Source organism: Rhodococcus kronopolitis (assembly GCF_042654025.1).
GTDB classification, from domain to species: domain Bacteria; phylum Actinomycetota; class Actinomycetes; order Mycobacteriales; family Mycobacteriaceae; genus Rhodococcus_G; species Rhodococcus_G kronopolitis.
Map to the genome: position 1 here is coordinate 280262 of NZ_JBHSFO010000009.1, position 54651 is coordinate 334912.

Genomic DNA, 54651 nt, shown 5'->3' on the forward strand with positions numbered 1-54651 from the left:
CGCACTCGACGCCAGTGTCCCGAGCGCATCGCTCAGGTCCTGCAGGCTGGGCAGCGCCATCTCGGATCCCCCTCGTCATGCTCGAACCTCGCCGGAAGGTCCCGGGCGCGCGCCGCGCGGGCACCGACGTCGGGTGTCGAGGTACCCGGTGCGGCAGCTGCCCCCTCCGCAGCTGCCGCACCGGCCACCGCCGGCTTCCCCACCGGCCCGGTCCACACCGGTTCACCCGGTTGGACGCGGCGCGGTCCGCCGCGGTTCCACCGGCGCCTCCAGGGCACCGAGCGCGCCACCGAGCCCGCCCGAGGTCAGGTCCTGCCAGGTCGCGTCCTCGCCCGATGCCACCGCGCCGGCGACCGAGCCGGCCGCACCGGCGACGGACTCGACACCGAGCCGCCCGATCGTCGAGGTCGCACCGGACCCGAGTGTGTTCACCCCGACGGACACCACGTCGTCGACGAAGCCCTCGATCGCCCCGGAGACCAGTCCGTCGGTGTCGATCGACCGCCGGTGCCCCTGCAGGATCTGCAGGACCTGAACTGCCCCGTCCTGCATCGCGTTCCGGGCGGTGCTCCGGGCGGCGTCCGCCAACAACCGCAGGAGCAACTCGCGCACCGCGATCCGCACCGCGACACCGGTGGCGACCTGGGCCGCGGGCATCGCCGCGGTGGAGGCACCCAACGTCGGAATCGCGGCCGCCGCCAGCGACGCCAACTCCGCGGCCAGCAGCACCAGCGCCGCGATGACGGTCAGCTTGGTGTGCTCGATGTCGGTCGCGGCGCGATCACACGACTGCGCCAGCCGATCACACAGACCGACCAGTGCCGCGAACGCGCCGTCGCTGCCGTCGAGGCCCGCCCAGTACCGCCGCATCGCCGCGTCGACGTCGCCGACCACCGCGCCGAGTGCCTCCGCCATCGCGGCGTCACCGTCACGGGAGATCCCACCCACCGCCGCCGACGCGGAGTCCCACGCGGCGGCCAGCCGGCGGAGCGCGGCCTCGTCCGCCTCCGGCCAGTCCGTCCCGACCACCACCGAGGCGACACCGCGCAGGCCGTCCGGTATCTCGAGGCCCATCAGGAAGGACCCCCGAGGCGGCCCGCGAACCCGTGGTCCGCCGCGTCGAACGCGACGGCGGTGCCGGTTGCCGTCGCCGCGACCGCGCGCAGCGCCTCGGTCACCCGCCGCAGTCCGTCGACGGCGGCGTCCGAACCCGGCACGTAGGCCAGACCGAACGCGCTGCCGGTCTCGTCCGAACCCCACGCGGTGCCCTCGGCATCCAGGGCACCCGCCAGCTCGACCCGGACGCGCTCGAGTGCGTCGGCGACCGCCTCGAAGCGGGGCGCGGCGCCCCGCAGTCCGCCCGTGTCCACCCGGACGACGCCGGTCACCGCTCGGCTCCACGCAGGACCGACCCGCCGGGCGTCCAGTCCGCGGCCTCCGGTGCCGGGTCCACCGGCGGAGCCGAGGCGTTCACGGTCGGCATCAGGTCGCGCAGGCTCGGCGCGCCGGGAATCAGGTCGGGCAGGTCCGGGAGGCCGGCGTCGCCACTCGGCACCGCCAGCTCCCGGGCCCGGGCGCGTGCGGTGGCCGCGGCGGCCTGTGCGGCCGCGGCCAGTGCCGCGCCGAGCCGCCGCGGTGTGCTCGTGGCGAAGGACTCGGGCGCCAGGTCGATCCCGACGACCGCCCCGCCTGCGTCGACGGTCACCCGGGCCAGCCCGTCCGGCGTCGACTCCTCGATCCGCAGCGCCGTCACCTCGGCCTGGACCCGCGTCAGCCGGTCCGAGCGCCGGTGCAGCTCCTCGAGCATGCCGTCGACCTGCACCCGCAGCGCCTCGTTGCGGGCCCGCAACTCCCCCTGCTCCACCGAATTTCTCACGCGTCCCCCGCAGGCTCGGCCGGGCACCAGTGTCGGCCCGTCACCCGTATGGACGCGGCACGGGGCGGGTTCGGTTCCACCCGGCCGGACGACGGGCGGTGGTGGAACTCAGATTGCCGGAACGGCCCCCGTGGGCAGCGCCGACATCGACTGCCAGGTCGGCCAGTCGATCGCCCAGTCGTAGACGTCGCCGTCCGCGGCGGACAGCTCGATCCGGGTCCCGGTCACCTCCACCGGGTCGCCGTACATCGCGGTGCCGAAGTAGGCCTGCGCGTCGGACAGGGACAGGTTGATGCAGCCGTTGGTGACGTTCGCCGAGCCCTGCACGCCCGTGGTCTCCGGGTTGGCGTGGATGAACTCGCCGTTGTTGGAGATCCGCACCGCCCAGTGCTCGCGGACGTTCTCGTAGAACGGCGGATTCGACATCAGGAAGTCTTCGTACTTCTCCGTGACCATGTGGATGCCGCTGCGGGTCACATTGCGGTCCTCGTCGCCCTCGCCGTAGCTGACCGGGATGTCCATCACCGTGGCGCCGTCGCGGACCACCTGCATCCGGTGACTCGGGGCGTCCGCCTTGACGATCTGGCTGCGGCCGACGGTGAAGTCGACGCTCAGGTCCTCGGCCCCGTACGCGCCGTCGCCGTAGTCGACGCCGTACAGCTTGGCCACCAGGTTCACCGTGGTGCCGGGCGCCCAGTAGTTCTGCGGGCGCCAGTGGACGCGGGAGCCGCCGTCGTCGGGCAGCCAGGCCCACGAGCCGGGGGTCGGCGGGTCGGTGGTGACGGTCAACGCCTTCTCCACCGCGGCCCGGTCCGCGACGTGGTCGCTGAACTCGAGGATGACCGGCGCCGCGATGCCCACCTCCTGGCCGTCCCCGATGTTGGTGTTCGCCGAGATCACCGACCTCGGCGCGACGGTCGCGAAACCGCCCTGCACGGGCACCGTCCGGCCGTCGGTCCCGGTCGCGGTCCCGGACCAGGTGTAGGTGCCGCCGTAGCCGAGCGGCTCGGTGACGTGGAAGGCCGTCCGGTCCGGGGTGAGCGTGCCCGCCACCACTTTTCCGGTCTCGGTCACGAGGGCTACGTCCGCCAGCGTGCCGTGGGCGACGGTCACCGAGGCGGGGGCCGTCGGGTTCACCCCGGTCGCACCGGCAGCCGGAATCTGCGTCAGCTCGGCCACCGGTTGCCGGTCGGCAGGGTCCTGCGAGCCGCCGCCCGCGCAGCCCGCCAGCAGCGCGACAACAGCCGCCAGCAGCAGCACGATCAGTGGCCCGACCCGGGCCCGTTTTGTCCATCTACCCTGGTTACGCACGTAAACCAAGGTACCTGCGGCACGGAGTGACCTCCCGCCGATGTGACCGGGTCGGCTCAGACCGTGCAGCCGACCGCCACCGGTTCCGGCTCGAGCCGCACCCCGAAGGTGTCCTGGACGCCGTCCCGGACGTCCCTGGCCAGCGCCAGCAGGTCCCGCGTCGACGCCGCCCCGCGGTTGGTCAGGGCGAGGGTGTGCTTGGTCGACAGTCGCGCCGCGGCGTCCGACCCCGGGTAGCCCTTGCCGTAACCGGCCCGCTCGATCAGCCAGCCCGCCGACAGCTTTGTCCCACCGTCACCGGGGAACTGTGGCACCCGCACCTCGTCGCCGAGCCGGGCCGCGATCGCGGCCAGCACCTCGGCCAGCCGGCCGTCCGGGACCACCGGGTTGGTGAAGAAGGAGCCTGCGCTCCAGGTGTCGTGGTCGGTGGCGTCGAGGACCATCCCCTTGCCTGCCCGCAGCCCGAGGACCACCTCGCGGACCTTGGCCGCCGACCGGCGTTCGCCCTCCTCGGCACCCAGCGCGGTGGCCAGTTCGCGGTATCGCAGCGGCTCGCTCAGCCCGTCGGGCCGGGTGGCGAACTCCACGGCCAGAACCAGCGCGGCGTCCGAGTGCTTGAGCACGCTGGTCCGGTAGCCGAGGCCGAGTTCGTCGGGCGTCACCCAGCGCACCTCGCCTGCGGCCCGGTCCAGCAACTGGACGCGGCGCAGCAGCGACCCGACCTCGACGCCGTAGGCGCCGACGTTCTGCACCGGCGTCGCGCCCGCGGACCCGGGGATCCCGGACAGGCACTCGAGGCCGCCGAGCCCAGCCGCGACGGACTCGGCGACGACGTCATCCCACACCGCGCCTGCCTCGGCGTACACGTGGTCGGCACCGAGCCTGGTGGTCGCGTTGGCCACCCGGACCACGATCGCGTCCACGCCCTCGTCCGCGATCAGCAGGTTCGAGCCGCCACCGAGGACCAGCACCGGGATACCCGACGCGTCGAGCGCCCGCACCACCGCAACCAGGGTGTCGGTGGTGCGACAGGTGAGCATCGCGCGGGCGGGTCCGCCGAGGCGCAGCGTGGTGTACCGCGACAGCGGCACGTCCGTCTCCAGTTCGGCCCCGAATTCCGTCGCCATGTCTTGTAAGGCCAGCACGATAGGAAACGGTAGCGTGCCGGCCATGGCCCGCCACATTCCGCATTCGTCCTCGTACCCGCAGTCCGTGGCCGAGGTGCACCGCGCGCTCACGAGCGAGCAGTACTGGCGCGACCGCCTCGCCGAGGTCGGCGGTCCTGGCGCCTCGTTCGGGCACCTCACCGTGGCCGACGGCACCGTCGACGTCGAGGTCGCCCAGGCGATCCCCGCCGAGCACCTGCCGTCGATCGTCACCAAGATCCGGCCCGGCGACCTCGTCATCACCCGCACCGAGACCTGGGGCCCGCTCGACGGCGACCGCGCGCGCGGCACTTTCACCGCCCGCGTCGAGGGGGTCCCGGCGACACTGTCCGGCGCCCTGACGCTGTCCGCGGACGGCACCGGCTCCACCGTCGCGCTCGACGGACAGGTCGAGGTGAAGCTGCCGTTGATCGGCGGAAAGATCGAGGGCGTCATCGCCGACCAGGTGACCGAACTGCTCGAGAACGAGGACCGCTTCACCGCCGAGTGGCTCGGCTCGCACACCTGACGACGAACGCACCTCGCATACCACGACAATGTATGTGGCACACCGTGACACGCGCCGGGGCGACCGGGTAACCTCCCTTCAATGTCGCGCAAAATCGAATTGACCACCACCTACTCGCTGCCCGTCGAGGCCGTCCACCGGACCCTCACCGACGAGAACTTCTGGCTTCGCCGCGTCGAGAAGGGCGCCGAGTACGGGCTGACGCTCGACCACCTCACCGCGGGCGAGGGCACCATCGACGTGGGCCTGGCCCAGTCGTTCGACAAGGACAAGATGCCCAGCATGATCGGCAAGATCATCAAGGGCGACCTGTCCATCGTCCGCGGCGAGGTGTGGGGCCCGCTGGCCGACGGCCGCGCCGACGGCTCCTTCACCGCGGTGACCACCGGCATGCCGGTCACGGTGAACGGCACCGCCGTGCTCGCCGAGTCCGACGGCGGCTGCACTGTGACCGTCACGGGCGAGGTCGATGTCGACATCAAGCTGATCGGCGGCACCATCGAGGGCATGGTCGCCGAGCAGATCCTCGGAATCCTCGGTCGCGACCAGGAAGTCGTGGAGGAGTGGGTCGCGGCCAACGCCTGACCGACGAACCGTCAACCTCAGGTACACCCGCCCGACCGGGCGGGTGTACCTGACTTCGTCACCGAGCCGGTACCCTGCCCGTCATGGCTCGTCGCATCGACTACTCCGCCCGCTACACCCACTCCACCGAGCAGGTGTACGCCGCGCTGACCAACCGGGACTACTGGGAGGCGCGTATCGAGGAGCTCCGCAAGTACTCGGACAACCGCGTCGAGAGCCTCGAGATCGGCGACGACGGCATCGACCTCGTCCTGCACCACATCATCCCCCGCGACGGCCTGCCGGACCTCGCGCAGACGGTGATGAAGAAGGACATGGTGATCACCCGTCGGGAGCACTACAGCCCCTTCGGTGAACCGGTCACCGGCACCTACCAGGCCTCCATCCCGGCAGGCCCGGGCAGCCTGACCGGCACCATGTCACTGTTCAGCACCGACACCGGCTGCACCCTGCGCACCTCGTCCGAGGCCAAGGTGTTCATCCCGTTCGTGGGCGGCAAGCTCGAACAGGTGATGCTCGTCAACCTCGTCGACCTGTTCCGCACCGAGGCCGAGGTCACCGCCGACTGGCTCGCCAAGCAGTAGTCCGATGCCCCGCGCCGCGACCGGCCGGCCCAGACCGGACGGCGTAATCACCCGCGGCACCACCGGGATCAACCGGCTGCGACGCAGCGACCGCTGGCTGGTGCACCGCCCGGAGGTCGCCCGCGCGCTGCGGCAGGCGCCGGACCCGCTCGTCGTCGACCTCGGCTACGGCGCCCGGCCGGACACCACCTTCGAGCTCGCGTCGAGGCTGCGCACCCTCCGCGGCGACCTGCGGGTCGTCGGTCTCGAGATCGATCCCGACCGCGTCGTCGAGGGCCGTGACGGCGTCAGCTTCGCGCGCGGCGGCTTCGAGCTCGCCGGCCTGCGCCCGACCCTGGTCCGCGCGTTCAACGTGCTGCGCCAGTACCCGGAGGAGGCGGTCGCGGGCGCCTGGTCGAAACTGCAGTCCGGGCTCGCCCCGGGCGGGCTGCTGATCGACGGAACCTGTGACGAACTGGGTCGGCGCTGTGCCTGGGTCCTGCTCGACAAGGATCGGCCGCTGACGCTGACCCTGGCCTGGGATCCCTTCGACATCGACCGCCCCGGCGACGTTGCCGAGCGGTTGCCGAAGGCGCTGATCCACCGCAACGTCGCGGGCGAGGGCATCCACGACCTGTTGGCCGACGCGGACCGGGCCTGGGCGAACGCGGCGCCGCACGCCCCGTTCGGTCCTCGGGTGCGCTGGCGGGTGGCGCTGGAGTCGTTACGCGCGCAGGGGCTGCCGGTGGAGGTGCCGCGGCGCCGGATGCGCGACTGCGTGCTCACCGTGCCCTGGTCGCAGGTGGCGCCGGGCGGCTGAACGGGGGCGCGCGGTCCACGGATTCAGAAGGCGGTGCGCAGCGCCCGCCCGATCCGCTGGTTCACGTGCGCCGAGCAGCCCGCCAGCGCCGCCTCGAGCGCACCGCGGTCGAGCCGGCCGATGGCGAATCCGTCGCCCACCACCTCGTCGAGCACCCACTGCGAGACTCCGCCCTCGGCCAGGTCGAGCACCGTGCGCAGCGGCGTGGTGATCCGGAAGCTGCCGGTGTGCTCGCAGTCGCTGAACGCCAGCACGCTGCGGTGCACCGCCACCCGGTCCATCCGGTGGTACATCTCGGTGAGCGCTGTCACGTGCAGGAACTGCGGGTGCAGGCTGCCGAGTCCGTGCAGTTCGGCGGCGCTCTGGTGCGAGACCACCGCGTCGTCGAACCAGACACAGCACCGGGCCACCTCCTCGAGGTCGGTCGAACGCCACTGGGTGAGCCGGTACAGGCCGGGCTCCACCGGCACCCAGGACCCCGCGACGATCGCGGCGCCGATGTCCGCGACGGAGAAGCCGACGGCCCGCGCCTGCGATGCGGTGAAGTAGCCGTCCTGTTCCCGGGCCTGCACGTAGAGGTCGCGGTCCTGTTGCCGGTGCCGGTTCCCTGCGTTGTCGTCCATGTCGACACAGTACGTCCAACTGTGTTCTACGTCACATCAGGATTTGTGAAGCCGACACAATCGCGAGTTCTCAGAGACAACACAGAAAAGTCGGGAAGAATCCGTGCAATGGCCACCACCGCGAACGCCCAGCCCCGTCCGGCGACGTCACCGCCGAAGCGAAACCGCACCCTGCTGATCATCCTTGCGGTGATCGTCGCGCTGGTCGCAGCCCTGGTCGGCGCCGAGCTCTACGTCCGGCACAGCGTCAAGCAGTGCATGGCCGACCAGTTCCAGAGCGAACTCGGCTCCAAGGTGGCCGTCGACCTCAGCGCCAAGCCGATGCTGCTGCAGGTCCTCGACAAGAGCGTGCCGTACATCGAGGTCACCAGCGACGACTCCAGCTTCGGTCCCGCGCAGGACATGCACGTCAAGGCGCGGGTCAACGACGTCGACCTGACCAACGCAGGCACCACCGGCGCGACGGTCGGCAGTTCCACCGCGGAGGTCGACTGGTCCACCGCCGGGATCCTGGCCACCCTCCAGGCGCAGCCCTTCGGCCGCCTGATCACCGGCGTCACCTCCGACGCCACCGCAGGCACGCTGCAGTTCCAGATCCTGGGTCTGGCCGAACTGACCGTCCGGCCGCAGGCCAGCGGCGGCGCCATCACCGTCGAGGCGGTCGGCGCCGAACTGCTGGGTCTCGGCATCCCCACCGACCTGGTGAGCGGCGTGGTGGACGTCCTGACCAGCACCCTGCAGACCTTCCCGTTGGGCATGACCGCCGACTCGCTGACCATGACCGACACGGGACTGCAGATGACGCTGTCCGGCGACGCCTACACGATGCCGGTGGCCGATCCGAACGCCGCGCAGGTGGACGTGCCGAGCAGCTGCGCACTGCTGACGTAGGCGGCGAGCGGGCCGCTCAGTCGGCGAACCCGTCGAGGACGGCGCGGGTCCCGGACAATCCCAACCGGGTCGCGCCGGCCTCGATCATCGCCCGCGCGGTGTCCGCGTCGCGGATGCCGCCGCTGGCCTTGACCCCGAGCCTGCCGCCGACCGTCTCGGCCATCAGCCGGACCGCCGCGACCGACGCACCCCCGGCGGGGTGGAATCCGGTGGAGGTCTTCACGAACTGCGCGCCCGCCCGCTCGGCCGCCCGGCAGCACTCGACGATCGCCTCGTCGGTCAACGCGGCGGTCTCCAGGATCACCTTGAGCACCGTCTCGTCGTCGATGCCCTCGCGCACCGTGAGGATGTCCGCGAGGACCGCGTTGTAGTCACCCGCCACCGCCGCACCGACGTCGATGACCATGTCGATCTCGTGCGCGCCCTGCTGCACGGCGAGCCGCGCCTCGGCACCCTTGACCAGCGAGTGGTGCTTGCCCGACGGGAAGCCCGCGACCGCGGCGACCCGCAGGCCCTCGGCCCGCACCGGCAGCATCGACGGCGACACGCACACCGAGTACACCGCCAGCGCGCGGCCCTCCTCGATCAGCGCGGCGACGTCGGCACCGGTCGCCTCGGGCTTGAGCAGGGTGTGGTCAACCATCGCGGCGACGCGGGCGCGGGTGGGTGCGGCAGGCATGCCCAAGAGCTTGGCACAGCACCGTCGCCGCACCGGGCAGCGCCGAAATCCGGTTGCGTCGGCGCCGGTCTGCGGACACCATGGCCTCATGCTGATCCGACGCGAGCGCCCGTCCGACATCGACGCGATCGCCGCCGTGCACCGGGCGGCCTTCGCCGACCAGGCCCCCGACGGCGGCGAACCGGTGGAGGTCCCCCTGGTCGCCGCGCTGCGGGCCTCGGACGCCTGGGTGCCCGCACTGTCGCTGGTCGCCGACGTCGACGGCGAGGTGCGCGGGCACATCTGCCTGACCCGGGCCACCCTCGACGGCAGGCCGGTCCTGGCGCTCGGTCCGATCGGGGTGCCGCCCGCGTACCAGCACGGCGGCGTCGGTGCCGCGCTGATGCACGCGAGCCTCGGCGCCGCGGACGCGCTCGGCGAGCCGCTGGTCGCGCTGCTCGGACACCTGGAGTACTACCCGAAGTTCGGATTCGTCCTCGGCTCGACGCTGTCGATCGACCCCGGCGTCCCGGACTGGGTCTCGCACTTCCAGGTGCGCACCCTCGACGCGTACACGCCCGGGATGACCGGCGAGTTCCGGTACGCGCCCGCGTTCTACGAGCTCTGACCATCGGCCCGGACTACCGTGGCGGGCATGAGCAACGACCAGCTGGCGGCCGTGTTCAACGCCGGCATCCGTGAGTTCGACCGCCTCACCCCGCAGGTCTGGGGTCCGGCCGGGCAGTCGCTGATCACCCAGCTCCGGCTGCGCCCCGGCGACGCCGTGCTCGACGTGTGCAGCGGCGCCGGCGCCTCGGCGCTGCCCGCCGCCGCGGCCGTCGGCCCGACCGGCCTGGTGCATGCCGTCGACGTCGCCGACGACCTGCTCGAGATGGGCCGCCTGGTCGCGTCCGACCGGGCGCTGCACAACGTCGACTTCGTCCGGGCCGACGCCACCGAGTGGGAACCGCCGAGCACCGTGCCCGCCGCCGGCTACGACGCCCTGGCCTGTTCGTACGGCATCTTCTTCCTCCCGGACACCGACCAGTCGGTGAACCGGCTGGTCCGGTTGCTGCGCCCGGGCGGCCGGATCGGCGTCACCGTGTGGCGGCGCGGCGCCCTCACGGACTTCGCCCGCGCCTACGCCGACGTGCTGGCCCGCCACCTGACCGGACCCGCGCCGAGCCGGACCGACGCGTCGCCGCTGTCACGCTTCGACACTGCCGCCGCCCTGACCGACTGGCTGACCGGATTCGGCGCGCACTCGGTCGAGGTCACCGAGCTGTCCAACCTGCTGCCCGCGACACCGCAGCTGGCCTGGGACCTGATCCTCGGCGGCGCGATGCGGGCACCGCTGCTTGGCCTCGACGACGACACCGTCGAGTCGATCCGGCGCGACTTCCTGTCGCTGCTCACCGAGCGGGACGTCGAGACCCTCGACGCCACCACCCTGGTCGGCACGGCCGTGGTGACCGGTTGACCGGTGCTGCCCGTCCGATCGCGGCCCACCTGAGAGACTGGGACCATGAGTAACCCCGCGCCCGCCGACGACCGTCGCTACGTGCTCAGCCTCGGCACCCCCGACCGCACCGGCATCGTCGCCCGCATCTCGACCTTCCTCGCCGAGGTGGGTGGATCCATCGTCGAAGCCGCGTACCACGCAGACCCGGACTCCGGCTGGTTCTTCACCCGACAGGCCGTGCGGGCGTCGTCGGTCTCGCTCAGCCTGGGCGAGCTGCGCGAACGGTTCGCCGAGGTCGCCGCCGAGCTGGGACCGGAGACCGAGTGGACGCTCGCGGACTCGGGCGAGCGCAAGCGGGTGGTGCTGCTGGTGAGCAAGGAGGCGCACTGCCTGCACGACCTGCTCGGCCGGGCCGCAGGCGGCGAGCTGCCCGCCGAGATCTGCGCCGTCATCGGCAACCATCCCGACCTCGCGGACGTGACCCGCGCGCACGGGATCGACTTCCACTACGTGTCGTTCCCGAAGGACCCGGCCGAGCGCGGCCCGGCCTTCGAGCAGGTCCGCAAGCTCGTCGACGCCCACGACCCGCACGCCGTCGTCCTGGCCCGGTTCATGCAGGTGCTGCCCGAGGAGTTGTGCGCGCACTGGGCCGGCCGCGCGATCAACATCCACCACAGCTTCCTGCCGTCGTTCGTCGGCGCCCGCCCCTACCACCAGGCCTTCGCCCGCGGCGTGAAGCTGATCGGCGCGACCTGCCACTACGTGACCGCCGAGCTCGACGCCGGACCCATCATCGAGCAGGACGTGATCCGGGTGGACCACTCCTACGAGGTCCGGGACATGGTCCGGCAGGGACGCGACATCGAGAAGCTGGTGCTCTCCCGCGGCCTGCGCTGGCACCTCGAGGACCGGATCCTGGTGCACGGCCGCAAGACCGTCGTGTTCAGCTGACCCCAACACCGCCCCACCCCACGCACACCGCCCACACCGACTGAACGGTTCCGTTCATTCGATTGGATCGAATGAACGGAACCGTTCATGCGGGCGGCGAGGTGGCCGGGCGGAGGGCGTGCCGAACGAGCGTTCAGGCGGAGTTGCGGTCAGACCGGGTTGTGTTCAGGCGGAGATGCGCGTAGCCAGGCGGCGGATCTCCGCGTTCACCTCGTCCGGGGCCTCGACCGTGCTCATGTGACCGATGCCGGGCAGCCGGATCAGCCGCTCCAGGTGACCGAGGCTGTCGAGGGCTCCGGCGATCCGCACCGAGTGCCCGGGCGGGGTGAGCCGGTCCGCGGTGCCGACGAGCACCGTCGTGGGCACGGACAGGTTGGCCAGGCCGGCCCGGAGGTCGAGCCCGTGCATGGCCGCGCCCCAGCCGCCCCGCGTACGGCCGGAACACTCGGCGACGATGCGGGTGCAGAACTCGACCTCGTCCGCCGTCGACCCGGGCGCCATCGCCGCGTACTGGATCATCCGCCGGGTCGCGGCGGTGCCGGCCAGCGGCCGGGCCATCGGCACGGTGGACCCGAGGATGGCGCGGCCGACCGGGTCCGGGACCGTCTTGAGCTTGCGCAACAGCGGGACCAGCGTGGACTCGTCGACCAGGTGGTCGGTGGCGGTGCTGGCCAGCAGCACCGCGCCGACCTGCTCCCCGACCTGCTCCGGGTACCGGGCCGCCAGGGAGGTGACACTCATTCCGCCCATGCTGTGGCCGACCAGCACAGCCCGACGGCCTGCGGGCACCGTGGCCGCCAGCACGGCGGACAGGTCGTCGGCCAGCACGTCGACGGTCAGCGGATTCGCGCCGCGCGCGCTTCGGCCGTGGCCGCGCTGGTCGTAGGTGATCACCCGGAAGTCCCCCGCCAGCCCGTTCACCTGCGGATGCCAGAACACCGTCGAGCAGGTCCAGCCGTGGCTGAGCACGACGGGCTGCGCCGACGGGTCCCCGTAGGCGTGCACATTGATCGCGGTGCCGTCGGCCGAGGTCACCTCGAACACCTCCGGCGCCGCGACCGGATCGCCGAGATACGGGTTCGACGCCGCCCCGACGGCTCGCGACGCGGCGGACCGCTTCGAACGCCAGAGCGCGCCCGCGCCGATCAGCGCTGCTCCGGCCGACGCGCCGACAAGGATCCGTCGCGTCGTACCGCGTGACTGTGCCGCCACCTGTCATACCTCCGTGATGTGAGTGAATGTTCGGCCGGAACACCTGCAACCGGCGTCCGGACGGCGGTCCCGGCCGCGCCGGGCCCGCCGGATCAGATGATGTGTGCGCGCCGCATGAGCAGCGTCGACGGGCCGCCGACCAACCCGACGTCCGAGAGGAACTCGACGGTCTTGGCGCTGCCCTCGCGAATCTTGTCGTGGTAGTGCCGGTTGGCCTTGGCCGCCGCCCGGGCCTGCGCGGGGTCCAGCCCGGCGGCCGCGTAGACCCTGGGGTTGACCAGGCTGGTGACCACGAAGTACGCGGTCACGCCCAGCAGCAACCGGACCCGGGCCCGCGCGAAGCGGGACAGGTGCCGCGAACGCCGCACGGTCTCCTCGCGGGCGAACTTGATGTGGCGGGCCTCCTCGAGTACGTGGATCCGGCTCACCGTCCTGGTGATCGGCTGCACCCGCTCGTCCCGGACGAAGTCGCGCTGCATCATGTCGAGAATCTCCTCGGCGAACAGCGTTCCGCCGTAGGCGAGAGAACCGGACGCGGTGGCCTTGAACAGCCGGGCGGACTGCCGGATCCAGGTCTTCGGCTGGTACGACGGCACCCCGAACCGCTGTGCAGCCATGGCGAACATGGTGGAGTGCCGACACTCGTCGGCGATCTCGGTGAGCGCGAACTGCACGTGCGGCGTCGCCGGGTCGTGGCGGTAGATGTCGCGCAGCAGCATCTGCATCAGGATCATCTCGAACCAGATGCCGGTGCCCGCCACGCTGGCGCACTCGTGCATGGTCAGGGTGATCCGCTGTCGCTCGGTCATGGTCTCCCACAGGTCCGTGCCGTAGAGGCTGCACCACTCCGGGGTCATGCCGTGCAGGTCGTCCGGGACGGGCGCTGTCCAGTCCACCTCGACGAGCGGGTCGTAGGACTTGCGGGCCGCGGAGGCGAGCAGCCTGGCCGCGGTCTCCTGGCGATCTCCGATCCGGGGCAGCTGCGATCCGGACCCGTTCGAGGACACGTCGTGATCGTGGACGGTCGACATTGTCGCTCCTAGTGGAGAGTCGAGTGGGCCCGGTTCGCCCTGTTGACTCCACCATGCGTCGACCGGACACCCGTTGTCAATGGGTGTCTGTGACTCGAGTTCGCATCTATCGCGACGAACCCGGCGGGACGCGCTCTACCAGCGCGGACCACGCTGAACTTCGTCCACGCGCGGGCGGACGTCGACGAGGTAGACGCAGATGGCGACCACCGCGATGATCCAGAAGAACATGGTGGGCAGGACCAGCACCACCAGCAGCGAAGCGATCAGGATGCCCAGCCAGATCGGCTTGCTGAGCTTGTCGACGGCCGTGAAGGCGTCGGTCCGCTGCCGGACCGCATGGAAGATGGCAAAGGCTCCGGCACCGAGGGTGAGCAGTCGGAGCGCCTCCATGATCAAACCCATGAGGCCGTTAACGGTAGTAAGCACGGGATCCATTCTACGGTCGCGACTCCCGCGCAGCGTGCTGCGCGGGAGTCGACGGCGGGTCCGGCATGCCGAACCTCGGGACTACGGAAATCAGGCGTCCGTGGCCTTCTTGGCCGGAGCCTTCTTGGCCGGCGCCTTCGCGGCGGGCTTGGCCGGCGCAGGCTTGGCCGGGGCCGGCTTCGCAGCGGCCTTGGCCGGGGCCGGCTTCGCAACGGTCTTGGCCGGGGTCGCCTTCGCGACGGCGGCCTTGACCGGGGTGGCCGCGGCGGCCACCTTCGTGGCGGCGGTCTCGGAGGTCGACTCGGCCTTCTCGCCGACGCCGACGAAGCGGTTCGCGACGTTCTCGCCTGCGTCGGTCACCGCGTCGCTGACCTCGTCGGCGACGTCGCTGATCTTCTCCGCGGCGCGACCGGCGAGCTTGGCGGCCTGCTCGCCGACGACCCGGGTCTGACGCGCGACGGTGCCGAGCGCCTCCTCGGTCAGGGTGGCGGCGTCGCCAAGCACCGACTCGGCGCGCTCGATGCCCTCTTCGACGGCCGGCTGGTGACGCAGCCGGTCGACGGCCTCCTCGCCGCGCTCCGCGAGCGAGGTGTAGAGATCGGACGCGACCTTGAGGTACGCCTCGGCGACCTTGCGCAGCTCGTCGGCGGTGAACTTCTCGCGCAGCTCGGCGAGCTCCTCGGGCAGCTCGGACGGCAGCCCGGCGAGGCGCTCGCGCAGCGCCTCGACACCCTCGTTGAGGTCGTCGGCGAGGCTGGCGAAGCGCTCACGGGCACCGTCCACGGTGGCGCCGGCGTCGACACCCTCGTCGGCACGCTGGCGCACCTGGGCGACGACGTCCGCGACGGCCTGGACGACCAGGTCGCCCGCGCCGACCGCGGCGTACAGGGGGGTCTTCACGCTGTCGAAGTTGAGGTCAGTCATTGATGTTCTCCTGTTCAACGGATGAGGAATCGGGACGGGGGTTGTTCTCACGGCAGAACGACTCGTAGATCTCGAGGAGCACCTGCTTCTGACGTTCCGTGATGGCCACGTCGGTGAGCAGGGCGTCGCGCACCGGACTGGCCGCGCGCTGTTCGAGGAATCCGGCCTGCATGTACAGCACCTCCGACGACATCCGGAGGCCCTTCGCGATCTGGCCGAGCACCTCGGCCGAGGGCTTACGCAACCCACGTTCGATCTGGCTCAGGTAGGGATTGCTCACGCCGGCCAACTTCGACAGCTGACGCAACGAGACCTGTGCGGCCTCGCGCTGCGACTTGATGAAGCTGCCGATGTCCTGCGCCGCCGAGCTGACCACCCGCGCCGCCACGTCGGACGCACTGTCGCCGGCCGGCTTGGGCTCGTCGGGCATTGCACTCCCTCACTGGTGGGTGAAATCCACGCTACGGCAGGGTGCTAGCTATTGCAAGCACCCTTGTTAGCGGCCGGTGTCGATCCGGTGAACAGTCGATCAGCCGAACATCAGTTGCGAGAGCGCGTAGATGCCCAGTCCCGCCAGCGCACCGACGACGGTGCCGTTGATCCGGATGAACTGCAGGTCGCGACCCACCTGCAGTTCGATCTTGCGGCTCGCCTCCTCCGCGTCCCAGCGGGCCACCGTGTCGGTGATGACGCCGGTGATCTCGGCCGTGTAGTTCGCACTGACGTAGCGCGCGCCGCTGTCCAGCCAGCCCTCGACCTTGGCGCCGAGCTCCGGTTCGTCGCGCAGGCGAACGCCGAGCCGCATCACGGTGTCCCGGGTCCGGGCCCGCAGCGTGCTCTCCGGGTCGTCGACCGACTCGAGGATCATCCGCTTGGCCACCTTCCACGCCGCCTCGGCCGCGGTGGTCACCTCGGCACGGCCCATGATCTCCGCCTTGACCTTCTCCGCCTTGGCCATCGTGGCGGGGTCGTGCTGCAGGTCGTCGGCGAAGTCGACGAGGAACTTGTTCGCGGCCAGGCGCACCTCGTGGTTCGGGTTGGACCGGACCTTCCAGGTGAACTCGACCAGTTCCCGGTAGATCTTCTCGCCGAGCATGGCGTCGACGAACTTCGGCGACCAGGCCGGGCTGTCCCGGTCGATCACCCGCTCGATGGTCGGTTGACTGGCCAGCGCCCACTGATGGGCCCGTTCGGCGAGCAGGTCGAGCAGCGGCAGCTGCCGGTTCTCGTTGATCAGCTCGGTCAGCACCTTGCCGATCGGCGGCCCCCACGCGGGCTCCGCGAGCCGTCGCACGATGGTGTTGTCGATGATCTGCTGGACGTCCTCGTCGCGGAGCACGCTGACGAACCCACGCAGGATCGTCGCCGTCTCGGCGGCCACCCGCGCGGCATGGTCGGGCTCGGCCATCCAGGTGCCGACGCGCACCGGAATCTGCGCCGCGTGCAACTTCTCCGACACCACGTCGGGCGCCAGGAAGTTCTCCCCGACGAAGCTGCCGAGGCTGCTGCCGAGTTGGTCCTTCTTCTTCTTGATGATCGCGGTGTGCGGGATCGGCAGGCCCAACGGGTGCCGGAACAGCGCGGTGACCGCGAACCAGTCGGCGAGCGCGCCGACCATGCCTGCCTCCGACGCCGCGCGCACGTAGCCGACCCACTCGCCCGCTCCCCGCGTCTCCTGCCAACGACAGAACAGGTAGACGACGGTCGCGAACGCCAGGAACGAAGTGGCGAGCAGCTTCATCCTGCGAAGGTCACGCCGCTTGGCGGCGTCGTCCGTCTCCATCAATTTCGTCACACCGCCATTGTGCCGAAATCGGCGGCAGGGGAATTTGTCCACGACACCACGGGGACGGGCGCCCGCACACAATCCGCACCACTAAGCTGGTCCGGAGATCAAGATCTGAACGGATGTGGCAAACCCAGTGCCGAAGAAGACAGCTCCCACACCATCGGACCTCGGTCACCCCGAGGCCGACCCGGCCGACGCCGCGACACCCGCCGTGACCTCGGATGCCGCGGACGCGAAGGAAGACAAGCCCGACGGCCGCAAGCGCCGGTGGCGCAACCACAAGATCGCGCGGCGCGAGGAGCTCGTCGACGGCACGATCGCCGCGATCCGCGCTCGCGGCCGGGACATCGGCATGGACGACATCGCCTCGGAGATCGGCGTGTCGAAGACCGTCCTGTACCGGTACTTCACCGACAAGAACGACCTGACCAGCGCGACCATGATGCGCTACGTCGAGACCATCCTGGCGCCGCGGATGTACTCGGCCATCGGCGGCGACATGGACGAGTACGAGCTGACCCGGGTAGCCATCACCGCCTACGTCGAGACGGTGGCCTCGGACCCCGAGGTGTACCTGTACGTGATGGCGAACAGTTCCGGCCCGAACCGCGACGTGGTCGCCGAGTCCGAGCGGATGATCGCCGACCTGCTCTCCGCGGTGCTGGGCGAGCGACTGCGCCAGATGGAGATGGACTCGGGTGGCGCGCTGCCCTGGGCCTACGGCATCGTCGGCGCCGTGCAGCTGGCCACCCACTGGTGGATCTCCAACAAGTCCATGACGGCCGCCGACCTGATCGACTACCTGACGATGATGACCTGGGGTGGGATCACCGGAATCGCCGCGGTCGCGGGCTCGCCTGCCCGCTTCAAGACCGTCCCGCACCCGCTGATCCCGGAGCCCGTCGAGGGCAGCTGACGGTGCGCGAGTCCCCCACCGCCACCGGCGGCGAACCCGACCGGCCCGACGGCTACACCGGACCGGCGCTGGTCACCGTCGGCGACGGTCCCGTCCTCGCACTGGAGGTGCAGCTGGCCGGCCACTTCGAGCCGATCAGCGGGCGCTACCGGTGGCAGGGCCGGGTCCGCGGACTGACGGAGGCGCTCGGCGCCGCGGACCCGCCTGCACCCGGCACCGAACTCGAGATCGAGACACCCGAGGGCACCGGTACCGCGCGGGTGACGGCCGTCGACCTGTGGGGCAGCCACCTGGTCCGGTCCGTGTCCGGGCGGCCCTTCGGCGCACGGCCCCAGCACGAGCTCGACTAGCGTCAGACCAGGTTGCTGCCGGGCGCACCACGCGGGCTCCCCCGGCACGGAGGTCCGGAATTCGCGCCTGCCCCGCCGCCAACGGAAGCCGTTGGGCCCGTAGCCAGTTCGAAGTCGTCGGGGTCGACCACCCGGGTCCGCAGCCAGTACTGCCAGGTGAACCCGGGCCAGATGGTGCGGTTGACCCCCCTCGCGTCCAGGTACCAGCTGACGCAGCCGCCGGTGGACCAGACCCCTCGCGAGAGCCTGCGCTGGATGTCCACGTTGAACCGGTCCTGCACCGTGGCGCGGACCGAGATCGCGTCGGCCCCGCGGTCGTCGACCAGCGCCATCGCGGCGCACGCGTACCGGATCTGTTGTTCGATCATGAACACGACCGAGTTGTGCCCGAGCCCGGTGTTCGGCCCGAGCAGGAAGAAGGCATTGGGGTATCCCGCCGCGGTGATCCCGAGGTGCGTCGCGATGCCGTCCTGGTTCCACCGCGAGACCAGGTCGCGGCCGTCGGCCCCGACGAGGTTCACGTTCTCGAATCCGTCGGTCACGTGAAACCCGGTGGCGTAGATGATCACATCCACGTCCCGCTCGACACCGTCGGCGGTGACGATGCCGGTCGCGGTGACCCGCTCGATCGGATCGGTGACCACCTCCACGTTCGGCCGGGCCAGCGCCGGGTAGTAGTCGTCGGAACCGAGGATCCGCTTGCAGCCGATCCGGTAGCTCGGAGTCAGCCGCCGGCGCAGGTCGGGGTCGTCGACGGATTTGGCGATGTTGGCCCGCGCGGACCGTTCGATCGGCGCCATCAGGTTCGCGTGTCCGTTGAGCCCGAGCCCCAACGCCTCCATCGTCCAGTAGATCCCGTATCGGAAGGTCCTGCGCAGCAACGGAACCCTCCGGAAGGCTCGTCGCACGCCCGGGGGAATGGCGAAGTTCGTTCGGGGTACCACCCAGGCGGGGGTGCGCTGGTAGAGCTGCAGCCCGGCGACCCGGTCCACGATCTCGGGCACGACCTGGACCGCGCTGGCTCCGGTGCCGATCACGGCCACCCGCCTACCGGTGAGGCCGCAGCCGTGGTCCCACCGGGCCGAGTGGAACACCGTGCCGCCGAAGGTCTGCGCGCCGGGCAGCGCCGGGACGTTCGGGACGTGCAGCGCGCCGACCGCCGAGACCAGGAACTGCGCGACGTACTCGGTGCCGTCGGCGGTGCGGACGTGCCAGCGGCGCTCGGTCTCGTCCCAGCGGCCGCCCGAGCTCGACCGGCCGAAGTGGATGTTGCGGTACAGGTCGTACTTGTCGGCCAGTCCGCGGAGGTACGCGAGGATCTCGGGCTGCGCCGACCACATCCGGGACCAGTTCGGGTTCGGCTCGAACGAGAACGAGTACATGTGCGAGGGCACGTCGCAGGCGCAGCCCGGGTAGGTGTTCTCGCGCCAGGTGCCCCCGACCGCGTCGGCCTTCTCCAGCACCAGGAAGTCCCGACGACCGGCCCGCACGAGCTCGATCGCCATGCCCAGCCCGGAGAAGCCCGTGCCGATGATCAGCACCCGGGTCCGGTGGACCCGGGTGCCTTCGGCGCCCCCACCGGCCGCGCTCACCATGCCCGTCTCCCTGCCGACTCGGCGATGTATCCGGCTCGGCATCGAGTGTTCGCCGGACCCCCACCACTGTCAACGCCCGCCGCACCCGGCACCGTCGACACCTCCCCGGAAATCCGACTTCGCCCCGAAACACGGTGCGGCGCCCGGCATATCCGGCGCCGACGTGACACCCTCGTCCCCATGTCCAACAAATCCCACGAGGGCTGGTCCGTCCCCGCCGTCGACGCCGTACGAGTCACCCCGAGCACCCGGGTTGCCGACCTGGACCGCAACGGAACCCCCGGATTCGACGGCGACAAGGCACTCGGCGAGCGGCTGCTCGAAGAGCGCGGCGCCCATCTGTCGGCGTTGCAGGAGAAGCTGTACGCGAACGGCCGCGCCACCGACGAGAACCGGTCGGTGCTGCTGATCCTGCAGGGCATGGACACCGCGGGCAAGGGCGGGATGGTCCGAAACGTGATCGGCCACATGGACCCGCAGGGCGTCGACCACGCGGCGTTCGGGGTGCCCACCGAGGAGGAGAAGCGCCACCACTACCTGTGGCGGATCCGCAAGGCACTGCCCCGCAACGGGCAGGTCGGCGTCTTCGACCGGTCGCACTACGAGGACGTCCTGGTGGTGCGGGTGCACAACCTGGTGCCGCCCGAGCAGTGGGAACCGCGCTACGACGAGATCAACCACTTCGAAAAGGAACTGGTCGAGTCCGGGACCACGCTGATCAAGGTGGCGATGTTCGTCTCGCTCGACGAGCAGAAGAAGCGCCTCGCGGAACGACTCGACCGGCCCGACAAGTACTGGAAGTACAACCCGGGTGACGTCACCGAACGCGGCTACTGGCCGCAGTACCAGCAGGCCTACCAGGACATGCTCGACCGCACCTCGACCGAGCACGCCCCGTGGCACGTGGTGCCCTGCGACCGCAAGTGGTACAGCCGCCTCGCTGTCACCGAGCTGCTCATCGACGCGTTGGAGCGGCTCGACCTGCACTGGCCGCCGGCCGACTTCGACGTCGAGGTCGAGAAGGCCCGGCTGGCCGCGTCCTGACCCCGGCCCGGGCGCTGCCGCGGGCGGTCGCCGGAGTCAGGGGAAGTGCGGCGTCTGCAGGTTCAGCTTGTGGTCGTGGTGGATCGTCCCGCCGACCACTCCGACGGCCGAGGCGATCGCCACCAGGCACGTCACACCGGCGATGACGGCGAAGCCTCCGTACCCCGAACCGGCAGCGACCAGGAAGAGCCCCAGCGTCGCCACCGCGAGGAGTCCGAGCATGAAACCCGTCCAGGTCGCAAAGATGTTCAGTTTCATCGTCTACCCCTCGCGCTGAGTGTTCGACGGACTCGGTCAGCCGCGCTCGGGCCAGGCGTCGCCGCCGGGCAGCGGGAAGCGTGGCGTGTGGCGGTGGACGTGGTGATCGTGGCGCACGGTGCCGCCGACGATGCTCGCGGCGACCACGAGTGCGGCCAGACAGAGGCCGCCCGACACGAGGGCCCAGCCCGTGAAGCCCGACCCGGCCGCGAGCAGGGTCAGGGCGAAGGTCACCAGGGCAAACAGACCAAGCGCGTAGCTCGTCCATTCGGCAAACAGTTGGAGCTTCATGGCTCGTGCCTCCCCAATTCGAGGGCCGGTAGTTGTCCTCGACGCTACGCCCGGGCAGTGATCTGCAACAGTGCCTTCATACGCGGCCTACCTGCGACGTCAGAGCCGATCCACCCGTAGCGGGTGCTGGGTGAGCTTGCCGACCAGCGCGGCGCAGAAGTGGTGCAGGTCCGCGGTACCCCGGCTGGTCACCAGGTTCCGGTCCACCACCACGACCTCGTCCACGTGGACGCCGCCGGCGTTGACGATGTCCGTGCGCAGGCTCGGCGCGGCCGTCAGGGTGCGACCGTCCACCGCGGCCGCCTCGATCAGCAGCCAGGGCGCGTGCCCGATCGCGCCGACGGTCTTGCCGACGTGCACGAAGTGCCGCACGAACGCCGTCGCGTGCTCGTCGAGTCGCAGGCGGTCCACGTTCAGCATCCCGCCCGGCAGGATCAACCCGTCGTAGTCGTCCGCGACGGCCCGGGAGACGAGTGCGTCGACCGGGATCCTGTCCGCGGTGATCACGTCCGCGCGGTACGCCTGGATCTCGCCCGCCGCCACGGACAGCAACGCCGTGGTCCCGCCGGCAAACTCCACCGCACGACGCGGTTCCATCAGCTCGTCCTGCTCGACGCCGTCGACGGCGAGCACCGCCACCCGGCGACCTTCGAGTTGCCCGGCCATCCCAGACTCCTTCGCCCACCCGATTCAGTATGGCCCCGCTGCCGCACCGCCAAAAGGGGTCACGGCGGCGGGGCCGCCCCAAATCACGGCGGGGGGCCGCCCCGAATCGCGGCGGCGGTCCGGGTGGCGGTTCCGCTCAGAATGTCCCCGCGGCGGCGCCGCTCAGAATGTCCCCGCGTCGATCACGAAGCGGTAGCGGACGTCGCTGCGCACCACCCGGTCGAAGGCGTCGTTGATCTCGTCCGCGGCGATCACCTCGATCTCCGCGACGATGCCGTGCTCGGCGCAGAAGTCCAGCATCTCCTGGGTCTCGGCGATCCCGCCGACCATCGAGCCCGCGAGGCTGCGGCGGTTGGACGCCAGGGAGAACCCGCGCACCTCGATCGGCTGCTCCGGCAACCCGAGCTCGACGAGCGCACCGTTGATCGCGAGCAGCGACATGTAGGCGTCCATGTCGAGGTTCACCGAGACCGTGTTCAGGATCAGGTCGAACCGCGAACGGAGCTCCTTGAACGTCGCGGGGTCGCTGGTGGCGTAGTAGTGGCTGGCGCCGAACTTCAGCCCGTCCTCCTGCTTGCTCAGCGTCTGACTGAGCACCGTCACCTCGGCGCCGAGCGCGTGTGCGATCTTCACCCCGACGTGCCCGAGTCCGCCCATCCCGATGATCGCGACCCGTTTGCCGGGACCCGCGCCCCAGTGGCGCAGCGGCGAGTAGAGCGTGATTCCCGCGCACAGCAGCGGCGCCGCGACGTCGAGGGCCAGGCCGTCCGGCACGGACAGCACGAAGGCCTCGGTGACAACGATGTGGGAGGAGTAGCCGCCCATCGTGTACTCCCCGTCCGCGGTCCGGGAGTTGTAGGTCTGGACCACCCGCGCGACGCAGTACTGCTCGTCGCCCGACACACACGCCTCGCAGGTGCCGCAGGAGTCCACGAAGCAGCCGACACCGACGCGGTCGCCGACGTCGTGCCTGGTCACCTCGCCTCCGACGGCCGCAACGATCCCGGCGATCTCGTGACCCGGCACGACGGGATAGTGCGTGCCGCCCCACTCGTTGCGCGCGGTGTGGATGTCGGAATGGCAGATGCCGGCGTACTTGATCTCGATGAGCACGTCGAGCGGACCGAGGTCACGGCGCCGGACTGCGGTCTTCTGGAGCGGCGCATCGGCCGAGGTCGCCGCGTAGGCGGAAGCGGTAAGCATGCGTACATCCCTACCCCTCACCCGGGCGAGCCACCCAATCACGCAAACCATTAGCTGTGATCAGGATCACGACACATTGTCAGAGTGACTTACGCCACAGCATTTTCCCGCTACGCTGTCGCGAACTAGACAAACGTCCAACTCGATCGTCGCCCGACCCCACCGGCTGAACCCGAGGAGACAGATGCGCAGGTTACTTTCGCTAGGAATCGCAGCAGCAGTGATCGGCGGCTTCATCTCCGCGGCGCCCATCGTCGCCGGCGCCCAGGGTCCTGCTCCGACACCCGCCAGCAAGCTCCGTTCCGAGGGCAGCGCGCTGGTCGACGAGTTCGGTCGCACCGTCCTGCTGCACGGCGTCAACAACGTCGACAAGGAGGCGCCGTACCTCAATGCCGGCGACGGCCTCACGGTCACGCCACAGGACGCCGACCTGCTCGCCCGGCACGGGTTCAACACCGTCCGGCTCGGGGTCTCGTTCGACGCGATAATGCCGGAGCGGGGCCGGATCGACGACGCCTACCTCGGCCGAGTGGCCGGCACCGTCGACATGCTCGCCGCCCGGGGCATCCACGTCCTGCTCGACAACCACCAGGACGGCCTCTCCTCGCCGTGGACCGGCAACGGCTTCCCCGCCTGGGCGATCGAGGCCAGGCCCGCTGAAGGCGAGCCGAACCCCGGATTCCCGCTCTACTACCTGATGCCCAGTGCGAACAAGGGCTGGGACGAGGTCTGGAACAACACCCACGGCGCCCTCGACTACCTCGGCGACGCGCTCGCCGCGCTCGCCACCGAGGTGAAGGGCAAGCCGGGCGTGATGGGCATCGAGCTGCTGAACGAGCCGTGGCCCGGCACGCCGTTCCTCACCTGCTTCCCCGGCGGCTGCCCGGACTTCGACCGCAAGTACCAGGCGGCGATGCAGAAACTCACCGACGCCGTCCGCGCCGCGGACCCGACGGTCCCGGTGTACTGGGAGCCCAACGTCACCTGGAACCAGCTGATGCCCTCCAACCTGGCCAACCCGCCGAAGACGCCGGCCATCAACGACCCGAACATCGTCTTCGCCCCGCACGACTACTGCATTCCCAGCCAGCTCGCGATCTACCTCGGCCTGCCGGAGGGGCTCAAGGCCCTGTGCACCACGACGCAGAACAACACCTGGGCCAACATCGACGCGGTCACCGAGCGCGCCGACATCCCCACCGTGGTGACCGAGTTCGGTGACGGCGACCCGACGGTGCTGGCCAACACCCTCGCGCGCGCCGACGAACGCTTCATCGGCTGGCAGTACTGGCACTACAGCAGCATCTTCGGCCCGCAGGGCGGAACCGACCCGTTCCTCGGGGCGATCGGACCGCAGCTGGTACGCACCTACCCGCAGGCCACCGCGGGGGTTCCCGACAAGATGAAGTTCAACCCCGACAACGGTGACTTCGTCTACCGGTACATCCCGAAGGCCTCGACCAAGCCCACCGAGATCTACGTCTCCGACCTGCACTATCCGGACGGCTACGCGGCCACGGTGGACGGCGGCACGATCACCTCGGCGCCGGGCGCCCGCCTGGTCACCGTCCAGGCCAACGGGGTCGGCCCGGTCACCGTCAAGGTCAACCGGCCCGGGTCCCCCGGCGCCGAACTGCCCGGCGGTGACGGCCTGCTCTCCGCCGGATCCTCGGGCAGCTCGGGTAGCTCGGGCTCGTAAGCCCCATGCCACAAACCGAAGGGCCCGCACTTTTCGACGAACTGCGGGCCCTTCGTGCCGCGTCGATACACCGTGTCGTGCCGACACACCCGAGTAGTCCTCACTGGACACAAACCCCGAGGAAAAAGATGCACAGGTTACTTTCGTCAGGAATCGCCGCTGCGGTGCTGGTCGGTCTCATCGCCGCGACGCCACTCGTCGCAGGCGCCCAGGACCTTGCCCTCGCGCCCGCCGGCAGGCTCCACGCCGAGGGCACCGCGCTGGTCGACGAATTCGGCCGGACGGTGCTCCTGCACGGGGTCAACAACGTCGACAAGTTTGCGCCGTTCATGAACCCCGGCGACGGCCTCAACGTCAACGCGCAGGACGCGGACCTGCTCGCCCGGCACGGCTTCAACACCGTCCGGCTCGGGGTGTCCTTCGATGCGTTGATGCCCGAGCGAGGCCAGGTCGACCATGCGTACCTGGACCGGGTCGCCGACACCGTCGACGTGCTCTCGGCCCGGGGCATCCACGTCCTGCTCGACAACCACCAGGACGGACTCGGCCAACCCTGGGGAGGCAACGGCTTTCCGTCGTGGTCCCTCGAGTCCAGGCCCTCCCCCGCCGAACCCAACCCCGGATTCCCGTTGTTCTACCTCATGCCGAGCATGAACCGTGCCTGGGACGAGGTCTGGAACAACACCCACGGAGTCCTCGACCACCTCGGTCAGGCGCTCGGCGCGCTGGCCGCCAGGGTGGAGGGCAAGCCGGGCGTGCAGGGCATCGAGCTGATGAACGAGCCGTGGCCCGGCTCGCCCTTCCTCACCTGCTTCCCGAACGGCTGCCCGGACTTCGATCGGAAGTACCAGGCGGCGATGCAGAAGCTCACCGACGCCGTGCGCGCCGAGAATCCGACGGTCCCGGTGTACTGGGAGCCGAACGTCACCTGGAACGAGACGATGCCCTCGAACCTCGCCAACCCGCCGACGACGCCGGCCATCACCGACGACGACATCGTCCTCGCGCCGCACGACTACTGCATTCCCGCCGAGCTGGCCATCTACCTCGGTCTCCCGCCGGAACTTCGCGCCCTGTGCGGCCTGCAGCAGGACAAGACGTGGGGGAACATCGACTCGTTCACCGAGCGCGTGAACATCCCGACCGTGGTGACCGAGTTCGGCAACAACGACCCGACCGTCCTGGCCAACACCCTCGAGCACGCCGACCGGCGATTCATCGGCTGGCAGTTCTGGCACTACAACAGCATCTTCGGGCCCGACGGCGGCACCGACCCGTTCCTCGGGCCGATCGGCCCGCAGCTGGTACGGACCTACCCGCAGGCCACCGCGGGTGTTCCCAGGGCGATGACCTACAACCCCGACAACGGCGACTTCATCTACCGGTACACCCCGAAAGCCTCGACCAAGCCAACCGAGATCTACGTCTCCGACCTGTCATACCCCAACGGCTACGTGGCCGCAGCCGACGGCGGCACGATCACCTCGGCGCCGGGCGCCCGTCTCGTCACCGTCACTGCCGACGGCACCGGCCCGGTCACCGTCAAGGTCAACCGGCCCGGTTCTGCCGGCGCGGAACTGCCTGCCGGCGAGGGAGACTCGAGCTCTGCCGGCTCCTCGGGCAGTTCGGGTAGTTCGGGTAGTTCGGGCTCGTAACGGCACGCACACCGCACCCGTACGACGATGGAGGGGCCCGGACCGATCACTCGGTCCGGGCCCCTCCTGTCGGCGCATCCGCCTACGACGCGACGTTCGCCTGCTCACCGCGGCGACGCAGCCGCCGGGCCGCCGCCACCATGTTGCGCAGCGCGGGCTCGAGCTGCCAGTAGTGACGGGTCTTGAGGCCACCGTCCGGGTTCGCCCACAGCCGGTCCAGTTCCACCGACTTCGCTGCCTCGCTGAGCAACTCGTCGAGCTCGTCGATGTCCGGGATCCGCGCGGAGCGGCTCTCGTACACACCGGGCCCGACACCGTGGGTGAGCTTGCGCTCCTTGATCGCCTCGAGCACCCAGGAGATCGACCGGGTCGCCACGATCGCCGTGACGTCGCAGTCCATCCGCTCGATGGCGTCGACCACCGACGCCTGACTGGTGTAGGCCAGGTGGGTGTGGATCTGCGTCCCCGGCTTGGCGCCGCCGGTCGCCAGTCGGAAGGCGTCGACGGCCCAGTCCAGGTACTCGGTCCGCCCGCCCGCGCGCAGCGGCAGCAGCTCGCGGATCGCCGGCTCGTCGACCTGGATGATCGAGATGCCCGCGGCCTCGAGGTCCGCGATCTCGTCCCGGATCGCCAGCGCCAGCTGGTCGGCCGTCTCGTGCAGCGGCTGGTCCTGCCGGACGAAGGAGCGGGCCAGCATGGTGATCGGGCCGGTGAGCATGCCCTTGACCGGCCGGTCCGTCAGCGACTGCGCGTAGCTGATCCACTCCACGGTCATCGGGCCGCGGCGCAGGACGTCCCCGTAGAGCACCGGCGGACGCACGCAGCGGCTGCCGTAGGCCTGCACCCAGCCGTTGTGCGTGAACGCGAACCCGTCCATCAGCTCAGCGAAGTACTGGATCATGTCGTTGCGCTCGTGCTCACCGTGCACCAGGACGTCGAGGCCGATGTCCTCCTGCAGGCGGATGGTCCGCTCGATCTCGTCCTGGATGCGCTTGACGTACTCGTCCCGGTCGAGCCGGCCCTCGACGAGTTCGTACCGCGCGCTGCGGGCCGCGTCGGACTGCGGGAACGAACCGAGCGTGGTCGCGGGCACCTTCGGCAGGTTCAGCTTCTGCTGCTGGGCGACCCGACGCTCCTCGTAGGGCGCGCGGACCCGGTCGGCCTCCTTGATGTTGTTGACCCGCTGGCGCACCTCGTGCTTCTGCTTGAAGTGCACCGACGTCGGCTTCTTGCGCCAGCGCTCCGACGGCCCCTCGCTGAGCGCCTTGGCCAGCGAGACCACCTCGCCGACCTTCTGCTTGGCGAAGGCCAGCCGGTCCGCGACGTCGCCGTCGAGGTCCCACTCGGCGAGCACGTCGTACGGGACGTGCATGAGCGAGCACGAGGTGGAGACGACCAGGTCCGGGATCACGTCCCGCAGGGACGACAGGTAGGCCAGCTTGCTGACGTTGTCGCTGCGCCAGACGTTGCGCCCGTTGACCACGCCCGCGTAGATCCGCTTGCGCTTGAGCCCCGGGATCTCGGCCAGTCTGTCGGCGCTGACCTTGCCGTAGACCAGGTCCAGGCCCAGCGCCTCGACCTTGGTGGCGGCCAGGATCGGCAACGCCTCACCGAGGTTGCCGTACGGGCCGGTGACCAGCAGTCGCGGTCGCAGCGGCGCGTGCGAGAGCGTGGTGTACGCGCGGCGCAGGGCGTCCAGCTCGTCCGCGGTCCGGTCCTGGGTGAACGCCGGCTCGTCGAGCTGGATGCAGGTGGCGCCGGCCTTGGCAAGCTTCTCGAACAGCGCCGCGTACTGCGCCAGCAGCGGCTCGAGCAGGTCGAGGGTCGAGAAGCCCTCGTCCGCGTCGGCGGCGACCTTCGAGAGCAGCAGCAACGAGACCGGTCCGAGCACGACGGGACGCAGCTCGATGCCGCTCGCCTTGGCCCGGGCGAACTCGTCCATCAGTGCGTCGGCGTGCAGCGAGAACTCCGTGCCCTGGTCCAGCTCGGGCTGACGGTAGTAGTAGTTGGTGTCGATGTACCGGACCAGCTCGAGCGGCGGGAAGTCCGGGCGTCCGCGGGCCATGGTGAAGTAGAAGTCGAGCTCGTTCAGCTGGCCCTGCAACGGCGCGAACCGGGTCGGGACGGCGCCGAAGAGCAGCGCGTTGTCGAGCACGTGGTCGTAGAAGGAGAAGGTGTTGCCGGGCACCTGCGACAGGCCCGTGGCGGCGAGTTCACGCCAGGTCTCGTCCTGCAGTTCGCGGCCGACGGCGACGAGCTCGGCCTGAGTGCCCTGTCCGTGCCAGTAGGCCTCGAGTGCGCGCTTGAGTTCGCGGCGGGGTCCGATCCGCGGGTATCCCAGGATGCTGGAGCCGTAGGTGGCGGCGCTGCTGCTCATCGTGTCGACCTCTCCGTGATGTTCACTGCCGTCGATCTGTCACTGCCGGCCATGGTCACTGCCGAGATGCGCTGCGCGCCCGTGCACCATCTTCACTGTCACAGCGGTGAAGAGGCGCACGGGCGCGCGGGCATGTCCGGCGGATCCCTACCTGACTAGCTGGCCTGCTTGCCGGAACGGCCGTTGTCGCCGTACTCGTAGAAGCCGGCACCCGACTTCTTCCCGGTCAGTCCCGCCTCGACCATGCGCAGCAGCAGCGGGGGCGCCGAGTAGAGCGGCTCCTTGAACTCCTCGTACATCGAATCGGCGATCGACTTGACGGTGTCGAGACCCACCAGGTCGGTCAGCGCCAGTGGACCCATCGGGTGCGCCAGGCCCAGGACCGTCGCCTTGTCGATGTCTTCCTTGGTGGCGAAACCGGACTCCACCATGCGGATCGCGGAGAGCAGGTACGGCACCAGCAGCGCGTTGACGACGAAGCCGGAACGGTCGGCCGACCGGACGACCTGCTTGCCCAGGACCTCGCCTGCGAAGGCCTCGGCGCGGGCGGTGACCGCCGCGCTGGTCTTGAGGGTGGTCACCAACTCGACGAGCGGGAGCACCGGGACGGGGTTGAAGAAGTGCATGCCGATGACCCGCTCGGGGCGCTTGGTCGTGATGCCCAGCTTCATGATCGGAATCGACGACGTGTTGGAGGCGAGCACCGCGTCCGGGTCGGTCACGATCGAGTCGAGCTCGGCGAAGATGTCGCTCTTGATCTTCTCGTCCTCGACGACGGCCTCCACGACGAGCTGGCGGTCCGCGAAGTCCCCGAGATCGGAGGTGAAGCGCAGCCGCCAGGCGGCCTGCTCGCGCTCGCGTTCGGTGATCTTGCCGCTGCTGACGCCGCGGTCGAGCGAGCGCAGGATGCGGGAGCGACCGGCGGCCGCGAGCTCACGGGTCTGCTCGAACACCAGGACGTCGACGTGGGCTCGTGCGCACACCTCGGCGATACCGGAACCCATGATCCCGGCGCCGATCACGCCGACGCGCTGAATCTTCTCACTAGTCACGTCGGATCTCCTCAACCTTGACTGCGCTTCGGTGACAACAGATTTGGCGAGTACATGGGTAACTCACCGGGTACGTCCAAAAGCCTCGAACTTCGGAAACCGGCGGCCCGCAACGCAAATCGCGGGCCGCCGATCCAGTACGCCGAAATCAGGAGAGGCGGCTCAGCTCCTAGTGGAACTGGCCCTCTTCGGTGGAACCCTTCAGCGCCGCGGTGGACGTGTTGGGGTCGACCGTGGTGGCGATCTTGTCGAAGTAGCCGGCGCCGACCTCACGCTGGTGCTTGATGGCGGTGAAGCCACGCTCCTCGGCGGCCTTGAACTCGCGCTCCTGCAGGTCGACGAAGGCGGTCATGCCCTCGCGGGCGTAGCCGTGCGCCAGGTCGAACATGCCGTAGTTGAGCGAGTGGAAGCCGGCCAGGGTGATGAACTGGAACTTGAAGCCCATCGCGCCGAGCTCCTTCTGGAACTTCGCGATGGTCGCGTCGTCCAGGTGCTGCTTCCAGTTGAAGGACGGGGAGCAGTTGTAGGCCAGCAGCTGGTCCGGGAACTCGCTGCGGACGGCCTCGGAGAACTTCTTGGCGACCTCGAGGTCCGGCACGCCGGTCTCCATCCAGATGAGGTCGGAGTACGGCGCGTAGGCCTTGGCGCGAGCGATGCAGGGCTCGATGCCGTTCTTGATGCCGTAGAAGCCCTCGGCCGTGCGGGTGCCGTCGAGGAACGGGCGGTCACGCTCGTCCACGTCGGAGGTGAGCAGGGTGGCGGCCTCGGCGTCGGTGCGCGCGATGACGACGGTGGGGACGTCCGCGACGTCGGCCGCGAGACGCGCCGAGGTCAGGGTGCGGATGTGCTGCTGGGTGGGGATGAGCACCTTGCCACCGAGGTGGCCGCACTTCTTCTCCGACGCGAGCTGGTCCTCCCAGTGCGAGCCGGCGACGCCGGACGCGATCATGGCCTTCTGCAGCTCGTAGACGTTGAGCGCGCCGCCGAAGCCGGCCTCGCCGTCCGCGACGATCGGGGCGAGCCAGTTCTCGACCGAGGTGTCACCCTCGACCTTGGCGATCTCGTCGGCGCGCAGCAGCGCGTTGTTGATGCGACGGACGACCTGCGGGACCGAGTTGGCCGGGTACAGGCTCTGGTCCGGGTAGGTGTGACCCGAGAGGTTCGCGTCACCGGCGACCTGCCAGCCGGAGAGGTAGATGGCCTTGAGGCCTGCGCGGACCTGCTGCACGGCCTGGTTGCCGGTGAGGGCACCGAGGGAGTTGATGTAGTCCTCGTTGTTCACGAGGTCCCACAGGATCTCCGAGCCACGGCGAGCGAGGGTGGCCTCCTCGACAACGCTGCCCTGCAGCTTGACGACCTGCTCGGCGGTGTAGTTGCGGGTGACGCCCTTCCAGCGAGGATTGGTGTCCCAATCGTTCTGGATCTCAGCTGCGGTCTTCGGGGTGCCGGTGGTCGACATCGAGGCTCCACTCTCTTGTATCTGCTGGTCCGGTACGGATGTACTGCTTCACATCCTTGCCAGTCCCTTCGGGTGTACTTAGAAAGAGTGGCACAACCGAAAACACCCGTCTACCTGTTACTAATGCCAATCTTGGCTACTTTCTCATCCGCATTTGCTAACTTTGCAAACTTTCATTGCGCCCAATCGCCTGCTTGGGTGGCGGAAAGTTACCGGCCGGTAGAACAAACCGGCAGGCAGCGGGCGTGCGGGGCAGGCGGGCCCGTGTCCCGGTTTGCTACCGGCGAGTAGGTCCGTGGATCACCGGGGACCGACCCGGCTGTGAGGGCAATCACCGTCGACCGGGCGGGAGTCCGGTGCGCAAGACGGACATGGGCGTGCCACCGCCCTACCCGGACGCCCGCGACTCCGCGGACCCGCCGGCGAGGGTGCCGTGCTGGACCGGGGCGAACTGCTTCTTCGGGAGCAGGAACAGCCACGTCGCGAAGACGAAGGGCCCGGTGCCCGCAGGCAGCGAGATCGGCGCGAACGCCGAGACCAGCGCGCCGTGGATCATCACGGTCACCAGCACCCCGAAGACCGTGTACACCAGCACCCGCCACGACGGGTCGTAGAAGACCGAGCCGAGGGCGATGGCCGTGAGCACCGCGCTCAGCCCGTACAGCCCGTTTCCGACGTCGACCGAGTTGGCGCCCAACGCGAGCACCGTGGCGGTAGCGACCGCCGACCCGGTCAGTGCGAACAGCGCCGCCCACCGCGAGGCCACCAGCAGGGCGAGCACGAAGATCACCCCGGTGACGGTGTTGTCGATCAGGAAGATCTGGGACACGTTTCGGAAGAGCGTGTGCCACAGGTAGCCGGCGGTGAGGTCGGCGTGCGCCGCCGCGGCGCCGATGTTCTGCGGGAACTGGCCGGCCGCCAAGGGCGATGTCTCCAGCCGGAGGAACTGGAACGCGGCCAGCAGCAGCAGCCAGTTCACCAGGTTGAACGGGAAGGTCAGCGCGGGCACCTGCCAGGTCTGGAAGACGTTGGCGACGGCCATGAACACCACTGTCGACGTCGCCGCGCCCAGCACCAGGTACACCCACAACGCCGCCCCGCCTGCGAGGAAGGTGGGCAGCGCGGCACCGACCAGGATCCCGTTGAAGCCGTACAGCCCGGAACGCAGGGACTCCGGGTCCGGGTTCAGCAGCAGCGCGGTCACCGTGGCGACCACCAGCCCGACGACGGCGCCGACCGCCACCGAGGCGGTGTCCGCGGCGACCGCGCCCCAGCAGATCCCGACCAGGAACAGCAGCCCGGTGAGCGGGTTCCCCTGGAACATCACCTGCCCGGCGCCCTTGAGGACGGTGTCGACGAACCGCGCCGCCGCGCTGCGTTCGGCCGCCCGGTCCCAGGGCGCGGTCAGTGCGCTCATCGCCGTTCAACCCCACAGCGGTACGTCGGGAATGGGTTCTCCCCGCACCGTCCGGCGTACCAGCGCCCAGAACTCGCGCACCTTCGCGTGCACCGGCGCGCTCTCGGGCCCGAGCACCTTGTAGATCAGTCCGGCGTCGTTCGGCAGCCGGCTCGCGCCGGCCACCGTCTGCTCGCCCTCGCGCCTGCCTGCCGTCACCTGGTCGAGGATCGCGTCCGCGTGCCGCTTCGGGGTGAGCAGCACGACGTTGCCGAAGACGTCGTGGCCACCCATGGCGCCGGCCAGGCGCACCGGCCAGCGCGCCGGTTCGATCAGCAGCTTCTCGGTGAACAGATCCGTCCCGTCCGGCCGTGTCGCGTTGACCAGCGCCGAGTACACGTCGTACTCGAACAGCTCCCCGCCGCGGTGGTACTTGCGGCCCGGCATCACCACCTCGGAGAACAGCAGGGTCGCGGTCGGGTCGACGGTGACGTCGGTGCGCACGAAGTACCGGGCGTGCCGGTGCGGGATCGTGGTGCCCGGCATCAGCTCCAGGTACGAGTTCTCCGCCAGCACCAGTGTCTGCACCTGGGAGGCGAAGTTCGCGTCCATCTCGTGCACCTTGGTCGCCGACTGCGTCGTCACGTGCGCCATCGACCCGGGCGCCATCGTGATGTCGACGTAGAGCCGGTCGCCCTGCAGCACACAGCCCGAGGTGGAGATCATGAAGACACACGGCATCCCGCGCGTCGCCTCGTCCCAGTAGAGCGCCTGCTGAACCAGCAGCGGGGTCTTCCGGTAGAGGTGCGCCAGGATCGACCGCTCACCCCGGTCCTCGAACCGCATCTCGAGGATCCCGGTCTTGCCCACCCCACCGGACGGCGCCTGCCTCGGCTCGTCCTGGTAGGGCGCCAGCTCCGGGACCGCGAGCGGATTCACGTCGCGGCCGCCTCGGCCTCCTCGGGACTGTCGAACAGGACGCCGTGCACGATCTCGTTCACCACGTCCTCGATGCCCTCACCGGTCATGCAGTTGGTGAAGATGAACGGCTTCCCGCCCCGCATCAGTGCCGAATCGTGCGCCATCACATCGAGATCCGCGTGGACGTACGGCGCGAGGTCGGTCTTGTTGATGACCAGGATGTCCGACTGGGAGATGCCGGGGCCGTTCTTGCGCGGGATCTTGTCGCCGGCGGCGACGTCGATGACGTAGATGAAGTAGTCCACCAGAGCCGGGCTGAAGGTGAGGGTGAGGTTGTCGCCGCCGCTCTCGATGAACACCACGTCCGTGCCCGGAAACATCCGCTCCATGTCCTCGACCGCGGCGAGGTTCATGCTCGGGTCCTCGCGGACCGCAGTGTGCGGGCAGGCACCGGTCTCCACGCCCACGATCCGCTCCTCGATGAGGACGCCCTTGAGGGCCCGGCGCACGTGCTTGGCGTCCTCGGTGGTGACCACGTCGTTGGTGACCACCAGGACGCTGGTGCCCCGGCTGACGAACTCCGGCGTGATCGCCTCGATGAGCGCCGTCTTGCCCGAGCCCACGGGACCACCGATCCCGATGCGAGTTGTCTTCTTCATCGTTCTCCCTCTTCGGTCATGAGCATCCGGCACTAGGTCATGAACATTCGGACGTGTGAACGCACGTGCACCGCGGCCAGGATGTCGGCCATCGGCGCAAAGGTGGCCATGTCGGCGAGCCCGCGATCCGCCACCGCCGCGTACTCGCGGGCGGCATTCTCGTTGACCTCGAAGAGGATCTCCTGGGTGGCGACGTGGTCCACCCGGAGCAGCCGCAGCGCGGCGCCGAGGACTGTCATCGCGGCGCCGTACTGGTGCGCGGCGAAGGCGTCCTGTTCCGGAGAACCCATCTCCGCGAAGGCAATTCCCATGCCCACCGGGTAGGTTCCCGGCGTCTCCCCCGCCTGAACCGCCGCCAGCCACTTGCCCAGCACCACGCCGTGACCCAGCCGGACGCCGAGCTCGGCGAGCTTCTTGCCCATCCTCGTCGACATCGTGCGGGCTTCCTCGTTGAGCTTGCGGCAGAGCACCGCGTGGTCCGCGGACAACACCCGGACGAAGTCCCCGCCGACCGCACCGCGGTGTGCCTCCAGGACGGCGACGCCGTCGCAGGTGGCGGCCTGGCGGGTGACGGTGAGCACGAACTCGCGGAGCGTGGCGGCATCGGTCACCACCGACTCCGAGACGGCGGACTCGAGGCCGTTGGAGAAGGAGAACGAACCGACCGGGAACATCGAGTCGGCGAACTGGATCACCCGCATCGCGCGGGTGATGTCGGCTGCGGCAGCCTCAGCCCCGAGGGGTGGCATCTGCTCAGCCCTGCGGGACGGCATGGGTGTGCCCCTCGCCCTCCCGCGCGGCCGCGCCGAACAACCGCCGCGCCTCGTGCGGGGCCAGGTACGGGATCACTTCCGCGCCGGGCCGGAAGCCGTACTCGATCCCCTCGAAGGCGTGGGTCTTCATCACCGATCCCATCACCGCCTTGTCGACGGTGAGCGGGACGTAGACCCGGGTGCCCTTCACCACGGCCGGCCAGTGCTGATTGCCCACGGCGTGGCCGAGTTCGAGGCAGGTCGCGATCACGGTCTCGGGCGCGGACCCGAGCAGGCCCGCGAGTTCGATCTCCATCACGTCCTTGAGGTTGATCCGGGCCGCCACCAGCGTGCCCGCGTCCTCGTCCCAGGCCAGGACGTCGCCGTCGCGCAACTGCACCCCCCGGTCGAGAGAGAGCGCGACCTCCACCCCGTCCTCGGTGGTGCGGCGAATCCGGCTCTTCTGCGCCTCCCACTGGTCGAGGACGAGGTAGTCGACCTTCGCGTTCGCCTGACGGGAGGCCCACCCGGGGTCCTCCAGGTTGCCGAGAACGGTGTTGACCCGCATGAGCTGTCCCTGCGCTGGCGTGAGCCTCTCCGACACGGGTGTCCCCTAACTGAAGAAGTGGGTTTGATTCATGCTGACGGTTTCGGCCGGTTCGACGTACGCGTGCACGCCGTCCGCGGTGACCGCGAAGGTCTCCGGGTCCACCTCGATCTTCGGAGTGACGCTGTTGCGCACCAGGTCCCGCTTGGTGATGGTCCGCGTGCCTTCGACGGCGACCACTTCACGGTCGAGCCCGAGACGATCCTTGATCCCGGCGTCGGCGGCGGCGCGGGAGACGAAGGACACCGAGGTCTGCTGCAGCGCCTTGCCGAACGCCCCGAACATCGGCCGGTAGATCACCGGCTGCGGCGTCGGGAGCGAGGCGTTGGGGTCGCCCATGGCGTGCCAGTGGATCGCGCCGCCCTTGATCACCATCTTGGGCTTGGCGCCGAAGAAGGCCGGCTCCCAGAGCACCAGGTCAGCCATCTTGCCCGGCGCAACGGACCCGAGAGACTTGGAGATACCCCAGGTCAGGGCCGGGTTGATGGTCACCTTGGCCACGTAGCGCAGCACTCGGAAGTTGTCGTTGCCCGGCGCGTCCTCCGGCAGCTTTCCACGCGCCTTCTTCATGCAGTCCGCGGTCTGGATGCACCGGAGCCAGTTCTCACCGACCCGTCCCATCGCCTGGGAGTCGCTCGAGATCATCGAGATCACACCCATGTCCTGGAGCACGTTCTCGGCGCCGATCGTCTCCGTGCGCACCCGACTCTCGGCGAACGAGACGTCCGAGGGCACCTTCGGATTCAGGTTGTGGCACACCATGATCATGTCGAAGAGCTCGGCCTGGGTGTTGATGCCGTACGGCAGCGTCGGGTTGGTCGAGGACGGCAGCACGTTGTCCTCACCGGTGACCTTCAGGATGTCGGGAGCGTGCCCGCCGCCCGCACCCTCGCTGTGATAGGTGTGGATGGTGCGGCCCTCGAAGGCGGCGATGGTGTCCTCGACGTAGCCCGCCTCGTTCAGGGTGTCGGTGTGAATGGCCACCTGGACGTCGAACTCGTCGGCCACCTCGAGCGCCATGCGGATCGCGGCGGGCGTCGAACCCCAGTCCTCGTGCACCTTCATTCCCGCGGCCCCGGCACGGATCTGCTCCGCCAACGAGTTGTGGACGGACGAGTTCCCCTTTCCGCACATCAGGGTGTTGACCGGCAGACCCTCGTTGGCCCTGAGCATCATCTCCATGTTCCAGACACCGGAGGTGATGGTGGTGCCGTTGGTGCCGTCGGAGGGACCGATGCCGCCGCCGACCAACGTCGTGACGCCGTTGCTGAGGGCGTGGTACGCCTGTTGGGGGGCGATCAGGTGCACGTGCGGGTCGATGCCCGCGGCGGTGAGGATCAGCTGCTCACCGGAGATGGCGTCGGTGGCCGGGCCAGCAGTCAGGCCCGGGGTGACGCCCTCCATGGTCCCGGAGTGGCCTGCCTTCCCGACGCCGACGATCTTGCCGTCCTTGATGCCGACGTCGGCCTTGACCACACCGAGCAGCGCATCGACGACCACCACGTTGGTGATCACCAGGTCGAGGGCCCCGTCGATGCTGCACGAGGTGGGGTCCTGTCCCATGCCGTCGCGCAGGGTCTTGCCGCCGCCGTAGATCGACTCGTCGCCGATCACCCGAAGATCCTTCTCGACCTCGATGAGGAGATCGGTGTTGCCGAGGCGGATCTTGTCACCCGTAGTGGCACCGAAGAGCCCGGAGTATTCCTGCCGCGAGATCTTGGTCATGTGCGTATGCCTCTTCCTCACTCGAACGGTGCATCGATCATTCGAACGTGAAGCCGTCTTCCTTCGCCTTCGCCACCGCGACCGCAAACCGCGGCCGGTACGCCGCATGCGTCGGGCCCCAGCCGCCCACCAGACCGTTGAAGCCGTGGATGCGCTGCTTGCCTCCGAACGGCACCAGCGTGACCTCGCGCTCGTCACCCGGCTCGAATCGCACCGCGGTTCCGGCCGGAATGTCGAGCCGCCAGCCGAAAGCTGCTTCCCTGTCGAAGGCCAGGGCCCGATTGGCCTCCATGAAATGGAAGTGCGATCCCACCTGGATCGGACGATCCCCGGTGTTGCGAACCGTGATCGTCTGTCTCGGGCGGCCTCCGTTGATCTCGATCTCCTCGTCGAGCAGGACGTAGCCGCCGACCGGAACGTTTGCTGTGTCGCTCGTGGACTTGTCGGCGGACTTGCCGGACTTCGCCATGACGTCGCTTCCCTTCGTCGGTCGCGCTACTGGATCGGTGAGTGCACGGTCACCAGACGGCTCCCGTCGGTGAACACCGCCTCGACCTGCACCCTCGGGATCATGTCGGCCACACCCTCCATGACGTCGTCCACGGTCAGCGTGTGTGAGGCATCGGCCATCACCTGTTCCAGGGTCTTGCCCTCGCGAGCACCCTCCAGCGCGGCAGCGGAAATCACCGCCACGGACTCGGGATGATTGAGTTTGAGCCCCTTGGCCTTTCGCTTCAGGGCCACCTCGGCAAGCATGAGAATCGTCAGTTTGTCGAGTTCGCGTGGCGTCAGGTGCATTCCGATCTCCTTTCACTCGTGTCCTTTTCGTGACTGCGAACGCTCACGCGGCCGGCGGCGGCGCCGCACCCAGCGGCTGCACGGTCTGCAGCAGGTACCCGACCCGGTGGCCGGACGAGAACTGGTTGAACGCGGCGATCGCGGCATCGACCCGGTCCGCCGGAACCAGCACCTCGACCCGCAGCCGTTCCGAGAACGCGACATCGCGACGCTGCCCGCGGAACTGCAGCGACCCGGTGTCGTCGTCGGACGCGTGCGCCTCGGACACCACGATCGAGACCGCCCCGGCGGCCAGCAGCGCCTCCCGCAGCCGGCCCGGGTCGACGGTCTCCAGGATGACCGTGACGAGCCGGTGCCCCACCGCGGCGGAGTCCGTCGCGAGGTCGCCCCGCGACGGGGCCGCGGCCACCACCCGAGCCGATTCGCCGCCCACCACGAAGGCCGGACTGAGGTGGTACGCGTCCATGCCCTGCTGCTTCCGGTCGAGGTCTACCTGGTCCTCGGGCGCCAGCCGCAGGCCGACGGTCTTCTCGATCCCCATCGCGATCAACCAGGTCAACGAGAACGAGAAGGCGATCACCGAGACCAGGGCCAGGCACTGCTCGCCGAGCAGGGTCAGTCCCCCACCGAACAGCAGCCCGTCGTGGCCGATCGAGTTGACGGCCTGCTCACCGAAGAACCCGACCAGGAGCGAGCCCAGCGCACCGCCGACGAAGTGGACGGCGATCACGTCGAGGGCGTCGTCGAAGTGGAACAACGTCTTGAGCCCCAGCGCCCAGTGACACACCAGACCGGCAAGCGCACCGATGGCCAGCGCCGAGAAGGTACTCACGTAGCCGGCACAGGGGGTGACGGTCGCCAGTCCCGCGACGGCCCCGGTGATGCCCCCGATCGCGGTGGAGTGCTGCTCGGTCAGCCGCTCGATCAACAGCCACACGCACATGCCCGCGGCCGCGGCGACGTGCGTGTTGATCAGTGCCTGCGCGGCAACACCGTTGGCCTGCAGACCGTCTCCGGCGTTGAACCCGAACCAGCCGAACCACAGGATGCCGCCGCCGACCAGTGCCAGCGGCAGCGAGTGCGGAACGGTCTCCGTCCTCGGCCAGCCCGGCCGTTTGCCGACCACCAGCAGGATCGCCAGCGCGGCCGCCCCCGCGGACGTGTGCACCACCATCCCGCCGGCCCAGTCCTGGGCGCCGCGCTGCGCGAGCCATCCCGACGGGTTGAACAGCCAGTGTGCGATCGGCGGGTAGACGACGATCGACCACAGCACCAGCAGCACCGCCCAGCCCAGCGGCTTGAGCCGATTCGCGGTGGCGCCGGTGATCAGCGCGGGGGTGATGACGGCGAACATCATCTGGTACGCCACGAAGGCGAGCGTCGGGATCGCGACTCCCGACACCACCACGTGCAGGGCTGGATCCGGCGCGCTGTCGAGGTTCCGCAGCCCGAACAGCGTCAGGTCGCCCATGAAGCCGCCACCGAGGTCGTTGCTGAAGGCGATGCTGTAGCCGATCACGACCCAGGTGACGGTCACCAGCCCGAGCGGGAGCAGGTTCTGCTGCAGCATCACCAGGGCGTTGCTGCCGCGGACGAGGCCCGCGTAGAAGAAGGCCAGGCCGGGGACCATGAACAGGACCAGTGCCGCGCAGAGCAGGACCCACGCGGTGTCTCCGCTGTTGATCGTTGCTGCTGCCAACATTTGACGACCATCCTCCGAAGAGTTCGATCATGTTCACTGCGCGCCGGACGAACGGACTCGCCGGATCCGCCTGGCACCAGCCCCACTGGCAACGCCGACTCCTGGATCGAGCCCCGCATTCAACGCGCCTGACGCTACGCCAGTAATTCGGAAGGCTCAGGCGAACGAGCACCCGAGACCCCGTGGTGACCGGCGCCGAAGGCCCGACCGCAGTGGACCCCGTCGCAGCGCGACTCGGGCGACCGGCCGGTGCCGTTAAGTCTGCGAACCCAAGGTTGCCAAGTTTTTGAACCGCTCGTAGCCTGGTGAAATGGCCAAGACCTTCGTGGGTGCGCGACTGCGCCAACTGCGCGGCGAACGTGGAATGAGCCAGGCCGCGCTCGCCCAGACCCTGGAGATCTCGGCGAGTTACCTGAACCAGATCGAGCACGACGTGCGCCCGTTGACGGTGCCGGTACTGCTGCGCATCACCGAGGTGTTCGGCGTCGACACCAGCTTCTTCGCCTCGCAGGACGACACCCGCCTGATCGCCGAGCTGCGGGAGGTCGCGCTCGACCAGGAGATGGGCATCGACGCCGACGCCCACGAGATCGCCGCGATGGTCTCCGCCCACCCGTCGCTGGCCAAGGCGATGGTCAACATGCACCGGCGCTACCGCAACACCACCATGCAGCTCGCCGCCGCCACCGAGGACCGGTTCAGCGACGGCAGCGGCAGCGGGTCGATCACCATGCCGCACGAAGAGGTGCGCGACTACTTCTACCAGCGGCAGAACTACCTGCACGAGCTGGACACCGCCGCCGAGGAACTGACCGCGCGAATGCGTTTCCACCGCGGCGACGTGGCCGGCGAGATCGCCCGCCGCCTCGAGACGATGCACGACGTGCAGATCGTCCAGCGCATCGACCTCGGCGAGGGCGTCCTGCACCGGTACGACCCGGTCCGACGGGTGCTGGAGATCTCCCCGCACCTGTCCGGCGGGCAGAAGGTGTTCAAGTTCGCCGCCGAACTCGCCTTCCTCGAGTGCGGCGACCTGCTGGACAAGCTCGTGGACGAGGGATCCTTCACCTCCGACGCCGCCCGCTCGCTGGCGCGACTGGGCCTGGCCAACTACTTCGCCGCGGCCACCGTCCTGCCGTACGGCCAGTTCCACGACGTGGCCGAGGAGTTCCGCTACGACGTCGAGCGGCTGTCCGCCTTCTTCGGCCAGAGCTACGAGACCATCTGCCACCGGCTCTCGACGCTGCAGCGGCCCAGACAACGCGGCATCCCGTTCTCCTTCGTCCGCGTCGACCGCGCCGGGAACATGTCGAAACGGCAGTCCGCCACCGGATTCCACTTCTCGTCCAGCGGCGGAACCTGTCCGCTGTGGAACGTGTACGAGTCGTTCGCGTACCCGGGCAAGATCATGACCCAGATCGCGCAGATGCCGGACGGGCGCAGCTACCTGTGGGTCGCCCGCACCGTCGAGCGTCGCGCGACCCGGTACGGCCAGCCGGGCAAGACCTTCGCCATCGGCCTTGGCTGCGAGCTGCGACACGCCGGCCGCAGCGTCTACGGCGACGCGCTGGACCTCGACAACAGCGAGATCGCCACCCCGATCGGCGCCGGCTGCCGGGTGTGCGAGCGAATGAACTGCCCGCAGCGGGCCTTCCCACCGCTCGGCAAGGCCATCGACATCAACGAGCACCGCAGCTCGGTCTCGCCGTACCTCATCCACTGAGCCGCGCCACCCCGACCGCGGTCGGGTGTGCAGTTGCCTGCGCATCGCCCGGGTGGGACGACGACAACTGCACACTCGACGTACTACACCGGCGCCGCGAGCCGGGCCGCGGCCAGCGCCTTCACCTCGCCCTTGGCGACCTTGCCGCCTGGCGCCATCGGCAGCTGTTCCAGGGTGACCACGTGCTCCGGGATGTACTCGCGGGTGACGCCGTTCGTGGCCAGCCAGCCGGACAGCTCCGCGGCAGGCAGGTCCGAGCCGTCCTCGGTGACCACGACCGCACAGACCTTCTCCCCGAACAGCTCGTCCTCGACGCCGACGACGGAGACCAGCACGACGGCCGGGTGTGCGCGCACGAACTCCTCCACCTCGACGGCCGAGATGTTCTTGCCACCCCGAATGATGATGTCCGCCTTGCGTCCGACCACCCGCACCCGGTTGTCCCGGTCGATCTCGACGATGTCGCCGAGCAGCATCCAGCCGTCGTCGGTGTAGAGCTCGCTGTTGGCGTCGTCGTCGTCCCAGTAGCCGTGGCACATCAGCGGTCCGTTGACGCCGGGCTGGCCGCGACGCAGGTCTCCGTGAACCTCGGCGCCTGCATCGTCGAACACCCGCACCCGCATGTTGTCGATGACGTGTCCGCAGGTGCGCAGCCGGGTCTCGGGGTCGTCGTCGACCGTGGTGACGCTCACCGCGCCGGTCTCGTTGGACCCGTAGAACTGCAGCACCGCGGCCCCGGTCCGCTCCTCGAACGCGAGCGCCTCGGAGTACGGCACCGCCTCGCCGCCGGTGAACATCGCCCGCAGCGCACCGAGGTCCGCGGTGCGCCCGTGCTCGGAGCGCAGCAGCATCTTGAACTGGGTGCTGACGCAGTTGAGCACTGTCACCCGCTCGCTGACCAGCAGGTCGATCATGGTGTCGACGTGGAAGCGCTCCATCACCACGTTGGGTGCGCCGAGCAACGCGGGCAGGAAGTGCGAGGTCCACAGCCCGAAGCCGAAGGGCGCAGGCACCGCCCCGAAGAACACGTCGCCCCGGCCGATCCGCCCGGCCGCGGCCGCCACCCGGGAGAAGGCGATCCAGCGTTCCTCGGTCTGGGTGACCAACTTCGGCAGTCCGGTGGTGCCGGAGGTGGAGTTGAGCATCGAGACGTCGGAGATGCAGAACTGCGGGCTGGTGGCGGCGAACCGCCGCGCGGACACCGGCACCGAACGCCGGGCGCCGGGTCCGTCGACCACCTGAACGTCCACGTCGCCGCGCTCGTCGAGGAACACGACGTTGTCCGGAATGCCTGCCCGGGAGCACAACTCGTCGATCAGTGCGGTGTTGTCCTGGCCCCGCAGGGTCTCGGTGGTGATCAGCGTCCGGCAACCCGACCGATCCATCAGGTGGGCGAGTTCCTTGATGCCCGAACGTGATCCGATGCCCACGGCGATGCGACCGGCCCGGTAGGCGCCGCACAGCGCCGCGTGGAAGACCATGGTGTCCGGCAGGTACAGCGCCACCGGCGCGTGCACGTCCGGGAGCGCCGCCAGCGCCGACGCGACGCGGTCCGCCGCGGCGTCGTACTCGGCCCACGTCACGCGCGAGTCGGGGCTCACGAATGCCACCGCGTCGGGAGTGGTCAGCGCCCAGTGCCGCACCATCTCACTGATGCTCACGCCCAGGAACTTCTCCGGGGCGGACGTGAACTCACCGACCTCGATGCCGGTGGTGGTCGTCGTCTGCTGGTCCATCAGGTCAGTTCCCCCTTGTGGCGTCGACGACGCCCATCGACTGCTTGTATGCGGTGTCCAGCGCGGCGGCGTCGTCGCAGGCGACGATGATCTCGCCCCGCTGCATCACGTAGCCGCGCGCGACGATCGGCGCCAGCGCGGCGAGCGACGGCTCCGCGATCAGCACGGTCACGCCCTCCGTCGCGAGGTCCGCGACCAGGGTCCGCAGTTGCCCCACGATCTTCGGTGCGAGGCCGGTCGTCATCTCGTCGAGCAGCAGCACCTTCGGCGTCGCCAGCAGCGCCCGGCCGAGCACGAGCATCTGCTGCTCGCCGCCGCTGAGCACGCCCGCGTAGGAATGCGCGCGCTCACGCAGCACCGGGAACCGGTCGAAGGCGGAGTCGACGGAGTCCTTGCCGAGCCCGACCAGGTCCGCGCCCACCCGCAGGTTCTCGAGCACCGACATCTTCATGAACAGCTGCCGGCCCTGCGGCACGTAGGCGAAGCCCTCCCGCGCCCGACGGGCGGCGGACAGGTTGTCCACCCGCAGGCCGTCGACGGTGACCGAGCCGGTGGCGCGGGTGGAGCCGTAGATCGCCCCGAACAGGCTGGACTTGCCCGCGCCGTTGGGGCCGACCACCGCGGTGACGGTGCCGGACGGCGCCGTGAAGGTCGCCCCGTCCACGGCGACCGCCGAGCCGTAGCGCACGCAGATGTCGCGCACCTCGAGCGTTGTCATGAGATCTCCTCTCCGGCACCGAAGTACACCTCACGCATGGCGTCGCTCGCCAGGCATTCCGCGGGACTGCCGTGGAATGCCACCCCACCGAAGTTGAGCAGGACCACGGTGGTGGCGAGCTCCGCGATCAGGTCGACGTTGTGGTCGACGAGCACCACCCCGCGCCCCTGCTGCTGGATCTGCCGCACCGCACCGGCGATTGCCGCGATGCCGTTGTGGTCGGCACCGGCGAACGGCTCGTCGAGCAGCAGCACCTGCGGGTCGGTCGCCATCGCCCGCGCCACCTCCACCAGCCGCTGCCCACCCAGGCTCAGGTCACCGCAGTTGCTGGTGGTGTCGGTGATCGCGTACTCGGCCGCGACGGCCCGCGCCCGCCGGTCCGCGACGGACGGGTCCTCGAAGGGCCCCTTGAGCGCCCACCACAGCGAGTGCAGCGGCGAGCGCATCCGGTGCCCGTAGATGCCGGGCACGATGTTCTCCACCGCGCTCAGTTCCAGCGCCAGCTGCGGATGCTGGAAGGTGCGCGAGAGTCCCTGGCGGGCGCGCCTGTCGCTGCCGCCTGTCAGGGTGCGCCCGGCCAGCCGCACGGTGCCCGCGTCGGCCTGCTGGGTGCCGAAGATGCAGTCGACCAGGGTGGTCTTGCCGGCACCGTTGGGCCCGACCAGACCAATCACCTCGCCCGGCGCGACGCTGAAGGTGACGTCGTCGACGGCGCGAAGTCCGCCGTAGGACTTGGTCAGTCCCCGGACCTCGAGCAGCGCGGTCTCGTTGCTCTGACTCACAGCTGATCCCTTCCGTCCTTGTTCGATCGCGGCATCAGCCGCGTCAGTGCCGACCCGGCCCAGCCGATGACCCCGCCCGGGGCCGCGATCAGGATCACCAGCACCGCGATGGCCAGCAGCAGTTCGCCGCTGCCCTGGTAGCCGGGCATGTTCAGCGTCACCACCACCACGATCACCGCGCCCAGCGGAGCGCCCCAGGCCGAGTTCCGACCGCCGATGATCGGCATGAAGATGGCCAGGAAGACGATGCTCAGGGTGAAGGTCTCGGGCGTGACGGCCTGCACGGACACCGTGAACAACGAGCCGCCGGTGGACGCGATGGCGGCGCCGATCGCGAGGGCGACGACCGTCAGGTGTGCCGGGTTGACGCCCGAGGAGCGGGCGAGGTTCTTGTTGTCCCGCGAGGCCCGCAACGTCAGGCCCCACACCGACTTACGCAGCCGGTCGACCACCACCGCGATCAGACACACGAACAGGATCGCCAGGACCACCAGCGTGTACCGCGGCGGCTGCCAGCCGAACAGCGTCAGTGCCTCGACACCGGAGATCCCCGCGGAACCGCCGGTGAAGGCGGGACCGTCGATCAGCCAGTGCTCGAAGGCCATGCCGAACAGCAGGGTCACGGCGGCGAGGTAGAAGCCGGACAGCTTCTGGGTGGCCAGGCTCAGCACCACCGCGACCACCGCCGCGACCAGCGCACCGAGGATCCAGCCCCACCACATCGACAGCCCGGTGCGCACCGAGATCAGTGCCACCCCGTAGGCGCCGATGGCGGCGTACGCGCTGTAGGCCATCGACAGCGAGCCCGCCATCACGAACGGGATGTACATGCCGAGGGCGATCAGGGAGTAGGTGGCTGCCAGGAACACCAGGTCCTGCCGGTAGAGGCTCGGACCCATCCAGGCCAGCACGACGGCCACCACGGTGAGGGTGATCGCGGTCTCGACCGCGATGCCGGACAGCATCCGCCGGCGCGCCTGCGGCGCGGCGGTGTCCGCGGCACCGGGAGGGCTCGCCGCACCGGGACTGCCGTCTGCGCCGGAGAAGCGTGTTGTGACGGTCATCAGACGCGCACCTTCCTCGAGAACACGCCCTCCGGCCGGAAGGCGAAAAAGACCAGCGCGAGAACGAGAATCGCCGTCTGCGCCGCGCTCGCACCGAAGTAGAACGGCGCGAACACCTGGACGAAGCCGAGCAGCATGCCGCCGATCAGCGGCGCCCAGCTACGACCGGTTCCGCCGATCACCAGCGCCAGGAACGCAGTCAGCGTCCAGGAGAGCCCGCTGGTGAACTGCACGCCCGCCTTGGGTGCGAACAGCAGCCCCGCGACGGCGACGATGGCGCCCGCCGCGGTGAAGGCCACCAGCCGGATCCGGGCCACGGGCAGCCCGAGCACCCGCGCGGCGTCGGGGTTGTCGCCGACCGCGCGCAGCAGCCGGCCCGTCTGCGAGACCTGCAGCCAGATGCCCACCACCACGAACACCAGCAGCGTGCCGCCGATCAGGGTGACGGAGGCGGTGTCGACGGTGGCGCCTGCGACGGTGAACGGCTCGGCCTCGAAGAGCTTCTGTCCCGGCAGCGGGGTTCGCCCGAAGATCGTGCCGGAGAGCTGCTGCACCGCGAACAGCACCGCAGTCACCGCGACCAGCGCCGGGAGTTCGCCTCGGCCGGAGCGTTTCTGGACCTGCTGGACCACCAGCAGGTCGGTCGCCACCGACAGCAGCACGCCCACGGCCACACCGAGCACGAGCGCAAGCCACAGCGGCACGCCGTAGCTGATCACCACGGTGCTGCAGGCCATGGCCGCGGCCATCGCGTACGGCCCCATCGCGAAGTTGAAGAAGTCCGCTCCCACGACGACCAGGTACATGCCCAGGGCGATCAGGGAGAAGAAGGCGCCGATCTCGACGGCGGCGAGCCAGAGTTGTGCGTCAGTCATCGGTGGGACTCCTTCGTCAGCTGCACGGCGGTTGGTAGGAATCCCAGGGGCCGCTGGGTCGGTTGTCCGGGCCGAAGCCGACCAGGACCAGGCCGCACAGGCTGTCCGGCGCCAGGTGGTCCCCGGGGCTGAACGAGAGGGTCAGCCGGTCCTGGCCGAAGGACGCGGGCAGGTCCGAGACCTGCTGCAGCGCGTCGCGCACCTTGACGCGGTCGGTGTGGTCGCCGGCGATCTCGATGGCACGGGCCAGCATCATCACCGCGTCGTAGGCCTGGGCGTCGTAGGCGGTGAGCTCGTAGTCGGGGCCCTTGACCGCGCGCAGCTTCTCGGTGAGCTCGACGGTGCGCGGGTTGCCCGAACTGAGGCTGCCCATGTAGACCATGCCGTCCAGCGCGCCGGGGTCGGCGAGCGCCCAGGACTTGGGCTGGTTGCCGATCGAGGCGAGCGAGAGCCGCTGGGTGTCCGGGGCGATCTTGGCGAGGGTGTTGTGCGCGAGGATCTCGAAGTGCCCGCCGATGCTGGCCACCAGGATCACGTCGGGGTCGCTTCCGACCACCCGGGAGGCCTGCGCGGTGAGGTCCGCGGCGTCGACCGGGGCCTTCTCGACGGCGGTCACGGTCGCGCACTTCTCCAGCGCCGGGCGCAGCGTCTTGACGATGCCGTCGATCGAGGCACTGGCGTCACCGAGGATGCCGAGCTTGCTGTAGCCGAGCTTCTCGAATGCCCCGCAGTACACCTCGGCGTACTGCTTGAGCGAGTTCGGGATCATGAAGGAGAAGTCGTTGCCCGGCGCGGACGCGAAGGCGTCGCTGAGCACCACCGGCGCGATGGCCGGGATCTGCGACTGCGTGAGCACCGACTTGGCCTGCAGCACCGAACCACTGCCGGTGGCGAGCAGCACCGCGCTCGCGCCCTGGTCGACGAGCTTGCGGATGATCGACGGCGTCTTGGTCGGGCTGCTCTCGTCGTTCTCCACGACGAGTTCGACGCGCTTGCCGTCGATCCCGCCCCGCTCGTTGAGCATGTCCACCGCGAACCGGACGGTCTGCCCGGCGATGGTGCTGTACGACGCGCCCGGCCCGGTCGAGTCCTCGTCGAGCCCGATCACGATCGTCTCCGGCGACATCGCGGTCACCGACGCGCAGCCGGTCAACCCCAGAGCCGCTGCCACCAGCAGCGGCGCAGCCTTTCCGATCCTCAAAGTCGACTCCTGTCGTCGCCACGAACCTTCACCCGTTAGGCGAATCAAACAAGCGCTTGATTGAACGCTTGGTGACGGCGAGTATGCCGTGGGTCACACGGGAAGTCAAAAGCCTGCCCTACCGGCGAGAACGCCCGACGCGAGCGGGGCTCGACCGTCCGCCGGACGATCGAGCGGAATGGCAGGCCCGGCGGTCGGGCCGGGCCTCAGCCCTGGTTGCCGCGCTGGAGCGCGCTGACGGCATCCTTGAGCTCGCGCAGGTCGCGCCGGAGCTCGGCGAGCTCGTCCGAGTCGGCATGCTCGGCACTCGCCGCGTCCACCACCTCGTCCGGCACCACCGCGGGCGCGGCGACCCGGCTCGGCGCGACCGGCGTACGGCCACCCGGGCTGGCGAACCCGTCCAGGAACACCGCGATGAGCTCGTGCCGCATCTGCTCGGCCGACTCCCGCAGGGTCGGACGCGACAGCCGCACCGTCGACCACACCGACTCGCGGATCATCCGGTGGAAGTGCTCGGGGTCGATGTCGTCGCGCAGCTCCCCCTCGGCCACGCCGAGACCGATCGCGGAGCGCCAGAACCCGTGGGCCCGGACGACCGCGGTGGCGATCCGGCTCTCGGCGGGCTGCGTGGAAAGCCAGCCCTCGTTCTGGTAAATCTCGGTGGCGAACGGATGGTCCGACGCGGCCGCGAACGACTGGGCGACCATCTGGGAGAGCCGTTCCCGCGCGGACAGCGCCGGGTCGGCCGTCGTCTCGTAGCGCTCGTTGAGGTCGTCGAGGAAGGTCACCACGATCTCGAGCGCGATCGCGTCCTTGGAACCGAAGTAGTGGTAGAGGCTCCCGGACAGGATGCCGACCGCATCGGCAATGTCCCGGACCGTGGTGCCGGCGACCCCGCGCTCGCAGAACAGCTGCGCGGCGTGAAGGAGGATCTCGTCGCGGCGGGCGGTGCTCATCGGTTCCCCTCGTGGCGCCGCCGCGGTCGGGCGTCTCGCCAAGCGACACCGTTCCGTCCGACGCCGCCGATCGAACGCTTGCTTGATCGTTTGGGAGCGTACACGAATCGGCACCACCGAATCTCGCGTATCCGCGGATCGGTCACGACCCCTCGAGCCGGCCGCAGACTACGCGCTGCCGCCCGTGGGGGACGGTGAAGTCTTGTTCACACGGACGCAATCGGGGTCACCAACTCGTCACCGACAGACATTCGGCCGCAACAACTTCCGCCTACTGTCCTTCGAATACAGCTCGGTACACAACAGCCGTATACAACGCACCGTCATCAGCCGGGCACCCCCTCCCGCCGGTCCCACCAGCTCCTCCACGACCGCTGCCCTCGACCGAAAGGCCTGTACATGCGCACCTTCTCGAAGCGGACCCTGGTCGCCCCTGCCGCGCTCGCGGCCGTCGGCCTGGTCCTGACCGGCTGCGGCAGCAAGGCCTCCGACACGGCCACCGCCGCCACCGCCGAGTCCTGCGTCGACACGTCGGGCGACACCGTCAAGGTCGGCTCCCTCAACTCGCTCTCCGGCACCATGGCCATCAGCGAGGTCACCGTCCGGGACTCGATCGCGCTCGCGGTCGAACAGATCAACAACGACGGCGGGGTACTGGGCAAGAAGATCGAGGTCGTCTCCGAGGACGGCGCCTCCGAGCCGACCGTGTTCGCGGAGAAGGCCGACAAGCTGATCAGCAGCGACTGCGTCGCGGCCGTCTTCGGCGGCTGGACCTCCTCCAGTCGCAAGGCGATGCTGCCGGTCTTCGAGGACCGAAACTCCCTGCTGTACTACCCCGTCCAGTACGAGGGCCTCGAGGACTCGAAGAACATCTTCTACACCGGCGCCACCACCAACCAGCAGATCGTGCCTGCGCTCGACTACCTCAAGCAGAAGGGCGTCAAGTCCCTCTACCTGGTGGGCAGCGACTACGTGTTCCCGCAGACCGCGAACCGGATCATCAAGGCGTACGCGGCGGCCAACGGCATGGAGATCAAGGGCGAGGACTACACCCCCCTCGGGTCCACCGACTTCTCCACCATCGTCAACAAGGTCCGCGCCGCCGACGCCGACGCGGTGTTCAACACCCTCAACGGCGACTCCAATGTCGCGTTCTTCCGCGAGTACGCCAACGTCGGCCTCAAGGCCGCCGACATGCCGGTGGTCTCGGTCTCGATCGCCGAGGAGGAGGTCGGCGGCATCGGCGCGCAGAACATCGCCGGCCAGCTGACCGCGTGGAACTACTACGAGACGGTGGACTCCCCCACCAACAAGGCCTTCGTCGACGCCTACCAGGCGAAGTACGGCGCCACCAAGCCCACCTCCGATCCCATGGAGGCGGCGTACACCTCGGTCTACCTCTGGAAGAACACCGTCGAGAAGGCGAACTCCTTCGCCACCAAGGACATTCAGGACAACGCCGACGGGGTCACCTTCGACGCGCCGGAGGGCCTGGTCACCATCGACGGCTCGAACCACCACGTCACCAAGACCGCCCGGATCGGCGAGGTCCGGCCCGACGGCCTGATCTACACCGTGTGGGACTCCGGCTCCCCGGTCCAGCCCGACCCGTACCTGACCTCCTACCCCTGGGCTGCCGGCCTCGGCGGCTGACCCGACGACCACACCCCCACCACCTTCAGGAGGACGTCAATGGACGTCGTTGTCGGACAGCTGTTCACCGGTCTGAGCATCGGCTCGATCCTGCTGCTGGCCGCGCTCGGGCTCTCGCTGACCTTCGGTCAGATGGGCGTGATCAACATGGCCCACGGCGAGTTCATCATGGCCGGCTCGTACACCGCCTACGTGGTGCAGCAGGTGGTCTCCAGCTCCACCGGATCGCTGCTGATCTCCCTGGTGGTGGGTTTCCTGGTCGGCGGCGCGCTCGGCGTCGCGCTGGAGATGACGCTGGTGCGCCGCATGTACCACCGGCCGCTCGACACGCTGCTGGTCACCTTCGGTGTGGGCCTGGTGCTCCAGCAGTTGGCCCGCGACATCTTCGGCGCCCCCGCCGTCAACGTCGTCGCGCCGGGCTGGCTGTCCGGCGGCGTCGAGATCCTCGGGGCGGTGGTACCCAAGACCCGCATCTTCATCCTGGTACTCGCGATCGTCGCGGTGGCGGCCCTGTCGGTGGCGCTCACCCGCTCGCCGATGGGCCGCCGCATCCGGGCGGTCGTGCAGAACCGCGACCTGGCCGAGACCAGCGGGATCTCCAGCCGCCGAACCGATGTCACCACCTTCTTCATCGGTTCGGGCCTGGCGGGTGTGGCCGGCGTCGCCCTCACCCTGATCGGGTCGACGAGCCCGACGCTCGGGCAGTCCTACCTGATCGACGCCTTCCTGGTCGTGGTGGTCGGCGGGCTGGGGCAGCTGCGGGGCGCCGTGATCGCGGCCTTCGCCCTGGGCCTGCTGAACTCCTTCGTCGAGTACTCGACGACCGCGTCCATCGCCAAGGTCATCGTGTTCGTGGTGATCGTCGTGTTCCTCCAAGTCCGTCCGCAAGGACTGTTCGCAGTCAAGACGAGGAGCCTCGTATGAGCATCCTGACCCGCGGCCCTGGCCGCACCTGGGCGGGCTTCGCGCTGGCCGCCGCCGTGCTGTTCGGACTCGCGCCCGCCGTCCTCAGCGACTTCCGACTGAGCCTGCTGGCCAAGTTCCTGTGCTTCGCCATCGTCGCGGTCGGCATCGGGCTGGCCTGGGGACGCGGCGGCATGCTGACACTCGGTCAGGGCGTGTTCTTCGGCATCGGCGCCTACGTGATGGCCATGCACCTGAAGATCGCCGACGCCGAACTCAAGGGCTCCGAGGTCCCGGACTTCATGCAGATCGCGGGGATCCGGACGCTGCCGGGCTACTGGGCGCCGTTCGCCTCTCCGGTGGTGACGATCCTGGCGATCGCGCTGCTGCCGGCACTGGTGGCGTTCCTGCTCGGACTGGGCGTGTTCAAGCGTCGGGTCAAGGGTGCGTACTTCGCAATCCTCAGCCAGGCGCTGGCGGCGGCGTTCGCGATCCTGCTGATCGGCCAGCAGAGCACCGGTGGAAGCAACGGGCTCAACAGGTTCCGGACCTTCTTCGGATTCAGCCTGGCCGATCCGGCGAACAAGCGGATGCTGTTCTTCATCGCGGCGGGGGTACTGCTCGCGGTGGTCGCGGCGACCCGCCAGTTGATGAACAGTCGCTACGGCGAACTCCTGGTCGCGGTCCGCGACCAGGAGGAGCGGGTCCGATTCCTGGGCTACGACCCCGCGAACGTCAAGCTCGTCGCGTACGTGACCGCGGCCTTCTTCGCCGGCATCGCGGGGGCCCTGTTCGTCCCGATCGTGGGCATCATCTCCCCCGCCGACGTGGGGATCGTGCCGTCCATCGCGTTCCTGATCGGCGTGGCGATCGGCGGCCGGGCCACCCTGCTCGGCCCGGTGCTCGGCGCGATCGGCGTGGCGTGGGCGCAGAGCGCGTTCTCCGAGACCTTCCCGTCCGGCTGGATCTACGCCCAGGGCCTGCTGTTCATCGTCGTGGTGGGCTTCTTCCCGGCCGGGGTGGCGGGACTGTTCGCGCTGCGCCGTCGGCGCCGGCCCACTGACACAACGACGGCGGCACCGCCCGCCGTGGAAACGGAAATGGAGTTCGCTCGATGACCGAGACCAGCACCGCCGCACAGGCGGCTCCGGAACCCGCGTTCGGCGGCAACGCGGGCATGTCCAGCGAGTACCTCGAGGTGCGCGACCTGCGGGTGACCTTCGACGGGTTCACGGCGGTCGACGGCGTGAACCTGACGCTGCTGCAGGGCGACCTGCGATTCCTGATCGGTCCCAACGGGGCCGGGAAGACCACCCTGGTCGACGCGATCACCGGCCTGGTCCCCGCCACCGGGTCGGTGGCCAAGTCCGGAGTCGAACTGGTGGGCAAGAAGGTTCACCAGATCGCCCGGCTCGGCGTGGGCCGGACCTTCCAGACGGCCAGCGTCTTCGAGGAGCTCTCGGTCCTGCAGAACCTGGACATCGCGGCAGGCGCGGGTCGCGGCCCCCTGACCATGCTCCGCCGCCGCCGCACGGTGGAGCCACGAATCGAGGAGGCGCTCGAGACCATCGGCCTCACCGGACTGCGCGACACCCCGGCCGGGATCCTGGCGCACGGACAGAAGCAATGGCTCGAGATCGGCATGCTGCTGGTGCAGAACGCGGACGTCCTGCTGCTCGACGAGCCGGTCGCCGGGATGAGCCACGAGGAGCGCGAGGAGACCGGAAACCTGTTGCGGCGCATCGGCGGTGGCCGCACCGTCGTGGTCGTCGAGCACGACATGGACTTCATGAGGGCGTTCGCCACCTCGGTGACCGTGCTGGCCGCAGGCCGGGTACTGAGCGAGGGCACCGTCGAACAGGTACAGGCCGACCCTCGCGTCCAGGAGGTCTACCTGGGCACCGCCGCAGCAGCCAGCATCACTGACGAGGAGGCCGACGATGCTCGAACTCGTTGACGTACGAACCGGATACGGCCGTTCCGAGGTGATCCACGGGGTGTCCCTCGAGGTGCCGCCCGACGGCGTCGCCGCGGTCCTCGGACACAACGGCGCAGGCAAGACCACCCTGCTGCGTGCCGCGGTGGGCCTGCTGCCGGTCCGCTCCGGCAGCGTGCGGTTCGACGGTGAGGACGTCACCGCACTGCGGCCCAGCGCCCGGGTGGCGCGGGGCCTCGCCTACGTGCCGCAGGGCCAGCAGTCGTTCGGCCAGCTGACCACCGCAGAGAACCTGCAGGTGGTCGCGGACGGGAGGCGTCGGGGCCGGGCGTTGATGGCCGAGGCCCTGGACCTGTTCCCGGCGCTGACGGGGCTGCTGGATCGGCGGGCCGGACTGCTCTCCGGCGGCCAGCGCCAGCAGCTGGCCATCGCCCGGGCCCTGATCACCGAGCCCAAGATGCTGATCCTCGACGAGCCGACCGAGGGCATCCAGCCGTCGGTGGTGGCCGAGATCGAGCGCACCATCATCGAACTCACGGGCCGCGGCGACCTCGGCGTGCTGCTGGTCGAGCAGCACATCGGGTTCGCCCTGAACGCCGCGCGGCAGTGCCACGTACTCGCGTCCGGCCGCATCGTCTCGTCCGGTCCCGGCGGCGCGGCCGCAGGCACCGACGTCGACAAGGCGCTGTCGGAGGTCCGATCCGCGATGGCGATCTGATGAGCGCCCCGCCGTCGCTGAGCGATCGCGTCTACCTGTCGCTGCGGTCGGACCTGATGTGTGGGCGGATCGCGCCCGGCGACCGGCTCGGCGAGGAACGCCTGGCCGGGCAGTACGGGGTCTCGCGCACGCCGGTCCGCGAGGCCCTGGCCCGGCTGCTGGCCGACGGCCTGATTCAGCGGGACGAGGGCGGACTGTTTCCGTACCGGCCACGACTCGACGAACTCGCCGGCCTCTACGAGCTGCGGACAGTCCTGGAGCTGCAGGGCATCTCGCGGGTCCTGGACGGCCCCGGCCGTCGGCACGACCCGGACGTGCTGGGCCCCGAACTGGACCGGTGGTACGCGCTGCGCGCCCGGATGCCGGAGCCGGACGCCGGGTTCGTCGGCCTGGACGAGCAGTTCCACACGGTGCTACTGGAGTCGGCAGGCAACGAGGCGCTCGCGAACGCCCTCGTCGCCG

58 protein-coding genes (2 of these 58 only partly in view) are annotated in these 54651 nt (G+C 69.6%); 20 read left to right on the top strand and 38 right to left on the bottom strand.

The features are described from left to right. From ACFO6S_RS16000 to ACFO6S_RS16025, 6 genes are all read right to left on the bottom strand, one after another. On the bottom strand, positions 1-60 hold the start of the coding sequence (locus ACFO6S_RS16000; protein ID WP_378418593.1) for a WXG100 family type VII secretion target. It extends 1533 nt beyond the left edge of the window; 60 of the gene's 1593 nt are visible here — the first part of the coding sequence; it begins with the start codon at positions 58-60; its stop codon lies beyond the left edge, outside the window. Between the two features lie 162 nt (positions 61-222). Next, positions 223-1074 carry a WXG100-like domain-containing protein gene (locus ACFO6S_RS16005; RefSeq protein ID WP_378418595.1) on the bottom strand — a complete coding sequence of 284 codons (852 nt, stop codon included), beginning with the start codon at positions 1072-1074 and terminating at the stop codon, positions 223-225. Next, positions 1074-1388, bottom strand: a complete 315-nt coding sequence (locus ACFO6S_RS16010; protein WP_378418596.1) for a WXG100 family type VII secretion target — start codon at positions 1386-1388, stop codon at positions 1074-1076. Before ACFO6S_RS16010 ends, ACFO6S_RS16005 begins: the two co-directional genes overlap by 1 nt. Next, the gene (locus tag ACFO6S_RS16015) at positions 1385-1876 is read right to left on the bottom strand and encodes a YbaB/EbfC family nucleoid-associated protein (protein ID WP_378418598.1); all 492 of its coding nucleotides are present in this window, start codon (positions 1874-1876) and stop codon (positions 1385-1387) included. The genes ACFO6S_RS16010 and ACFO6S_RS16015 overlap by 4 nt, the downstream gene beginning before the upstream one ends. 108 nt (positions 1877-1984) lie before the next feature. Further along, complete coding sequence (locus ACFO6S_RS16020; RefSeq protein ID WP_378418600.1) at positions 1985-3187, bottom strand: L,D-transpeptidase; 1203 nt, start codon at positions 3185-3187, stop codon at positions 1985-1987. Between the two features lie 56 nt (positions 3188-3243). Further along, complete coding sequence (locus tag ACFO6S_RS16025; protein WP_378418729.1) at positions 3244-4314, bottom strand: UDP-N-acetylmuramate dehydrogenase; 1071 nt, start codon at positions 4312-4314, stop codon at positions 3244-3246. Positions 4315-4357: 43 nt separating this feature from the next. On the opposite strand from ACFO6S_RS16025, the gene ACFO6S_RS16030 reads away from it, so the two are divergent. The 4 genes from ACFO6S_RS16030 (at position 4358) to ACFO6S_RS16045 (ending at position 6829) form a co-directional block, all read left to right on the top strand. Further along, entirely contained in the window at positions 4358-4861 is a 504-nt protein-coding gene (locus ACFO6S_RS16030) for a DUF2505 domain-containing protein (protein ID WP_378418602.1), read from the top strand. An 81-nt stretch (positions 4862-4942) separates the two neighbouring features. Next, positions 4943-5446, top strand: coding sequence for a DUF2505 domain-containing protein (locus tag ACFO6S_RS16035; RefSeq protein WP_378418604.1), 504 nt, complete (start codon positions 4943-4945; stop codon positions 5444-5446). A gap of 83 nt (positions 5447-5529) precedes the next feature. After that, complete coding sequence (locus ACFO6S_RS16040) at positions 5530-6030, top strand: DUF2505 domain-containing protein (protein WP_378418606.1); 501 nt, start codon at positions 5530-5532, stop codon at positions 6028-6030. A 4-nt stretch (positions 6031-6034) separates the two neighbouring features. Beyond that, complete coding sequence (locus ACFO6S_RS16045) at positions 6035-6829, top strand: class I SAM-dependent methyltransferase (protein ID WP_378418608.1); 795 nt, start codon at positions 6035-6037, stop codon at positions 6827-6829. Positions 6830-6852: 23 nt separating this feature from the next. Here the strand turns inward: ACFO6S_RS16045 and ACFO6S_RS16050 are convergent, their stop codons facing one another. Beyond that, positions 6853-7452, bottom strand: a complete 600-nt coding sequence (locus tag ACFO6S_RS16050; RefSeq protein WP_378418610.1) for a type IV toxin-antitoxin system AbiEi family antitoxin domain-containing protein — start codon at positions 7450-7452, stop codon at positions 6853-6855. Positions 7453-7560: 108 nt separating this feature from the next. On the opposite strand from ACFO6S_RS16050, the gene ACFO6S_RS16055 reads away from it, so the two are divergent. Further along, entirely contained in the window at positions 7561-8343 is a 783-nt protein-coding gene (locus tag ACFO6S_RS16055) for an LmeA family phospholipid-binding protein (protein ID WP_378418612.1), read from the top strand. Between the two features lie 16 nt (positions 8344-8359). Here ACFO6S_RS16055 and deoC read toward each other — a convergent pair whose 3' ends face one another. After that, positions 8360-9022: a deoxyribose-phosphate aldolase gene (deoC, locus tag ACFO6S_RS16060; RefSeq protein ID WP_378418614.1), complete on the bottom strand. Its 663-nt coding sequence runs from the start codon at positions 9020-9022 to the stop codon at positions 8360-8362. Positions 9023-9110: 88 nt separating this feature from the next. Between deoC and ACFO6S_RS16065 the strand changes: the two genes are divergently transcribed. From ACFO6S_RS16065 to purU, 3 genes are read left to right on the top strand one after another with little or no spacing between them, the layout of a single operon-like run. After that, positions 9111-9629, top strand: coding sequence for a GNAT family N-acetyltransferase (locus ACFO6S_RS16065; protein ID WP_378418616.1), 519 nt, complete (start codon positions 9111-9113; stop codon positions 9627-9629). A gap of 27 nt (positions 9630-9656) precedes the next feature. Continuing rightward, on the top strand, positions 9657-10481 hold the full coding sequence (locus ACFO6S_RS16070) for a class I SAM-dependent methyltransferase (RefSeq protein ID WP_378418618.1): 825 nt from the start codon (positions 9657-9659) through the stop codon (positions 10479-10481). A gap of 45 nt (positions 10482-10526) precedes the next feature. Then, positions 10527-11414: a formyltetrahydrofolate deformylase gene (purU, locus tag ACFO6S_RS16075; RefSeq protein ID WP_378418620.1), complete on the top strand. Its 888-nt coding sequence runs from the start codon at positions 10527-10529 to the stop codon at positions 11412-11414. Between the two features lie 165 nt (positions 11415-11579). On the opposite strand, the gene ACFO6S_RS16080 is transcribed toward purU, so the two are convergent. From ACFO6S_RS16080 to ACFO6S_RS16105, 6 genes are all read right to left on the bottom strand, one after another. Further along, positions 11580-12626, bottom strand: coding sequence for an alpha/beta fold hydrolase (locus tag ACFO6S_RS16080; RefSeq protein ID WP_378418622.1), 1047 nt, complete (start codon positions 12624-12626; stop codon positions 11580-11582). A 92-nt stretch (positions 12627-12718) separates the two neighbouring features. Then, entirely contained in the window at positions 12719-13657 is a 939-nt protein-coding gene (locus ACFO6S_RS16085) for an AurF N-oxygenase family protein (protein WP_378418624.1), read from the bottom strand. A gap of 135 nt (positions 13658-13792) precedes the next feature. After that, positions 13793-14062: a DUF2516 family protein gene (locus ACFO6S_RS16090; RefSeq protein ID WP_378418625.1), complete on the bottom strand. Its 270-nt coding sequence runs from the start codon at positions 14060-14062 to the stop codon at positions 13793-13795. Positions 14063-14176: 114 nt separating this feature from the next. Further along, positions 14177-15010 carry a heparin-binding hemagglutinin gene (locus ACFO6S_RS16095; RefSeq protein ID WP_378418627.1) on the bottom strand — a complete coding sequence of 278 codons (834 nt, stop codon included), beginning with the start codon at positions 15008-15010 and terminating at the stop codon, positions 14177-14179. Then, entirely contained in the window at positions 15003-15440 is a 438-nt protein-coding gene (locus tag ACFO6S_RS16100; RefSeq protein WP_378418629.1) for a helix-turn-helix domain-containing protein, read from the bottom strand. Before ACFO6S_RS16100 ends, ACFO6S_RS16095 begins: the two co-directional genes overlap by 8 nt. A gap of 99 nt (positions 15441-15539) precedes the next feature. Further along, complete coding sequence (locus ACFO6S_RS16105) at positions 15540-16793, bottom strand: DUF445 domain-containing protein (RefSeq protein WP_378418731.1); 1254 nt, start codon at positions 16791-16793, stop codon at positions 15540-15542. A 217-nt stretch (positions 16794-17010) separates the two neighbouring features. Between ACFO6S_RS16105 and ACFO6S_RS16110 the strand changes: the two genes are divergently transcribed. Together ACFO6S_RS16110 and ACFO6S_RS16115 are read left to right on the top strand one after the other, a co-directional pair. Beyond that, positions 17011-17715 carry a TetR/AcrR family transcriptional regulator gene (locus ACFO6S_RS16110; RefSeq protein WP_378418733.1) on the top strand — a complete coding sequence of 235 codons (705 nt, stop codon included), beginning with the start codon at positions 17011-17013 and terminating at the stop codon, positions 17713-17715. Positions 17716-17717: 2 nt separating this feature from the next. Next, the gene (locus tag ACFO6S_RS16115) at positions 17718-18065 is read left to right on the top strand and encodes a DUF4873 domain-containing protein (protein WP_378418630.1); all 348 of its coding nucleotides are present in this window, start codon (positions 17718-17720) and stop codon (positions 18063-18065) included. A gap of 2 nt (positions 18066-18067) precedes the next feature. Here the strand turns inward: ACFO6S_RS16115 and ACFO6S_RS16120 are convergent, their stop codons facing one another. Continuing rightward, positions 18068-19660, bottom strand: coding sequence for a flavin-containing monooxygenase (locus ACFO6S_RS16120; RefSeq protein WP_378418632.1), 1593 nt, complete (start codon positions 19658-19660; stop codon positions 18068-18070). Between the two features lie 180 nt (positions 19661-19840). Here ACFO6S_RS16120 and ACFO6S_RS16125 point away from each other — a divergent pair, with 180 nt between their 5' ends. After that, positions 19841-20704: a polyphosphate kinase 2 family protein gene (locus ACFO6S_RS16125; protein ID WP_378418633.1), complete on the top strand. Its 864-nt coding sequence runs from the start codon at positions 19841-19843 to the stop codon at positions 20702-20704. Positions 20705-20740: 36 nt separating this feature from the next. Here the strand turns inward: ACFO6S_RS16125 and ACFO6S_RS16130 are convergent, their stop codons facing one another. The 4 genes from ACFO6S_RS16130 to ACFO6S_RS16145 form a co-directional block, all read right to left on the bottom strand. After that, positions 20741-20962 carry a hypothetical protein gene (locus ACFO6S_RS16130; protein WP_378418635.1) on the bottom strand — a complete coding sequence of 74 codons (222 nt, stop codon included), beginning with the start codon at positions 20960-20962 and terminating at the stop codon, positions 20741-20743. 36 nt (positions 20963-20998) lie between these two features. Further along, entirely contained in the window at positions 20999-21253 is a 255-nt protein-coding gene (locus ACFO6S_RS16135; protein WP_378418637.1) for a hypothetical protein, read from the bottom strand. 99 nt (positions 21254-21352) lie between these two features. Further along, positions 21353-21919 carry a DJ-1/PfpI family protein gene (locus ACFO6S_RS16140; protein ID WP_378418638.1) on the bottom strand — a complete coding sequence of 189 codons (567 nt, stop codon included), beginning with the start codon at positions 21917-21919 and terminating at the stop codon, positions 21353-21355. Positions 21920-22081: 162 nt separating this feature from the next. Next, a complete protein-coding gene (locus tag ACFO6S_RS16145) occupies positions 22082-23122 on the bottom strand; it encodes an NAD(P)-dependent alcohol dehydrogenase (protein WP_378418640.1) in 1041 nt (346 codons plus the stop codon). A 184-nt stretch (positions 23123-23306) separates the two neighbouring features. Here ACFO6S_RS16145 and ACFO6S_RS16150 point away from each other — a divergent pair, with 184 nt between their 5' ends. Beyond that, the gene (locus tag ACFO6S_RS16150) at positions 23307-24821 is read left to right on the top strand and encodes an endoglycoceramidase I (RefSeq protein WP_378418641.1); all 1515 of its coding nucleotides are present in this window, start codon (positions 23307-23309) and stop codon (positions 24819-24821) included. A gap of 128 nt (positions 24822-24949) precedes the next feature. Further along, positions 24950-26476 carry an endoglycoceramidase I gene (locus tag ACFO6S_RS16155; RefSeq protein WP_378418642.1) on the top strand — a complete coding sequence of 509 codons (1527 nt, stop codon included), beginning with the start codon at positions 24950-24952 and terminating at the stop codon, positions 26474-26476. A gap of 82 nt (positions 26477-26558) precedes the next feature. Here ACFO6S_RS16155 and metE read toward each other — a convergent pair whose 3' ends face one another. The 12 genes from metE to amt form a co-directional block, all read right to left on the bottom strand. Next, positions 26559-28853: a 5-methyltetrahydropteroyltriglutamate--homocysteine S-methyltransferase gene (gene metE / locus ACFO6S_RS16160; RefSeq protein WP_378418644.1), complete on the bottom strand. Its 2295-nt coding sequence runs from the start codon at positions 28851-28853 to the stop codon at positions 26559-26561. Positions 28854-29008: 155 nt separating this feature from the next. Further along, the gene (locus tag ACFO6S_RS16165) at positions 29009-29905 is read right to left on the bottom strand and encodes a 3-hydroxybutyryl-CoA dehydrogenase (protein ID WP_378418646.1); all 897 of its coding nucleotides are present in this window, start codon (positions 29903-29905) and stop codon (positions 29009-29011) included. 169 nt (positions 29906-30074) lie between these two features. Next, positions 30075-31364, bottom strand: coding sequence for an isocitrate lyase (gene aceA, locus ACFO6S_RS16170; protein ID WP_378418648.1), 1290 nt, complete (start codon positions 31362-31364; stop codon positions 30075-30077). A 388-nt stretch (positions 31365-31752) separates the two neighbouring features. Next, positions 31753-32781: an urea transporter gene (gene yut, locus ACFO6S_RS16175; RefSeq protein ID WP_378418650.1), complete on the bottom strand. Its 1029-nt coding sequence runs from the start codon at positions 32779-32781 to the stop codon at positions 31753-31755. A 6-nt stretch (positions 32782-32787) separates the two neighbouring features. Continuing rightward, on the bottom strand, positions 32788-33699 hold the full coding sequence (locus tag ACFO6S_RS16180; protein ID WP_378418652.1) for an urease accessory protein UreD: 912 nt from the start codon (positions 33697-33699) through the stop codon (positions 32788-32790). Continuing rightward, entirely contained in the window at positions 33696-34340 is a 645-nt protein-coding gene (gene ureG / locus ACFO6S_RS16185) for an urease accessory protein UreG (RefSeq protein WP_378418654.1), read from the bottom strand. Before ureG ends, ACFO6S_RS16180 begins: the two co-directional genes overlap by 4 nt. A 32-nt stretch (positions 34341-34372) precedes the next feature. After that, a complete protein-coding gene (locus ACFO6S_RS16190) occupies positions 34373-35089 on the bottom strand; it encodes an urease accessory protein UreF (RefSeq protein WP_378418656.1) in 717 nt (238 codons plus the stop codon). Positions 35090-35093: 4 nt separating this feature from the next. Continuing rightward, entirely contained in the window at positions 35094-35660 is a 567-nt protein-coding gene (locus ACFO6S_RS16195; RefSeq protein WP_378418658.1) for an urease accessory protein UreE, read from the bottom strand. 45 nt (positions 35661-35705) lie between these two features. Continuing rightward, entirely contained in the window at positions 35706-37424 is a 1719-nt protein-coding gene (locus tag ACFO6S_RS16200) for an urease subunit alpha (RefSeq protein ID WP_378418659.1), read from the bottom strand. A gap of 37 nt (positions 37425-37461) precedes the next feature. Continuing rightward, positions 37462-37893 (bottom strand): urease subunit beta, encoded by a 432-nt coding sequence (locus ACFO6S_RS16205; RefSeq protein ID WP_378418661.1) that lies wholly within the window; start codon positions 37891-37893, stop codon positions 37462-37464. Positions 37894-37919: 26 nt separating this feature from the next. After that, positions 37920-38222 carry an urease subunit gamma gene (locus ACFO6S_RS16210; RefSeq protein WP_378418663.1) on the bottom strand — a complete coding sequence of 101 codons (303 nt, stop codon included), beginning with the start codon at positions 38220-38222 and terminating at the stop codon, positions 37920-37922. A 43-nt stretch (positions 38223-38265) separates the two neighbouring features. Further along, positions 38266-39924, bottom strand: a complete 1659-nt coding sequence (amt, locus tag ACFO6S_RS16215; protein WP_378418665.1) for an ammonium transporter — start codon at positions 39922-39924, stop codon at positions 38266-38268. 310 nt (positions 39925-40234) lie between these two features. Between amt and ramB the strand changes: the two genes are divergently transcribed. Further along, on the top strand, positions 40235-41647 hold the full coding sequence (gene ramB / locus ACFO6S_RS16220) for an acetate metabolism transcriptional regulator RamB (RefSeq protein ID WP_378418667.1): 1413 nt from the start codon (positions 40235-40237) through the stop codon (positions 41645-41647). An 83-nt stretch (positions 41648-41730) separates the two neighbouring features. On the opposite strand, the gene ACFO6S_RS16225 is transcribed toward ramB, so the two are convergent. The 7 genes from ACFO6S_RS16225 to ACFO6S_RS16255 form a co-directional block, all read right to left on the bottom strand. Beyond that, positions 41731-43383 carry a class I adenylate-forming enzyme family protein gene (locus tag ACFO6S_RS16225; protein WP_378418669.1) on the bottom strand — a complete coding sequence of 551 codons (1653 nt, stop codon included), beginning with the start codon at positions 43381-43383 and terminating at the stop codon, positions 41731-41733. A 4-nt stretch (positions 43384-43387) separates the two neighbouring features. Beyond that, complete coding sequence (locus ACFO6S_RS16230; RefSeq protein WP_378418671.1) at positions 43388-44101, bottom strand: ABC transporter ATP-binding protein; 714 nt, start codon at positions 44099-44101, stop codon at positions 43388-43390. Beyond that, positions 44098-44883, bottom strand: coding sequence for an ABC transporter ATP-binding protein (locus tag ACFO6S_RS16235; RefSeq protein ID WP_378418672.1), 786 nt, complete (start codon positions 44881-44883; stop codon positions 44098-44100). Before ACFO6S_RS16235 ends, ACFO6S_RS16230 begins: the two co-directional genes overlap by 4 nt. Then, positions 44880-45947 carry a branched-chain amino acid ABC transporter permease gene (locus ACFO6S_RS16240; RefSeq protein ID WP_378418674.1) on the bottom strand — a complete coding sequence of 356 codons (1068 nt, stop codon included), beginning with the start codon at positions 45945-45947 and terminating at the stop codon, positions 44880-44882. Before ACFO6S_RS16240 ends, ACFO6S_RS16235 begins: the two co-directional genes overlap by 4 nt. Further along, positions 45947-46822 carry a branched-chain amino acid ABC transporter permease gene (locus ACFO6S_RS16245; protein ID WP_378418676.1) on the bottom strand — a complete coding sequence of 292 codons (876 nt, stop codon included), beginning with the start codon at positions 46820-46822 and terminating at the stop codon, positions 45947-45949. Before ACFO6S_RS16245 ends, ACFO6S_RS16240 begins: the two co-directional genes overlap by 1 nt. 16 nt (positions 46823-46838) lie before the next feature. Further along, on the bottom strand, positions 46839-48023 hold the full coding sequence (locus ACFO6S_RS16250) for an ABC transporter substrate-binding protein (RefSeq protein ID WP_378418678.1): 1185 nt from the start codon (positions 48021-48023) through the stop codon (positions 46839-46841). A 206-nt stretch (positions 48024-48229) separates the two neighbouring features. Further along, positions 48230-48979, bottom strand: coding sequence for a TetR/AcrR family transcriptional regulator (locus tag ACFO6S_RS16255; protein WP_378418680.1), 750 nt, complete (start codon positions 48977-48979; stop codon positions 48230-48232). Between the two features lie 399 nt (positions 48980-49378). On the opposite strand from ACFO6S_RS16255, the gene urtA reads away from it, so the two are divergent. The 6 genes in view from urtA to ACFO6S_RS16285 are tightly spaced (at most 39 nt apart) and all read left to right on the top strand, a layout consistent with a single transcriptional unit that may run on beyond the window. Further along, positions 49379-50632: an urea ABC transporter substrate-binding protein gene (gene urtA, locus ACFO6S_RS16260; RefSeq protein WP_378418681.1), complete on the top strand. Its 1254-nt coding sequence runs from the start codon at positions 49379-49381 to the stop codon at positions 50630-50632. 39 nt (positions 50633-50671) lie between these two features. Beyond that, a complete protein-coding gene (gene urtB / locus ACFO6S_RS16265; protein WP_378418683.1) occupies positions 50672-51556 on the top strand; it encodes an urea ABC transporter permease subunit UrtB in 885 nt (294 codons plus the stop codon). After that, positions 51553-52653, top strand: a complete 1101-nt coding sequence (gene urtC / locus ACFO6S_RS16270) for an urea ABC transporter permease subunit UrtC (protein WP_378418685.1) — start codon at positions 51553-51555, stop codon at positions 52651-52653. Before urtB ends, urtC begins: the two co-directional genes overlap by 4 nt. After that, positions 52650-53492 (top strand): urea ABC transporter ATP-binding protein UrtD, encoded by an 843-nt coding sequence (gene urtD / locus ACFO6S_RS16275; RefSeq protein WP_378418686.1) that lies wholly within the window; start codon positions 52650-52652, stop codon positions 53490-53492. The genes urtC and urtD overlap by 4 nt, the downstream gene beginning before the upstream one ends. Beyond that, positions 53476-54189 (top strand): urea ABC transporter ATP-binding subunit UrtE, encoded by a 714-nt coding sequence (gene urtE / locus ACFO6S_RS16280; protein WP_378418688.1) that lies wholly within the window; start codon positions 53476-53478, stop codon positions 54187-54189. The genes urtD and urtE overlap by 17 nt, the downstream gene beginning before the upstream one ends. Beyond that, on the top strand, positions 54189-54651 hold the 5' portion of the coding sequence (locus ACFO6S_RS16285) for a GntR family transcriptional regulator (RefSeq protein ID WP_378418689.1). It continues 227 nt past the right edge of the window; the window shows 463 of its 690 coding nt (coding positions 1-463); it begins with the start codon at positions 54189-54191; its stop codon lies off the right edge, out of view. The genes urtE and ACFO6S_RS16285 overlap by 1 nt, the downstream gene beginning before the upstream one ends.

What these genes read in the sequence shown, in the direction of transcription:
- ACFO6S_RS16005 (WP_378418595.1), bottom strand. Translation starts at nt 1,074, where the DNA reads ATGGGCCTCGAGATACCGGACGGCCTGCGCGGTGTCGCCTCGGTGGTG.
- ACFO6S_RS16025 (WP_378418729.1), bottom strand. Translation starts at nt 4,314, where the DNA reads ATGGCGACGGAATTCGGGGCCGAACTGGAGACGGACGTGCCGCTGTCG.
- ACFO6S_RS16030 (WP_378418602.1), top strand. Translation starts at nt 4,358, where the DNA reads ATGGCCCGCCACATTCCGCATTCGTCCTCGTACCCGCAGTCCGTGGCC.
- ACFO6S_RS16035 (WP_378418604.1), top strand. Translation starts at nt 4,943, where the DNA reads ATGTCGCGCAAAATCGAATTGACCACCACCTACTCGCTGCCCGTCGAG.
- ACFO6S_RS16040 (WP_378418606.1), top strand. Translation starts at nt 5,530, where the DNA reads ATGGCTCGTCGCATCGACTACTCCGCCCGCTACACCCACTCCACCGAG.
- ACFO6S_RS16045 (WP_378418608.1), top strand. Translation starts at nt 6,035, where the DNA reads ATGCCCCGCGCCGCGACCGGCCGGCCCAGACCGGACGGCGTAATCACC.
- ACFO6S_RS16050 (WP_378418610.1), bottom strand. Translation starts at nt 7,452, where the DNA reads ATGGACGACAACGCAGGGAACCGGCACCGGCAACAGGACCGCGACCTC.
- ACFO6S_RS16055 (WP_378418612.1), top strand. Translation starts at nt 7,561, where the DNA reads ATGGCCACCACCGCGAACGCCCAGCCCCGTCCGGCGACGTCACCGCCG.
- deoC (WP_378418614.1), bottom strand. Translation starts at nt 9,022, where the DNA reads ATGCCTGCCGCACCCACCCGCGCCCGCGTCGCCGCGATGGTTGACCAC.
- ACFO6S_RS16065 (WP_378418616.1), top strand. Translation starts at nt 9,111, where the DNA reads ATGCTGATCCGACGCGAGCGCCCGTCCGACATCGACGCGATCGCCGCC.
- ACFO6S_RS16070 (WP_378418618.1), top strand. Translation starts at nt 9,657, where the DNA reads ATGAGCAACGACCAGCTGGCGGCCGTGTTCAACGCCGGCATCCGTGAG.
- purU (WP_378418620.1), top strand. Translation starts at nt 10,527, where the DNA reads ATGAGTAACCCCGCGCCCGCCGACGACCGTCGCTACGTGCTCAGCCTC.
- ACFO6S_RS16085 (WP_378418624.1), bottom strand. Translation starts at nt 13,657, where the DNA reads ATGTCGACCGTCCACGATCACGACGTGTCCTCGAACGGGTCCGGATCG.
- ACFO6S_RS16090 (WP_378418625.1), bottom strand. Translation starts at nt 14,062, where the DNA reads ATGGGTTTGATCATGGAGGCGCTCCGACTGCTCACCCTCGGTGCCGGA.
- ACFO6S_RS16095 (WP_378418627.1), bottom strand. Translation starts at nt 15,010, where the DNA reads ATGACTGACCTCAACTTCGACAGCGTGAAGACCCCCCTGTACGCCGCG.
- ACFO6S_RS16100 (WP_378418629.1), bottom strand. Translation starts at nt 15,440, where the DNA reads ATGCCCGACGAGCCCAAGCCGGCCGGCGACAGTGCGTCCGACGTGGCG.
- ACFO6S_RS16105 (WP_378418731.1), bottom strand. Translation starts at nt 16,793, where the DNA reads ATGGAGACGGACGACGCCGCCAAGCGGCGTGACCTTCGCAGGATGAAG.
- ACFO6S_RS16120 (WP_378418632.1), bottom strand. Translation starts at nt 19,660, where the DNA reads ATGGTGAGCGCGGCCGGTGGGGGCGCCGAAGGCACCCGGGTCCACCGG.
- ACFO6S_RS16125 (WP_378418633.1), top strand. Translation starts at nt 19,841, where the DNA reads ATGTCCAACAAATCCCACGAGGGCTGGTCCGTCCCCGCCGTCGACGCC.
- ACFO6S_RS16130 (WP_378418635.1), bottom strand. Translation starts at nt 20,962, where the DNA reads ATGAAACTGAACATCTTTGCGACCTGGACGGGTTTCATGCTCGGACTC.
- ACFO6S_RS16135 (WP_378418637.1), bottom strand. Translation starts at nt 21,253, where the DNA reads ATGAAGCTCCAACTGTTTGCCGAATGGACGAGCTACGCGCTTGGTCTG.
- ACFO6S_RS16140 (WP_378418638.1), bottom strand. Translation starts at nt 21,919, where the DNA reads ATGGCCGGGCAACTCGAAGGTCGCCGGGTGGCGGTGCTCGCCGTCGAC.
- ACFO6S_RS16145 (WP_378418640.1), bottom strand. Translation starts at nt 23,122, where the DNA reads ATGCTTACCGCTTCCGCCTACGCGGCGACCTCGGCCGATGCGCCGCTC.
- ACFO6S_RS16150 (WP_378418641.1), top strand. Translation starts at nt 23,307, where the DNA reads ATGCGCAGGTTACTTTCGCTAGGAATCGCAGCAGCAGTGATCGGCGGC.
- ACFO6S_RS16155 (WP_378418642.1), top strand. Translation starts at nt 24,950, where the DNA reads ATGCACAGGTTACTTTCGTCAGGAATCGCCGCTGCGGTGCTGGTCGGT.
- metE (WP_378418644.1), bottom strand. Translation starts at nt 28,853, where the DNA reads ATGAGCAGCAGCGCCGCCACCTACGGCTCCAGCATCCTGGGATACCCG.
- aceA (WP_378418648.1), bottom strand. Translation starts at nt 31,364, where the DNA reads ATGTCGACCACCGGCACCCCGAAGACCGCAGCTGAGATCCAGAACGAT.
- yut (WP_378418650.1), bottom strand. Translation starts at nt 32,781, where the DNA reads ATGAGCGCACTGACCGCGCCCTGGGACCGGGCGGCCGAACGCAGCGCG.
- ureG (WP_378418654.1), bottom strand. Translation starts at nt 34,340, where the DNA reads ATGAAGAAGACAACTCGCATCGGGATCGGTGGTCCCGTGGGCTCGGGC.
- ACFO6S_RS16190 (WP_378418656.1), bottom strand. Translation starts at nt 35,089, where the DNA reads ATGCCACCCCTCGGGGCTGAGGCTGCCGCAGCCGACATCACCCGCGCG.
- ACFO6S_RS16195 (WP_378418658.1), bottom strand. Translation starts at nt 35,660, where the DNA reads ATGCGGGTCAACACCGTTCTCGGCAACCTGGAGGACCCCGGGTGGGCC.
- ACFO6S_RS16200 (WP_378418659.1), bottom strand. Translation starts at nt 37,424, where the DNA reads ATGACCAAGATCTCGCGGCAGGAATACTCCGGGCTCTTCGGTGCCACT.
- ACFO6S_RS16205 (WP_378418661.1), bottom strand. Translation starts at nt 37,893, where the DNA reads ATGGCGAAGTCCGGCAAGTCCGCCGACAAGTCCACGAGCGACACAGCA.
- ACFO6S_RS16210 (WP_378418663.1), bottom strand. Translation starts at nt 38,222, where the DNA reads ATGCACCTGACGCCACGCGAACTCGACAAACTGACGATTCTCATGCTT.
- amt (WP_378418665.1), bottom strand. Translation starts at nt 39,924, where the DNA reads ATGTTGGCAGCAGCAACGATCAACAGCGGAGACACCGCGTGGGTCCTG.
- ramB (WP_378418667.1), top strand. Translation starts at nt 40,235, where the DNA reads ATGGCCAAGACCTTCGTGGGTGCGCGACTGCGCCAACTGCGCGGCGAA.
- ACFO6S_RS16225 (WP_378418669.1), bottom strand. Translation starts at nt 43,383, where the DNA reads ATGGACCAGCAGACGACGACCACCACCGGCATCGAGGTCGGTGAGTTC.
- ACFO6S_RS16230 (WP_378418671.1), bottom strand. Translation starts at nt 44,101, where the DNA reads ATGACAACGCTCGAGGTGCGCGACATCTGCGTGCGCTACGGCTCGGCG.
- ACFO6S_RS16240 (WP_378418674.1), bottom strand. Translation starts at nt 45,947, where the DNA reads ATGACCGTCACAACACGCTTCTCCGGCGCAGACGGCAGTCCCGGTGCG.
- ACFO6S_RS16245 (WP_378418676.1), bottom strand. Translation starts at nt 46,822, where the DNA reads ATGACTGACGCACAACTCTGGCTCGCCGCCGTCGAGATCGGCGCCTTC.
- ACFO6S_RS16255 (WP_378418680.1), bottom strand. Translation starts at nt 48,979, where the DNA reads ATGAGCACCGCCCGCCGCGACGAGATCCTCCTTCACGCCGCGCAGCTG.
- urtA (WP_378418681.1), top strand. Translation starts at nt 49,379, where the DNA reads ATGCGCACCTTCTCGAAGCGGACCCTGGTCGCCCCTGCCGCGCTCGCG.
- urtB (WP_378418683.1), top strand. Translation starts at nt 50,672, where the DNA reads ATGGACGTCGTTGTCGGACAGCTGTTCACCGGTCTGAGCATCGGCTCG.
- urtC (WP_378418685.1), top strand. Translation starts at nt 51,553, where the DNA reads ATGAGCATCCTGACCCGCGGCCCTGGCCGCACCTGGGCGGGCTTCGCG.
- urtD (WP_378418686.1), top strand. Translation starts at nt 52,650, where the DNA reads ATGACCGAGACCAGCACCGCCGCACAGGCGGCTCCGGAACCCGCGTTC.
- urtE (WP_378418688.1), top strand. Translation starts at nt 53,476, where the DNA reads ATGCTCGAACTCGTTGACGTACGAACCGGATACGGCCGTTCCGAGGTG.